Origin of the sequence: Methylobacterium aerolatum, from assembly GCF_022179085.1 — a bacterium.
GTDB lineage: Bacteria > Pseudomonadota > Alphaproteobacteria > Rhizobiales > Beijerinckiaceae > Methylobacterium > Methylobacterium aerolatum.
This window is the reverse complement of the sequence record NZ_BPQE01000002.1, coordinates 168,454-223,897: the sequence shown is the minus strand read 5'-3', so window position 1 is coordinate 223,897 and position 55,444 is coordinate 168,454. Positions and strand designations below refer to the sequence as shown.

Annotated in this window: 52 protein-coding genes (2 of these 52 running past the window's edge); 29 read left to right on the top strand and 23 right to left on the bottom strand. The window is 70.6% G+C overall.

The genetic code is table 11. From position 1 onward, the window contains the following. A protein-coding gene (locus tag MFF06_RS01530) for a glutathione S-transferase family protein (RefSeq protein WP_238201221.1) crosses the window boundary here: on the bottom strand, positions 1-148 show its start. It extends 467 nt beyond the left edge of the window; only the first 148 of its 615 coding nucleotides appear in the window; it begins with the start codon at positions 146-148; the stop codon falls past the left edge of the window. Between the two features lie 96 nt (positions 149-244). On the opposite strand from MFF06_RS01530, the gene MFF06_RS01525 reads away from it, so the two are divergent. Further along, positions 245-1,165: a LysR family transcriptional regulator gene (locus MFF06_RS01525; protein ID WP_238201220.1), complete on the top strand. Its 921-nt coding sequence runs from the start codon at positions 245-247 to the stop codon at positions 1,163-1,165. A gap of 88 nt (positions 1,166-1,253) precedes the next feature. Next, positions 1,254-2,453 (top strand): MFS transporter, encoded by a 1,200-nt coding sequence (locus MFF06_RS01520; protein ID WP_238201219.1) that lies wholly within the window; start codon positions 1,254-1,256, stop codon positions 2,451-2,453. A 167-nt stretch (positions 2,454-2,620) separates the two neighbouring features. Here MFF06_RS01520 and MFF06_RS01515 read toward each other — a convergent pair whose 3' ends face one another. Further along, complete coding sequence (locus tag MFF06_RS01515) at positions 2,621-3,865, bottom strand: NAD(P)/FAD-dependent oxidoreductase (RefSeq protein WP_238201218.1); 1,245 nt, start codon at positions 3,863-3,865, stop codon at positions 2,621-2,623. Then, positions 3,862-4,809 carry a LysR family transcriptional regulator gene (locus MFF06_RS01510; protein ID WP_238201217.1) on the bottom strand — a complete coding sequence of 316 codons (948 nt, stop codon included), beginning with the start codon at positions 4,807-4,809 and terminating at the stop codon, positions 3,862-3,864. The genes MFF06_RS01515 and MFF06_RS01510 overlap by 4 nt, the downstream gene beginning before the upstream one ends. A 168-nt stretch (positions 4,810-4,977) precedes the next feature. Here MFF06_RS01510 and MFF06_RS01505 point away from each other — a divergent pair, with 168 nt between their 5' ends. The 5 genes from MFF06_RS01505 to ada all read left to right on the top strand — a co-directional run bounded on the left by MFF06_RS01505 (position 4,978) and on the right by ada (position 10,011). Next, the gene (locus tag MFF06_RS01505) at positions 4,978-6,027 is read left to right on the top strand and encodes a class 1 fructose-bisphosphatase (protein ID WP_238201216.1); all 1,050 of its coding nucleotides are present in this window, start codon (positions 4,978-4,980) and stop codon (positions 6,025-6,027) included. Positions 6,028-6,053: 26 nt separating this feature from the next. After that, positions 6,054-6,914 carry a phosphoribulokinase gene (locus MFF06_RS01500; protein ID WP_238201215.1) on the top strand — a complete coding sequence of 287 codons (861 nt, stop codon included), beginning with the start codon at positions 6,054-6,056 and terminating at the stop codon, positions 6,912-6,914. 177 nt (positions 6,915-7,091) lie between these two features. Then, a complete protein-coding gene (rpe, locus tag MFF06_RS01495) occupies positions 7,092-7,778 on the top strand; it encodes a ribulose-phosphate 3-epimerase (RefSeq protein WP_238201214.1) in 687 nt (228 codons plus the stop codon). Positions 7,779-8,099: 321 nt separating this feature from the next. Further along, positions 8,100-8,846 (top strand): YebC/PmpR family DNA-binding transcriptional regulator, encoded by a 747-nt coding sequence (locus tag MFF06_RS01490; protein WP_238201213.1) that lies wholly within the window; start codon positions 8,100-8,102, stop codon positions 8,844-8,846. Between the two features lie 88 nt (positions 8,847-8,934). Next, positions 8,935-10,011 (top strand): bifunctional DNA-binding transcriptional regulator/O6-methylguanine-DNA methyltransferase Ada, encoded by a 1,077-nt coding sequence (gene ada, locus MFF06_RS01485; RefSeq protein ID WP_238201212.1) that lies wholly within the window; start codon positions 8,935-8,937, stop codon positions 10,009-10,011. Between the two features lie 187 nt (positions 10,012-10,198). On the opposite strand, the gene MFF06_RS01480 is transcribed toward ada, so the two are convergent. Continuing rightward, a complete protein-coding gene (locus MFF06_RS01480; protein WP_238201211.1) occupies positions 10,199-11,383 on the bottom strand; it encodes a hypothetical protein in 1,185 nt (394 codons plus the stop codon). Positions 11,384-11,824: 441 nt separating this feature from the next. Here MFF06_RS01480 and MFF06_RS01475 point away from each other — a divergent pair, with 441 nt between their 5' ends. Next, entirely contained in the window at positions 11,825-12,262 is a 438-nt protein-coding gene (locus MFF06_RS01475) for a phospholipase A2 family protein (RefSeq protein ID WP_238201210.1), read from the top strand. Positions 12,263-12,295: 33 nt separating this feature from the next. Here MFF06_RS01475 and grpE read toward each other — a convergent pair whose 3' ends face one another. The 3 genes from grpE to MFF06_RS01460 form a co-directional block, all read right to left on the bottom strand. Then, positions 12,296-12,892, bottom strand: a complete 597-nt coding sequence (gene grpE / locus MFF06_RS01470; RefSeq protein WP_238201209.1) for a nucleotide exchange factor GrpE — start codon at positions 12,890-12,892, stop codon at positions 12,296-12,298. 123 nt (positions 12,893-13,015) lie between these two features. After that, on the bottom strand, positions 13,016-13,294 hold the full coding sequence (locus MFF06_RS01465; protein ID WP_238201208.1) for a DUF2798 domain-containing protein: 279 nt from the start codon (positions 13,292-13,294) through the stop codon (positions 13,016-13,018). Between the two features lie 178 nt (positions 13,295-13,472). Beyond that, complete coding sequence (locus tag MFF06_RS01460; RefSeq protein WP_370876537.1) at positions 13,473-16,280, bottom strand: [protein-PII] uridylyltransferase; 2,808 nt, start codon at positions 16,278-16,280, stop codon at positions 13,473-13,475. A 139-nt stretch (positions 16,281-16,419) separates the two neighbouring features. Here MFF06_RS01460 and MFF06_RS01455 point away from each other — a divergent pair, with 139 nt between their 5' ends. Continuing rightward, on the top strand, positions 16,420-17,397 hold the full coding sequence (locus MFF06_RS01455) for an aliphatic sulfonate ABC transporter substrate-binding protein (RefSeq protein WP_238201206.1): 978 nt from the start codon (positions 16,420-16,422) through the stop codon (positions 17,395-17,397). 258 nt (positions 17,398-17,655) lie between these two features. Here MFF06_RS01455 and MFF06_RS01450 read toward each other — a convergent pair whose 3' ends face one another. Further along, positions 17,656-19,062, bottom strand: a complete 1,407-nt coding sequence (locus MFF06_RS01450; RefSeq protein WP_238201205.1) for a TAXI family TRAP transporter solute-binding subunit — start codon at positions 19,060-19,062, stop codon at positions 17,656-17,658. Positions 19,063-19,124: 62 nt separating this feature from the next. Continuing rightward, positions 19,125-20,528: a TAXI family TRAP transporter solute-binding subunit gene (locus MFF06_RS01445; protein ID WP_238201296.1), complete on the bottom strand. Its 1,404-nt coding sequence runs from the start codon at positions 20,526-20,528 to the stop codon at positions 19,125-19,127. A gap of 155 nt (positions 20,529-20,683) precedes the next feature. On the opposite strand from MFF06_RS01445, the gene MFF06_RS01440 reads away from it, so the two are divergent. The 5 genes from MFF06_RS01440 to polA all read left to right on the top strand — a co-directional run bounded on the left by MFF06_RS01440 (position 20,684) and on the right by polA (position 27,969). Further along, entirely contained in the window at positions 20,684-21,271 is a 588-nt protein-coding gene (locus MFF06_RS01440) for a RecX family transcriptional regulator (protein WP_238201204.1), read from the top strand. A gap of 175 nt (positions 21,272-21,446) precedes the next feature. Next, positions 21,447-22,658 carry a putative DNA modification/repair radical SAM protein gene (locus MFF06_RS01435; protein ID WP_238201295.1) on the top strand — a complete coding sequence of 404 codons (1,212 nt, stop codon included), beginning with the start codon at positions 21,447-21,449 and terminating at the stop codon, positions 22,656-22,658. Then, entirely contained in the window at positions 22,658-24,211 is a 1,554-nt protein-coding gene (locus MFF06_RS01430; protein WP_238201203.1) for a UdgX family uracil-DNA binding protein, read from the top strand. Before MFF06_RS01435 ends, MFF06_RS01430 begins: the two co-directional genes overlap by 1 nt. A 135-nt stretch (positions 24,212-24,346) precedes the next feature. Continuing rightward, complete coding sequence (locus MFF06_RS01425; RefSeq protein WP_238201202.1) at positions 24,347-24,601, top strand: hypothetical protein; 255 nt, start codon at positions 24,347-24,349, stop codon at positions 24,599-24,601. A gap of 245 nt (positions 24,602-24,846) precedes the next feature. Next, complete coding sequence (gene polA, locus MFF06_RS01420) at positions 24,847-27,969, top strand: DNA polymerase I (RefSeq protein ID WP_238201201.1); 3,123 nt, start codon at positions 24,847-24,849, stop codon at positions 27,967-27,969. A 156-nt stretch (positions 27,970-28,125) separates the two neighbouring features. Here the strand turns inward: polA and MFF06_RS01415 are convergent, their stop codons facing one another. Continuing rightward, on the bottom strand, positions 28,126-28,389 hold the full coding sequence (locus MFF06_RS01415; RefSeq protein WP_238201200.1) for a GIY-YIG nuclease family protein: 264 nt from the start codon (positions 28,387-28,389) through the stop codon (positions 28,126-28,128). A 220-nt stretch (positions 28,390-28,609) separates the two neighbouring features. On the opposite strand from MFF06_RS01415, the gene MFF06_RS01410 reads away from it, so the two are divergent. Further along, complete coding sequence (locus MFF06_RS01410; protein ID WP_238201199.1) at positions 28,610-29,584, top strand: NADPH:quinone oxidoreductase family protein; 975 nt, start codon at positions 28,610-28,612, stop codon at positions 29,582-29,584. Positions 29,585-29,632: 48 nt separating this feature from the next. On the opposite strand, the gene MFF06_RS01405 is transcribed toward MFF06_RS01410, so the two are convergent. From MFF06_RS01405 to MFF06_RS01380, 6 genes are all read right to left on the bottom strand, one after another. Further along, the gene (locus MFF06_RS01405) at positions 29,633-30,646 is read right to left on the bottom strand and encodes an adenosine kinase (protein WP_238201198.1); all 1,014 of its coding nucleotides are present in this window, start codon (positions 30,644-30,646) and stop codon (positions 29,633-29,635) included. A 69-nt stretch (positions 30,647-30,715) separates the two neighbouring features. Continuing rightward, positions 30,716-31,276 carry a Uma2 family endonuclease gene (locus MFF06_RS01400; protein WP_238201197.1) on the bottom strand — a complete coding sequence of 187 codons (561 nt, stop codon included), beginning with the start codon at positions 31,274-31,276 and terminating at the stop codon, positions 30,716-30,718. Positions 31,277-31,324: 48 nt separating this feature from the next. Beyond that, the gene (locus MFF06_RS01395; RefSeq protein ID WP_238201196.1) at positions 31,325-32,761 is read right to left on the bottom strand and encodes an MFS transporter; all 1,437 of its coding nucleotides are present in this window, start codon (positions 32,759-32,761) and stop codon (positions 31,325-31,327) included. Positions 32,762-32,821: 60 nt separating this feature from the next. After that, on the bottom strand, positions 32,822-33,139 hold the full coding sequence (locus MFF06_RS01390) for a c-type cytochrome (protein ID WP_238201195.1): 318 nt from the start codon (positions 33,137-33,139) through the stop codon (positions 32,822-32,824). Positions 33,140-33,484: 345 nt separating this feature from the next. Further along, a complete protein-coding gene (locus MFF06_RS01385; RefSeq protein WP_238201194.1) occupies positions 33,485-34,753 on the bottom strand; it encodes a PQQ-dependent sugar dehydrogenase in 1,269 nt (422 codons plus the stop codon). Positions 34,754-34,872: 119 nt separating this feature from the next. Then, complete coding sequence (locus MFF06_RS01380) at positions 34,873-35,193, bottom strand: hypothetical protein (RefSeq protein ID WP_238201193.1); 321 nt, start codon at positions 35,191-35,193, stop codon at positions 34,873-34,875. Between the two features lie 298 nt (positions 35,194-35,491). On the opposite strand from MFF06_RS01380, the gene MFF06_RS01375 reads away from it, so the two are divergent. The 4 genes from MFF06_RS01375 (at position 35,492) to MFF06_RS01360 (ending at position 39,296) form a co-directional block, all read left to right on the top strand. Continuing rightward, a complete protein-coding gene (locus MFF06_RS01375; RefSeq protein WP_238201192.1) occupies positions 35,492-36,124 on the top strand; it encodes a 2OG-Fe(II) oxygenase family protein in 633 nt (210 codons plus the stop codon). Between the two features lie 4 nt (positions 36,125-36,128). Then, a complete protein-coding gene (locus tag MFF06_RS01370; protein ID WP_238201191.1) occupies positions 36,129-36,890 on the top strand; it encodes a peptidase inhibitor family I36 protein in 762 nt (253 codons plus the stop codon). Between the two features lie 148 nt (positions 36,891-37,038). Next, positions 37,039-38,433 carry an MFS transporter gene (locus MFF06_RS01365; protein WP_238201190.1) on the top strand — a complete coding sequence of 465 codons (1,395 nt, stop codon included), beginning with the start codon at positions 37,039-37,041 and terminating at the stop codon, positions 38,431-38,433. Positions 38,434-38,498: 65 nt separating this feature from the next. Further along, complete coding sequence (locus MFF06_RS01360) at positions 38,499-39,296, top strand: SDR family NAD(P)-dependent oxidoreductase (protein WP_238201189.1); 798 nt, start codon at positions 38,499-38,501, stop codon at positions 39,294-39,296. Between the two features lie 73 nt (positions 39,297-39,369). On the opposite strand, the gene MFF06_RS01355 is transcribed toward MFF06_RS01360, so the two are convergent. Continuing rightward, positions 39,370-39,741, bottom strand: a complete 372-nt coding sequence (locus MFF06_RS01355) for an SWIB/MDM2 domain-containing protein (protein WP_238201188.1) — start codon at positions 39,739-39,741, stop codon at positions 39,370-39,372. Between the two features lie 430 nt (positions 39,742-40,171). Between MFF06_RS01355 and MFF06_RS01350 the strand changes: the two genes are divergently transcribed. Further along, on the top strand, positions 40,172-40,657 hold the full coding sequence (locus MFF06_RS01350; protein WP_238201187.1) for a DUF2721 domain-containing protein: 486 nt from the start codon (positions 40,172-40,174) through the stop codon (positions 40,655-40,657). Between the two features lie 108 nt (positions 40,658-40,765). Continuing rightward, positions 40,766-41,194 (top strand): PRC-barrel domain-containing protein, encoded by a 429-nt coding sequence (locus MFF06_RS01345; RefSeq protein WP_238201186.1) that lies wholly within the window; start codon positions 40,766-40,768, stop codon positions 41,192-41,194. A gap of 16 nt (positions 41,195-41,210) precedes the next feature. Here MFF06_RS01345 and MFF06_RS01340 read toward each other — a convergent pair whose 3' ends face one another. After that, the gene (locus tag MFF06_RS01340) at positions 41,211-41,582 is read right to left on the bottom strand and encodes a hypothetical protein (RefSeq protein WP_238201185.1); all 372 of its coding nucleotides are present in this window, start codon (positions 41,580-41,582) and stop codon (positions 41,211-41,213) included. 340 nt (positions 41,583-41,922) lie between these two features. On the opposite strand from MFF06_RS01340, the gene MFF06_RS01335 reads away from it, so the two are divergent. The 4 genes from MFF06_RS01335 (at position 41,923) to MFF06_RS01320 (ending at position 47,351) form a co-directional block, all read left to right on the top strand. After that, positions 41,923-42,753 carry a PRC-barrel domain-containing protein gene (locus MFF06_RS01335; RefSeq protein WP_238201294.1) on the top strand — a complete coding sequence of 277 codons (831 nt, stop codon included), beginning with the start codon at positions 41,923-41,925 and terminating at the stop codon, positions 42,751-42,753. A 209-nt stretch (positions 42,754-42,962) separates the two neighbouring features. Next, entirely contained in the window at positions 42,963-44,165 is a 1,203-nt protein-coding gene (locus tag MFF06_RS01330; RefSeq protein WP_306421639.1) for an MFS transporter, read from the top strand. 195 nt (positions 44,166-44,360) lie between these two features. Further along, on the top strand, positions 44,361-46,130 hold the full coding sequence (locus tag MFF06_RS01325; RefSeq protein ID WP_238201184.1) for an ABC transporter ATP-binding protein: 1,770 nt from the start codon (positions 44,361-44,363) through the stop codon (positions 46,128-46,130). Between the two features lie 291 nt (positions 46,131-46,421). Further along, the gene (locus MFF06_RS01320; RefSeq protein WP_238201183.1) at positions 46,422-47,351 is read left to right on the top strand and encodes a glutaminase; all 930 of its coding nucleotides are present in this window, start codon (positions 46,422-46,424) and stop codon (positions 47,349-47,351) included. A gap of 109 nt (positions 47,352-47,460) precedes the next feature. On the opposite strand, the gene lepA is transcribed toward MFF06_RS01320, so the two are convergent. From lepA to MFF06_RS01305, 3 genes are all read right to left on the bottom strand, one after another. Further along, positions 47,461-49,263: a translation elongation factor 4 gene (lepA, locus tag MFF06_RS01315; RefSeq protein ID WP_238201182.1), complete on the bottom strand. Its 1,803-nt coding sequence runs from the start codon at positions 49,261-49,263 to the stop codon at positions 47,461-47,463. Between the two features lie 215 nt (positions 49,264-49,478). Then, positions 49,479-49,679: a hypothetical protein gene (locus tag MFF06_RS01310; protein ID WP_238201181.1), complete on the bottom strand. Its 201-nt coding sequence runs from the start codon at positions 49,677-49,679 to the stop codon at positions 49,479-49,481. Positions 49,680-49,733: 54 nt separating this feature from the next. Continuing rightward, the gene (locus MFF06_RS01305; RefSeq protein ID WP_238201180.1) at positions 49,734-50,585 is read right to left on the bottom strand and encodes a HugZ family pyridoxamine 5'-phosphate oxidase; all 852 of its coding nucleotides are present in this window, start codon (positions 50,583-50,585) and stop codon (positions 49,734-49,736) included. Positions 50,586-50,810: 225 nt separating this feature from the next. Here MFF06_RS01305 and MFF06_RS01300 point away from each other — a divergent pair, with 225 nt between their 5' ends. The 4 genes from MFF06_RS01300 (at position 50,811) to MFF06_RS01285 (ending at position 54,390) form a co-directional block, all read left to right on the top strand. Further along, a complete protein-coding gene (locus tag MFF06_RS01300; protein ID WP_238201179.1) occupies positions 50,811-51,521 on the top strand; it encodes a response regulator transcription factor in 711 nt (236 codons plus the stop codon). Positions 51,522-51,541: 20 nt separating this feature from the next. Next, complete coding sequence (locus tag MFF06_RS01295; RefSeq protein WP_370876552.1) at positions 51,542-53,359, top strand: sensor histidine kinase; 1,818 nt, start codon at positions 51,542-51,544, stop codon at positions 53,357-53,359. Next, positions 53,359-53,799: an HPr kinase/phosphorylase gene (locus MFF06_RS01290; RefSeq protein WP_238201178.1), complete on the top strand. Its 441-nt coding sequence runs from the start codon at positions 53,359-53,361 to the stop codon at positions 53,797-53,799. The genes MFF06_RS01295 and MFF06_RS01290 overlap by 1 nt, the downstream gene beginning before the upstream one ends. A 189-nt stretch (positions 53,800-53,988) precedes the next feature. Next, complete coding sequence (locus MFF06_RS01285; RefSeq protein ID WP_238201291.1) at positions 53,989-54,390, top strand: PTS sugar transporter subunit IIA; 402 nt, start codon at positions 53,989-53,991, stop codon at positions 54,388-54,390. 192 nt (positions 54,391-54,582) lie between these two features. Here the strand turns inward: MFF06_RS01285 and MFF06_RS01280 are convergent, their stop codons facing one another. Then, complete coding sequence (locus MFF06_RS01280; protein WP_238201290.1) at positions 54,583-55,380, bottom strand: EamA family transporter; 798 nt, start codon at positions 55,378-55,380, stop codon at positions 54,583-54,585. Between the two features lie 62 nt (positions 55,381-55,442). Further along, on the bottom strand, positions 55,443-55,444 hold a 2-nt sliver of the coding sequence (gene hslU / locus MFF06_RS01275; protein WP_238201177.1) for an ATP-dependent protease ATPase subunit HslU. It continues 1,312 nt past the right edge of the window; only 2 of the gene's 1,314 nt are visible here; its start codon lies off the right edge, out of view; the stop codon is cut by the window's right edge — 2 of its three bases fall inside, at positions 55,443-55,444.

The window sequence follows — 55,444 nt, the reverse complement described above, 5'->3', positions numbered from 1 at the left end:
CCAGCGGGTTCACCGCGAGCAGGTCCGGCGTCGCAGGGAGGGCCTCCACGAACCGGTAGGGCAGGCGGAGCAGCGAGAGGAAGAGTTCGGCCCGGTGGGAATGGCCGGAGAGGCGCAGGCCGTAGAGGGTGAGGTCGGGTGTGGACATGGCGGGATCTCCTGACCGCCCCAAGGTGCTCCCGGACGGACTTGCGCGAAACGGGCCCGTCGTGAGAGTCAGAATTTCGTTTGCCGCAACAATCCGATGCCCATGGACCGCCTGGAGGAACTCGCCGTCTTCGTCGCGATCATCGAGGCCGGGAGCCTCGCCGCCGCGGCCCGGCGCACGCAGCGGTCGCCCGCCGCCGCCACGCGCGCCCTGGCGGGCCTGGAGGCGAGGGCCGGCACGCGCCTCGTCGCGCGCACCACGCGGCGCCTCGCCCCGACACCGGAGGGGCTGGCCCTGGCGGAGCAGGCGCGCGGCCTCCTCGCGGGCTACGAGGCGGCCCTGTCGGGCATCGCGGAGAGCCGGGTGCGCGGCCTCGTTCGCGTGACGGCCCCGGTGCTGTTCGGGCGGCGGCACGTCGCGCCGGTGGTCGCCTCGTTCCTCGACGCCCACCCGGAAACGCAGGTCGAGCTCACCCTGGCCGACCGCAACGTCGACCTCGTGGAGGAGGGGCTCGACGTCGCCCTGCGGATCGGCACCCTCGCGCAGTCCCGGCTGGTCGTCCGCCGGGTCGGACAGGTCCGCCGCATCCTCGTGGCGAGCCCGGCTTATCTCGCGCGGCGGGGCGAACCCCGGCGTCCGGCCGACCTCGCCGCCCACGAGACGATCCACGGCCAGATCCGCCCCGGTCCCAGCGAATGGCATTTCGGCCGCAACCGCGTGCGCCTCGCGCCGCGGCTGATCGTCAACGAGGTCGAGGCCGCGCTCACCGCCGCGCGGGCGGGGCGCGGCATCGCCCGCGTCCTGTCCTACCAGGCGGCGGAGGAGATCGCGGACGGACGGCTGATCCGTGTGCTCGCCCGTTTCGAGCCGCCGCCGGTGCCGGTGCATCTGGTCACGCCCGGGGCCGACCACAGGCCCGCCCGGATCTCCGCATTCCTCGACCACGCCGCGGCGGCGCTGCGGGCGCTGCCGGTCCTGCACGCGGAGAAGGGATACGCCGACGCCGAGGGGGGCTGACAGGCGCACGGAACCGTGCCGGGGCGGACTGTCGCCCGGCCGCGCTTCGTGCCATGGCCTGGGCGAAGAGTGTCCGGGCCCCGCCGCGATGTCATCTGGTTCAGCGACGGCCGATCCGATCCCCCGCCTCATCGTGATCCTGGCCTGCGCCGGGTTCGGCAGCACCTTCGCCCTGCGCTCTTTCGAGCCCCTGGTGGGGGTAATCGCCCGGGATTTCGGCAGCGACCCGCACCGGGTCGCCCTGCTCTCCACCGCCTTCGCGCTGCCCTATGCCCTGATCCAGCCGATCCTCGGCCCCGTGGGCGATGCCCTGGGCAAGGAGCGGGTCATGACCGCCTGCCTCGCGGTGCTTGGCCTCGCCCTGGCCCTCTGCGCCGTCGCGCCGGACCTGCCCTCCCTGTTCGCCATGAGGGTCGTCGCGGGCGCGGCGGCGGGGGGCTGCATCCCCCTATCTCTCGCCCTGCTGGGCGACCGGGTGCCGATGGCCGGGCGGCAGGTCGCCATCGGCCGGTACCTCGTGGCGGTGATCCTCGGGCAGCTCTCCGGCTCGACCTTCGCCGGCCTGATCGAGGGGGCGATCGGCTGGCGCGGCGTCGCCGGCGTGACGGCGGCGGTGGCGGGCTTCGCCTGCGCCGCCGTGGCCTTCGGCTTCCCGTCGGGGAGCCGCGCGCCCGCCCGGCGCCCCGCCATCGGCGCGGCGATCACGACCTATCGCTCGCTCCTCGCCAACCCCCGGGCGAGGGTGCTGTTCGGCGCCGTCTTCATCGAGGCCATCGCGATCTTCGGGGTGTTTCCCCACCTCGCGCCGCTCCTCGAAGGGCGCGGGGCGGGCGGCCCCCGCGAGGCCGGGCTGGCCCTCGCCGGCTTCGCCGTGGGCGGGCTGATCTACGCGGCCCTCGTCGGCGTGATGGTGCGGCTCCTCGGCATGGCGAGGATGCTGATCGCCGGCGGCGCCATCTGCGCCGTCGCCCTCGGGACCATCGGTCTCGCCGGATCCTGGCAGGCGGATTGCGCCGCCCTCACGATGCTCGGCCTCGGCTTCTACATGATGCACAACACCTACCAGACGCAGGTGACCGAGGTGGCGCCCAAGGCCCGCGGCTCGGCGGTGTCGCTGCACGCGTTCTCGTATTTCGGCGGGCAGGCGCTCAGCGTCGCCATCGTCGGGGAGGGACTGCTGGTCCTCGGCCAGTTCTGGGCGCTCGCCGCCTGCGCGGCCACGATCCTCGCGCTCGGCCTCGCCAGCGCCGCCCTCCTGTCGCGCCCCGCTAGAAATGCTTCTGTCTGATTGTGAAATTGCGCTCACAATGGGACGCGCTTGATTGAAGGACCCACTGCGTCGTTGCGAGCGTCAGCGAAGCAATCCAGGGATCCGCCCCATCCTGAAGCGGCCCGCTGCCCTGGATTGCTTCGCTGACGCTCGCAAAGACGAGGAGGAAAAGCCGGTGCTCGCCTTCAGCCCCGTCCCATCGCCAGCGCCTTGATGTCGAAGCCGGGGTCGCCCGCCTGCTCGGGGGTAAGCGGCGTGCCGGCGCCGAGGAGGCGCCGGGCGATCATGTGGTCGCCCGCCCGGTTGACGGATTCGACCGCGCTCAGCCGCCCTCCGCGGAAGCGGAACACCGAGAAGGCGCTGCCCTCGCCGCGCACGACGCTGGCATCCCCCGGTGCCGACAGCCCGGCGATCTGCAATTTGTGCGGACCCTGATCGCTCCAGAACCAGGGCAGCGCGGTGTAGGCGGCGGGCTGGCCCAGGAGCCGGGCCGCGAGGCAGCGGCCCTGGTCGATGGCGTTCTGCACCGACTCGATCCGCACCGTCCCGTCCTCCGTCAGGCCGTGCGCGTGGGGAGAGGGAAAGCGGGCGCAATCCCCGATGGCGGAGACCGCCGGGTCGGAGGTGGCCAGAAACGGATCGACCCGCACGCCGTCGCCCACGGACAGGCCCGCCGCCGCGGCGATTTCCGCGTTCGGCAGGACGCCGATGCCCACCACCACGAGGTCGGCCGTCAGCTCCCGCCCGTCGGCGAGGATGACGGCCTGGACGCGCCCGTCCCGGCCCCGGAGCGCGGTCACGCCCGCCGCGAGGGCGAAGCGCACGCCGAGCCCTTCCTGCGCCGCTTGGAAGAAGGCGGCCGTCTCCGGCGAGACGGCCCGGGCCATCGGCCGCCCGGCCGCCTCCACGACGGTCACGTCCAGGCCGCGCCCGGCGGCGACGGCGGCGAATTCGAGGCCGATGAAGCCCGCGCCGACCACCACGATCCGCGGGGCGGCAGTCAGCGCCGCCTTCAGGGCGTCCGCGTCCGCGAGGCCCCGCAACTGGTGGACGCCCGCGAGGTCGGCGCCCTGTACCGGCAGGGGCCGGTTGCGCGAGCCGGCGGCGAGGACGAGGTGCTCATAGGGCAGGGCGTCCCCGCCCGCGAGCAGCAGGCGCCGCCCGGCACGGTCGATCCCCTCGGCCCGGTCCGGCCCGCGGCGGGAGATGCCGTGGTCGGAAAAGAAGCTGGCCGGGCGCAGCGCGAGTCCTTCGGCGTCGGTCTTGCCGGCGAGATAGGCCTTCGAGAGGGGCGGCCTCTGGTAGGGCAGGGCGGGCTCGTCCCCGACGAGGGTGAGCGGGCCCTTGTATCCGCCCTCCCGCAGGGAAGCCGCGACCTGGAAGCCGGCCTGGCCGGCACCGACGACGACGATCCCCGGCGCCACCGTCATCGCCCCTTCGCGGCGGCGGGCGGCTTGACGAGTTCGAGGCCCGGGAGCCAGCGCGCCCCGTCGCTCATCAGGTAGCTCCAGACGGCGGAGGCGGCGGGGCCGAGCACCTTGTCCGCCCGCCGCACCGCGTACCAGTCTCGGCGGATCGGCAGGCCGACCACGTCGAGGACGGCGAGGCGCCCGCTCTCCACCTCCGCCGCCACCGAGTGGGCGGAGAGCAGGGAAAGGCCAAGCCCGGCCATCACCGCCTGCTTGATCGTCTCGTTCGAGCCGGTGTCGATGTCGAGGAGGGCGCGCTTTACCAGCACCCCGCTCATGAACTCCTCGAAGACGGTGCGGGTGCCGGATCCCTCCTCGCGCATGAAGAAGGCTTCCTCGGCGAGGTCGGTCCGGTCGAGGTTCGCCCGCCCGGCGAGGCGGTGGTCGGGGGCCGCCACCAGCACCAGCGGGTGCGGCCCGAAGGTCGCGGCCTCGATGGGGAAGTCCCGGGGCGGGCGGCCCATCACCGCGAAGTCGATCTCGTAGCCGCGCAGGGCCTCCACCGTCTGGCCGCGGTTGCGGACGGTGAGGCTGATCTCGACGCCCGGATGCTTCTTCGAGAAGCCGGCGATGACCTGGGGCGCGAAGTACTTCGCCGTCGACACCACCCCGAGGGCGACCCGCCCGCCGGAGATGCCGCGCAGGGAGCGCAGCCGGTCGGTGCAGGATTCGAGGATGGTGTTGATGCTGTCGATCGCCCACAGCATTTCCTTGCCCGCGTCCGTCGGCTTCAGCCCGGCGGGCGTGCGGTCGAACAGCAGAAGGCCGGCCTCCTCTTCCAGCTGCCGGATCCGCGCGTAGAGCGCGGCGGAGGTGACGTTAAGCTCCTGGGCCGCCCGCGTCATGGTGCCGAGCTTGGCCACCGCCGCGACCGCCTGGAGCTGTTTCAGGGACAGGTTGCGCATGAGGCGGTTCTCGTTTTTTTTGGTCCCGGCCGCAAGGCTGCACCGGCTTCCCGTGGGCTTGACCTCAAGAGTTCCTGTCAATCGCATGCCGCGCCTGGCTATGATGGCGGCGCCGGGACGGCTACAGACCTGTCCGGGGACGAATTGAGCTCAGGGAAGGACAGGCGAATGGCGGATCTAGCGGTCGGGACGCCCCTCGACGCCTACCTCGCGCAGGTGGTTCAGGCCGATGCGCGCCTCAAGGACACGGCGGCCGTGGTGGCGGCCGTCGCCGAGGCGGCCATCGGCATCAGTGCCGTGATCGGGCGCGGGGCGCTGGGCGGCGACCTCGCCGCCACGGGCGAGCAGAACAGCGACGGCGACGTGCAGAAGGCCCTCGACGTGATCGCCCACGAGCGGGTCACCGAGGCGCTGCGCGCCGCCCCCGTCGCCACGGTGGCCTCCGAAGAGGCCGAGGGCGTGATGTTGCTCGACCCCTCCGCCCCGCTCGCCGTGGCCATCGATCCCCTCGACGGCTCGTCGAACATCGGCGTCAACATGGTGGTGGGCACGGTGTTCGGCATCCGCCCGGCCATCGCGGGCGACGACGTGGAGGCGAGCTTCCGCACCCCAGGCACCGCGCAGCTCGCGGCGGGCTTCGTGAATTACGGCCCGGCCACCGCCCTGCTCGTGACCTTCGGCCAGGGCACGCAGAGCTTCGTCCTCGACCGGGAGGTCAACCAGTTCCGCCTCACCAGCGCGGCGATGAAGATCCCGGCCGCGGCCAAGGAATACGCCATCAACGCCTCGAACGGCCGGTTCTGGGACCCGCCGGTCAAGGCCTTCGTCGAGGACTGCCTGCGGGGTACCGAGGGACCGCGCGACAAGGACTTCAACATGCGCTGGCTCGGCTCCATGGTGGCCGACATCCAGCGCGTGCTCACCCGCGGCGGCGTCTTCCTCTATCCGGGCGATGCGCGGAAGGGCTACACCCGCGGTCGCCTGCGGCTTCTCTACGAGGTCGCCCCGGTGGCCCTGCTGATCGAGCAGGCCGGTGGCGCGGCCACCGACGGGCAGGCGCGCATCCTCGACATGACGGCGGCGGGCATCCACGAGCGGTCGCCGCTCATCTGCGGCTCAACCGAAGAGGTCGCCTGCGTCGCCTCCTACTACGCCGGCGGCAAGCCGGACGCGGGCCGCTCGCCGCTCTTCGGCCAGCGCGGCCTGATGCGGCCCTGACGCGGCGGACCTGACGGATCGCGGCGATGTCGGCGCGCCATCCCATCATCTCGGTGACCGGCTCCTCGGGGGCCGGCACCACCTCGGTTCGCAACACTTTCGAACAGATCTTCCGGCGGGAGGATGTCAGCGCCGTCTTCATCGAGGGCGACGGCTTCCATGCGTTCGACCGGGACACGATGCGCCAGATGATGGCGCACGAGGCTACCCTGTCGCACTTCGCCCCGAAGGCGAACCTGCTGCCGGAGCTGGAGGATGTCTTCCGCAGCTACTCCGCCTCCGGCGGCGGGCGCACCCGGCACTACGCCCACGATGCCCATGACGCGCGGCTCTACGGCATCCCCGAGGGGACGTTCTCGGACTGGGAGGACTTCCCGCCCGGCTCCGATCTCCTGTTCTACGAGGGCCTGCACGGCTGCGTGGTGAACGACCAGGTCGACATCGCCCGCTACCCCGACATCAAGATCGGCGTGGTGCCGGTGATCAACTTGGAGTGGATCCAGAAGCTGCACCGCGACCGCTCGTTCCGGGGCTATTCCACGGAGGCCGTCACCGACGTGATCCTGCGGCGGATGCCGGACTACGTGCAGACCATCTGCCCGCAATTCTCGTGGACGGACATCAACTTCCAACGGGTGCCGACGGTGGACACCTCGAACCCCTTCATCGCCCGCTGGATTCCCACCGCCGACGAATCCCTCGTGGTGATCCGCTTCAAGGATCCGAAGGGGATCGACTTCTCCTACCTCGTCTCGATGATCCACGATTCGTTCATGAGCCGGGCGAATTCCATCGTGATCCCCGGCGGCAAGCTCGATCTCGCCATGCAGCTCATCCTGACGCCGATCATCATGCAACTCGTGGAGCGGCGGCGGAGGCTGGCGTGAACGGCCGGACTGTCCTAACCGACTCCCCTTCTATCAAGCCCCCCGTCTTTGCGAGCGGCAGCGAAGCAATCCAGGGCAGCGGGACGTTTCCGAGTGTGGCGCATCCCTGGATTGCTTCGCTGCCGCTCGCAATGACGGCGGAGAGCTCGGCTCGCCCTTGCTGAAAGACCGTCGACCATGCTGCCACCCGTCATCGCCCCCTCGATCCTCTCGGCGGATTTCTCGAAGCTCGCCGAGGAGGTCCGCGCCGTCGATGAGGCCGGGGCGGACTGGATCCATCTCGATGTCATGGACGGGCATTTCGTGCCCAACATCACCTTCGGCCCGCCGGTGGTGAAGGCGCTGCGACCGCACTCGGCGAAGTTCTTCGATTGCCACCTGATGATCGCCCCGGCCGATCCCTACCTCGCGGCCTTCGCGCAGGCGGGTGCGGACGGCATCACCGTCCATGCCGAGGCGGGCCCGCACATCCACCGCTCGCTCCAGACGATCCGCGACCTCGGCAAGCGCGCCGGAATCGCCATCAACCCCGGCACCCCGGCCTCGATGGTGGAGCCGCTCCTCGACATGGCGGATCTCGTGCTGGTGATGACCGTCAATCCCGGCTTCGGCGGCCAGAGCTTCATCAGGAGCACCCTGGAGACCATTGCCCGGGTGCGGACCATGGTGGCGGGCCGCGACATCCGCCTGCAGGTCGATGGCGGCATCGACCCGGAGACGGTCCGTCTCGCGAGCCGGGCCGGCGCCGACACCTTCGTCGCCGGCAACGCCGTGTTCAGCGGCGGCCCCGGCGCCTACGCCGAGCGCATCGCCACCATCCGCGAAGGCGCGGAGGGGGCCTCCGGGCGCAGCCTCGCGGTCTGAGCCGGGCCGAGGAGCCGGTGGAGGGTCAATCCGCGCGCGGTGGCGGACGATCTCCGCCGCGACCGTGCGCCTTGGTCGGAAAGAGTGTCGCTCCGGCGGCGAGGCCGATCACCGCGGCGAGGCCGAGGCTCAGCCAGGACGGGCGGCTAGAGGGCGGGCGGTAGGCTGGTGGCGGCCGTGTCGTCGTCATGATCCTCCAATCCCTTCGGGACGATCCGCGTTGCCTCCCCCGATGCGGGCGGCCTATAAAAAGCGCAGTTCCGTCAGCGGAGTCCGGGGCCTTGAGGCCGCCGCGCCGCGCAGTGGTAAGTCCGTAGGCAGATGGCCGGTCATTCCCAATTCAAGAACATCATGCACCGCAAGGGCCGCGTCGATGCGGTCCGGTCCAAGATCTTCGGCAAGCTCGCCCGAGAGATCACGGTAGCGGCCAAGCTCGGCACGCCCGATCCGGCGATGAACCCGCGCCTGCGCGCGGCCATCCTCGCGGCGCGGGCCGAGAACATGCCCAAGGACAACATCGAGCGTGCCATCAAGAAGGCCACCGGGGCCGACGGCGAGAACTACGAGGACATCCGCTACGAGGGCTACGGCCCCGGCGGCGCCGCGCTGATCGTCGAGGCGCAGACCGACAACCGCAACCGCACCGCCTCCGACGTGCGCTCGGCCTTCACCAAGTCCGGCGGCAGCCTCGCCGAGACGGGCGCGGTGGCCTTCATGTTCGACCGTGTCGGGGTGATCGCCTATCCGGCCTCGGTCGCGGACGCCGACACGATGCTGGAGGCGGCCATCGAGGCGGGGGCCGACGACGTGTCGTCCGGTGAGGAGGGCCACGAGGTCGTCTGCGCGCAGGAATCCTACGGCGAGGTCACCAAGGCCCTCGAAGCGCGGTTCGGCGACCCGACCCGCACGGGCCTGATCTGGAAGGCGCAGAACACGATCGACGTGGACGACGAGACCGGCGAGAAGCTGATCCGCCTCGTGGAGGTGATCGAGGATCAGGACGACGTGCAGCACGTCTACGTCAACTTCGCCCTGTCGCCGGCCCTGATGGCGAAGCTCGAAGCCTGACGCGCCGGAATTACGCAGCAAGGGGCGGGATGCACCGATCGGCGGACGGGGGCAGGGTGCCGCGTCCCCTCACCCCGGAGCGCCCGCCATGCCCGATGCGAACATCCTGAACGAGCCCGGCGCCCCCGGCGCCGAGGCCCACTGGACCGCCGTCGTCTCGCGCGACGGATCGGCGGCGGGGCACTTCGTCTACGCGGTGAAAACCACCGGCGTCTATTGCCGGCCGGGCTGCGCCTCCCGCCTGCCGCGGCGGGAGAATGTCAGCTTCCACCCCACCTGCGAGGCCGCCGAGGCGGCGGGGTTCCGGCCTTGCCTCCGCTGCCGTCCGCAGGATGTCGGCCCGGCCTCGCCCCGGAGCGAGGCGGTGATCCGCGCCTGCCGGATGATCGAGACGGCCGAGGCGCCGCCGTCCCTCGCCGCCCTGGCCGCAGCGGCGGGTCTCAGCGCCTTCCATTTCCACAGGATCTTCAAGGAAACGACCGGCGTGACGCCCGCCGCCTATGCCCGCGCCCGGCGGGCTTCCAAGATCGCCGAGGGACTCAAGGGGGCGGCGACCGTGACCGAGGCGATCTATGACGCCGGCTACGCGACGCCGAGCCGCTTCTACGCCGAGGCGCCGGACCGGCTTGGCATGGCCGCGCAGGATTACCGGAAGGGCGGGGCCGGGCAGCGCATCCGATTCGGAACCGGACATTCCGCCCTCGGGCCGATCCTTGTCGCCGCGACGGAGCGGGGCCTCTGCGCCATCCTGCTCGGGGACGATCCGCAGGACCTGGAGCAGGACCTGCGCAGGCGCTTCCCCGCTGCCGACCTCGTCGCGGGGGATGCCGCCTTCTCGGAGTGGATCGCAGGAGCCGTCGCCCTCGTGGAGACGCCCGGCCGGGCGCACGACCTGCCCCTCGACATCGGCGGCACGGCGTTCCAGCAACGGGTCTGGCAGGCGCTGCGGGCCATTCCGCCGGGGAACACCGCGAGCTATGCCGACATCGCCCGCGCCATCGGCGCACCGGGCTCCGCCCGCGCCGTGGCCCTGGCCTGCGCCGCCAACCCCCTCGCCGTGGCGGTGCCCTGCCACCGGGTGGTGCGCGCGGACGGGGGCCTGTCGGGCTACCGCTGGGGCACCGAGCGCAAGCGGGCGCTCTTGGTGCTAGAACGGAAGACGTGATCCGCGCCCGCCCGGCGGGTGGCCCATGCCCCGGTCCGAATGGACGCGTCGGCGCGGGTTGAGACATCGCCTCGGAAGCACGGGTGCGGGCGGTTTCGGAGCGCTCCGGATCGCCCCCGTTCCACCGTCTTCGCTCACGCTCGCCATGACGAGCGAGCGTCGCGATCCGGGTGCGACCGGAGCCCCGTTAGCGCCGGAATCCGGGGATGTTGCTCGGGGCGTCGGCACCGCCGGAGCCGGGATAGGTGGGCCCGTTCGGACCAGGTCCGGCCCGCGTCCCTGCCCCCCTGCCGGTCGCGAGCCCGTTCGAGCCGGCCCGCGGGTTGCGGTCGGCATCCCGAAGCGACGCATCGTCCGGCGGCCGGCTGATGTCGCCCCCTGGCCGGGTGTCGAGCATCCGCGAGCCGGCGCGTTGCAGGTTCGGGTCGCGGCCGGAGGGCTCGCGGGCCGGGCTCGTCAACTTCCGCAGGTCGATCCGATCCGGCTCGTACTGGAGGTCCGACAGGGCGGCGTCGGCGTGGTCCACCCGCTCCAGGATGTCGAGGTGATCGAGGACCAAGCCCCCCTCCGGGCCGAGGCTCGCGGTCACGATGGCCCGCACGCTGCCGACCTGCGGCAGGGAGGGGCCGGGCTCGCCCGTCAGCGGCACGCCCGAGCCCAGCGCGAGCGCCGTCCCGGCCCGGCCGAGATAAACCTCCACCGAGACGCTCCAGAGACCGGCCGGAAAGGGACGGGAATCCGGCACCGCCTCGAACACCCGCAACGCCCCGCCTTCCGCCGACCCGGTCGCCAGGGCGCGGGAACCGGATTGCAACGGCGCGCCGCCGAGGAGCGGCAGGTTCCCGATCATCGACCCGCCGTCGGCCCCCCGGCGGACCGGTCCGGCGACGCGGTCGAGGCCGGGGCCGCGCGCCGTCACGAGGCTCGCGACGATCACCCCGTCGAGCCGCCGCAATCCGGAGACCGCCACGCGGGTGCCGGGCCTCCACTCTCCGGGCAAACCGGCGGTGATCACCCGCTGGCCGAGGACGATCAGGCGGCCGGGCGCCGCCGCCTCGACCGAGCCGACCACCTCGCTCGTCACGTCGATCGCGGCCGCGGCGAGGCCGTCCGCCTCCGCGCGCCCGACGATTCGCGCCACCTGCCCGACCGCGAGGTCCGCGACAGAGGCCAACTGCCCGTCGATCCTCACCGCCACGTCCGGTGCCGGGGCGATGCGCTGCGCATTCACGATCAGGGGGGCGAGGCCCCGGATCGTCCCGATCGCGCCGGATCCTCCGAGGCCCTGTCCCCGCGCGACGGCCATGGGATGCAGCCCCGCCGCCCCGGCCAGCAGGGCCAGGACCGACCGGCGATGCGGGCGCTCCGTCACCGGCCGGACCTCAGGCGGACGTCACGGTGGGGAAGCACAACCCAAGATCTGTTTGCAAAAACACGAGAAACTTGTAGTTCATTACAGCGATGTCCGGACCCACTTCCGCTCGACGAAGTGTCTCACGTCCTCATTGCTGCGTCCACGACCGTTGAATCATCGTGAATGATCTTCGATCTCCCGCGCATCGCGCGAAGCCGCCCCCTGTCATCTGCGGTGCGGTCGCGATGTAAGCAACACGGCGACGCATTATGATGTGGGCTGCGCCGAAACTGGCCTGTGCTTCGCGGGATGTGAGGAGGGGCAGTCACGGCTCAGATATCTTCGCCGATCGACGGCCGAAAACCATATCTTTAAGTTTAGCCGGCCGCGCATCATTGCCCGGTGTCCGGTTTCGCCTAGCTCCGGCACTATGTGGGGCGTGTACGAAGGAATGAGACCATGGCGATGCCGCTCTTCCGCGCTTCCAACCTACGCGGCCTGGGTCTCAAGTTTCGCGCCTTGTTTCTCGTGGCGGCAGCCATGATCCTGCCCGGCGTCGGGGCGGGGGCAGGGGGCCTCGAGATTGTGAACGATGCCCGTGGACCGGGCGTCCTCATCCATGGAAACTACTGCGGCCCGGGCAATCGCGGCCCGCATGTCCGGCCGGCCGACGCCCTGGATCGGGCCTGCGCCCACCACGATGCGTGCTGGCCCACCGAGCCCGCGACCTTGCCGGCCTGCGCCTGCAACGAGCGGCTCCGTGTCGAGGCCGGGCTGGTGGCGCGGGACAGCCGGACCTCGCCGAAAACCCGTGAGACCGCCGAGCTCATTGCGACCTTCGCCGCCGCGATTCCCTGCGACGATGGGGCAGGCCCACGCCTGCCCAGCCTGCGGTGAGCCGGACCGGCGATCGGTCCGGCCCGCTGCGGGTCAGGCCGCGTCGGCGGGGGAGGGGGCGGCCTTCGGGCCGCCCTTGGCAACGCCCACCAGGGCCGGACGCAGCACCCGGTCGCCGATGACGTAGCCGGTCTGCACCACCTGAACCACGGTCCCGGCGGGAACGTCGGAATTCGGGACCTCGAACATCGCCTGGTGCCGGTTCGGATCGAACTTCTGGCCCTGCGGCTCCACCGGCTTCACGCCGTGGCGTTCGAGGTTCTTGGCGAGATCCCGCTCGGTCAGCTCGATGCCGTCGATGAGGCCCTTCAGGGCGCCCTCGGCGCCCGCCCGCTCCTCCTGCGGCACGCTCTCCAGCGCCCGGCGGAGATTGTCGGCGACGTTCAGCACGTCGCGGGCGAAGTTCGTGACCGCGTAGGCGCGCGCGTCGGCGACCTCGCGCTCGGTGCGGCGGCGGAGATTTTCCATCTCGGCCAGTGTCCGCAGCATCCGGTCCTTGAGCTCGTCGCGCTCGGCGGTGAGCAGGGCGAGAGCCTCGGCCACGGGATCGACCGAGGCCTCGGCATGGGCCGGAGCGGCCTCGTCCTGGGGCTGGGTGGAGGCGTCCTGAGGCTTGTCGTCGTTCGTCATCGCACTTTCGGAGATTGTCGGCACGGATGGGAAACCGGCCGTGATATCAGGCCGCAACCCCGTGAAATCAACCCGAAGCGTCGCGGTTTGACGCGCCGAGCGATCGGCCTCAGGCCGCATCCCTCATCGGCCGCCCGGCAAATCGACCACCAGGGCGACGAAACGGCGGACGAGCGGCAGCACCAGCAGCAGCGTCGGGAAGGCGACGATCCACGAGGTGCCCCAGGCGAGCGGCCAGCGGTGCAGCAGCTCCACGGTCAGGCCGAAGCCGAGCGCGGTGACGACGAAGGAGATGACGCTCGTCATCATCACCGACAGGGTCAGGGGCATGATGAAGCCGGCCCAGCGGGCGGGCAGCTTCCTGAGGGGGAAGAGAGAGGGAAAGAAGGTCTTGGAAGCCATGGAGCAATCCGGAAGGACGTCCACCAGATCCGGAGCGCACGACGCATCCGACCGGTGGAACCGGGTGGGATGCGTTGCCTGACGTCGGACGCTTACGACCTCGAACGAGGTACCGTCAGATCAATCACGGCCGAGCTATCCCGTCAACTTTCCTCCGTCGCTTTGGGCCCGCGCGCCCTCACGAGTCCCGCATGGGCGGTGCCGCCACCAGCGCCTCCAGTCCCTCGGCCCTCAGGATCGCGACATCCGCCGCGAACACCTCCAGCACGGCCTTCCGGATCGAGATCTGCCGGTCGGGCTGGGTGACGCGGGTGCCGGTGAGGTCGGTGACGTAGAAGACGTCCACCGCCCGCTCGCCGAAGGTCGCCACATGGGCCGAGGTGATGTTGAGGTTGAGGCCGCCCAGCGCCGTCGTCAGCTCGAAGAGCAGGCCGGGCCGGTCGAGGCCCGTCACCTCGATCACCGTCTCGCGGCTCGACAGGGCGTTGTCGATGGTCACGTCGGGCGGCACGAGGAAGGTCTTGGCGCGGGCGCTGGTGGGCGGGTGCTTGTCGGCCACGAGCTCCGCGATGCGGATTTCGCCCTTCAACGCCCGGTCGATCACGTCGGTGATCCGGCGGGTGCGGCGCGATTCGTCCTCGTCCCGGTCGAAGGCGCGGGAAATGACGAAGGTATCCAGCGCGAAGCCGTCCGTCGTCGTGAAGATCTGCGCATCGACGATGTTGGCCCCCGCCGCCGCGCAGGCACCGGTGACGATGGCGAGGAGGCGCGGGTGGTCGGGCGAGTAGACCGTGATCTCGGTCACGCCCCGCACGGGGTCGAGCCCGACCTCGGTGGCGCCGGTCCGGCCCTCCTCGGCGGTACGGCGGAGGAGGAGGGCGTTCTTCACCTGCCGGGCGCCGTCGACCTTCAGCCAGTAGGCCTGCTTGTGCCGGGCGGCGTAGGCGTCGAACCGCTCCGATTCCCATTCGGGCAGCTGCTCGCGCAGGCTCATCTGGATCAGCCGCACCCGGTCGGTGCGGGCGATCTCGGAATGGCCGCCGGAGAGGTAGACCTCGGTCTCATCGTAGAGGGTGCGCAGCAGCGTGCCCTTCCACGCGGTCCAGACGCCGGGTCCCACCGCCGAGATGTCCGCCACGGTGAGGATCGTCAGGAGCTTCAGCCGCTCCAGGGTCTGGACGGTGGCCGCGAAGCGCTCGATCGTCTTGTGGTCCGAGAGGTCGCGGCTCTGGGCCGTCATCGACATGAGCAGGTGGTGCTCCACCAGCCACGCCACCGTCTCGGTCTCGGCGGGGGTCAGGCCGAAGCGCGGGCAGAGCTTCTGCGCGATCTGCGCGCCGGCGATGGAGTGGTCCTCCGGCCGCCCCTTGGCGATGTCGTGCAGGAGGATCGCCACATAGAGGGCGAGGCGGTTGTGGATGGAGTGGATCAGGCGGCTGACGAGGGGATAGGTCTCCTCGACCCGCCCGTTCTCGATGGAGGACAGCACGCCCACCGTGCGCAGCAGATGCTCGTCCACCGTGAAGTGGTGGTACATGTTGAACTGCATCATCGCCACGACCCGGCCGAAATCCGGGATGAACCGGCCGAGCACCCCGGCCTCGTTCATCTCCCGCAGGGCCTCCTCGGGGGCGTTGCGGGAGGTCAGGATCTCCAAGAACAGGCGGTTCGCCTCCTCGTCGGTCCGCAGGGACGGGGTGACGAGGCGCAGCGAGCGGGTGGCGAGGCGCTTGGCGTCCGGGTGGATCGGCACGTTGTGCCGGTCGGCCAGCCAGAACAGGCGGATCAGGTTCACGGGGTCGCGCTCGAAGGCGTCCTCCGCCCGCAGGTTGACCCGGCCGTGGTCGATCCAGAAATCCTCCGCCTCCACCGAGGTCGCCCGGAACCGGTCGCGGAAGCGGCCGATCCAGCGGTCGAGCACCGGCGTGCGCTTGGCGTGGCGGGCCTCCATCTCGGCGCTGACGATGGCGGTGAGGTCGCCCACGTCCTTGGCGATGCGGAAATACGCCTTCATGAAGCGCTCGACGCCCGACAGGCCGCCCCGTGCCTCGTAGCCCAGGCGCTCGGCGATGCGCGGTTGCAGCCCGAAGGACAGGCGCTCCTCGGCGCGCCTGGTGGCGAAGTGCATGTGGCAGCGCACCCGCCACAGGAACTCGTCGCACCGCTCGAACAGGGCATATTCCTCGGCCGTGAACAGCCCGGCGCCCACGAGCTCGCTCTGGTCGCGCACCCGGTAGGTGTATTTCGCGATCCAGAACAGGGTGTTGAGGTCGCGCAGGCCGCCCTTGCCGTCCTTGACGTTGGGCTCCACGAGATAGCGGGAGGTGCCCGCCTTCGAGACGCGGGCGTCGCGCTCGCGGAGCTTGGCGTCCACGAACTCGGAGGCGGAGCCGACGATCACCTCCGCGTCGAAGCGGGTCACCAGTTCCTCGTAGAGGATGCGCGCGCCGAACAGGAAGCGGGCTTCCAGCAGCGAGGTGCGGATCGTCATGTCCGCGCGGCCCTCGCGCAGGCAGTCCTCGACGGAGCGGGTGGCGTGGCCGACCTTCAGCTTCAGGTCCCACAGGACGTAGAGCATCGCCTCCACGACGCTCTCGGACCACGCGGTCTGCTTGTAGGGCAGCAGGAACAGGAGATCGATGTCCGATCCCGGCGCCATCGTCCCCCGGCCGTAGCCGCCGGTGGCCACCACCGCGAATTGCTCGCCGGTCGAGGGATTGTCGTTGGGATAGAGGCGCCAGACCACGGCGTCGTGGATCGTGCGCACCACCGCGTCCGTCAGGCGCGACAGGCTCTGCGCGCAGGCCATACCGTTGCGGTCGCGCAGGAGGCGCTCCTCGGCCTCCCGGTGGCCGGCCTCCAGCACGCCCTTGAGCTGGGGCACGAGGGCGGCGCGCAGCCGCGTGGGCTCGCGGATGTCGCGGTCGAGCCCGGCGAGGATCTGTTCAAGCTCTGCAGTGAGGTCGAGCATGTCCCCCGTTAGCATGATCCGCCGCCAGCGCCAGTCATGCCTGCGCGATGGAAGATTGTTCTCGACGCGGCGTACTGATTAGAGAACGCTTCGTTTGACGCAGCGAACGCCCCGGCCTAGCTTCCGCCCCATCGCGATAGATGGAGATACCCCGATGCCCTTGGCCCGCCGCACGGTCTTTCGCAGTGCCCTGGGTGCTGCCTTGGCCCTTGCCGTCCTGGGGGCCGGGCCGGCGGGCGCCGCGCCGACGGAGCTGCGGCTCGATTGGGCGACCTACAACCCCCTGAGCCTGCTCCTGAAGGAGCGGGGCTACCTGGAGGAGGCGCTGAAGCCGAAGGGCATCACGGTGCGCTGGGTGCAGTCCCTCGGCTCCAACAAGGCGCTGGAATTCCTCAACGCGGGCGCGATCGACCTCGGCTCGACGGCGGGCGCCGCCGCCCTGGTGGCGCGGATCAACGGCAACCCGATCAAGGCGGTCTACGCTTTCTCCCGGCCGGAATGGACGGCGCTCGTCACCCGCAAGGACACGGGCATCACCAAGCCGGCGGACCTCAAGGGCAAGCGGGTCGCCGTGACCCGCGGCACGGACCCGCACATCTTCCTGATCCGCGCCCTCCAGGGGGCGGGGCTGACGGAGAAGGATGCCAAGCTGGTCCTGCTCCAGCACCCGGACGGGCGCACCGCCCTGGACCGGGGCGACGTCGATGCCTGGGCGGGGCTCGACCCGATGATGGCGGCCTCCGAGATCGAGAACGGCGACGTGCTGTTCTTCCGGGATGCCGCCGCCAACACCTGGGGCGTCCTCGACGTGCGCGAAAACTTCGCCAAGGAGAATCCCGACCTCGTGAAGGCGGTGATCGCCGCCTACGAGCGGGTGCGCCAGGAGGCCCTGAAGGACCCCGCCGCCCTTAAGGCCGCGCTGGTCTCCGCCACCAAGCTCCCCGAGCCGGTGGTCGCCCGGCAGCTCGAGCGCACCGACCTGTCGCAGCCGGCCATCGGCCCGACCCAGGCGGAGGCGATCCGCGCGGCCGGCGTCGCCCTGCAACAGGCGGGCGTGATCGCGGCGGATGTGGATGTCCCCAAGGCGGTGGACGGGTTGATCGATACGGGGTTCAACCCGGCGGGGCAGTGAGGGGGCGCCCCCGGCGGAACGCCCATTCCTCTCCCTGCACAATGGGGATCGTTGCGAGAGGCGGTCATCGCCTCTGATCCCGCCCTCGGCCTCATCCTGAGGTGCTGCGGAGCAGCCTCGTAGGCGGGCTCCAAGGATCGCGGAGACCGCTGGAGGCCTCCTTCGAGGCCCGCCGAGGCGGGCACCTCAGGATGAGGTCGAGGGCGGGAGGAATTTTGCGACGATTCCCGCAGGGGAGGAGAGGGGATGCTTGCCGCCTCACCCCTCCGCCATGCCCGCCGCCCGCAGGTGCGTCGGCCGCGTCGGGCGAACCGCGCCCCCGGCGGCGAGGCGGCAGTCGTGGATCGTCGCCCGGGCGGTGTCGATGGCGATGGCGACCGCTGCCATGGTCCGGCTGTCGGGCTCCTTCTCGCGGGCGAAGCGGACCACGTCGGTCGCCAGCCCGTCGACCTCGATCGTCAGCGCGTCGATCGCCGCCGGATCGGTAAGGGTCCGGGCCTGCCCGGTGATTTCGAGGAGGCGGTCCATCACGTCGTCGATCCGCTCCCGGCGCAGGCTGGCCAGCCGCTGGCGCACCCAGGCCAGCACCGAGACGAGGCCGCCGAGGAGGGCGCCGAGCAGGTAGAGCGTGTCGCCGTAGCGCTCCACGAACCCGTGCTGCTCCCGCTCGAAATAGTCGATGGCGCCGGGATGGATCGGGATTCGCGCGCTGGTCGCGGCCACGGTGGTCTCGTAGGCCGGGGCGAGGACGTACTCGGCCGAATCGGTCTGGGCCGCCGCGGCAGTGCGCTTCTCGAAGATCTGCTGGGTGAGGTCCGCCGCGATGGGGCGGCTGAGCGAGGCGCGGGCCATGAGGCGGTAGGAGGCGCCCACCGTCTTCACGTCGTCGGCGGGCAGCTTCGGGCGGCCCGAGAACAGGCCCCCGGGGATCGTCACCGCCTGCAGCTTCGGGAAGCGCTCGATGATGGCGTCGTCGTCCTCCACCGCCACGAACTCGACCTTGCCGTCCCGCGCGACGGAGCGAACCGCGCCGACGAGGGCCAGCGCCTTCGGGGCCGAGGGGGCGATGATGCTGAGGAAGGCGTCGATCCGCTTGTCCTTGAATGCCGTGGCGACGCCGTCGGGATCGACGGGCACGAGGAGGACGGTGTTCGTCCCCACCGGTCCCGGATGCTGCGCCGTCTCCAGCGTCAGGCCGTGATAGGCCAGCAGGTTCTTGAGAAGCCAGTAATCGGCGTCCTTCTGCGCGCCGATCCCGAGGCGCTTGCCGGCGAGCTTGGAGAAGCTCTTGATCCCCGCCTGCTCCGGCGAGGCGACGATCATCGCCTGATCGCGCAGAATCGCGAGCGTCAGGCCGTTCGTCGGCATCAGGACGTCGGGCCTCACCACCGCGAGGTCGGCCCGCCCGTCCTGGAGCGCGGCGGCGCTCTCCCGCACGTCGTCGAAGGGAAGGATCTTCAGGCGGATGCCGGCGTGGTCCGCCTCCAGGGCGTCGGCATAGGCCTTGATGAGGCCGGGCTCCGTGCCGTCGCGGGGGGCGACGGCGATGGTCAGCACCGTCGCCTGGAGCAGGTACCACGCCACCGCTCCGCCCGCGCACAACAGGAGCGCCGAGGCGAGGAGAAGAATCTCCCGGCGCATCACGAAGGCGGTCAGGGCGGTCATCGGGGGGGCAGTCCTGCGGTCGTCCGCAGCCCCAACGCCCAAGGTCCCGTCCGGTGCCGGCGCTATTCCGCCGCTGGGAAGCGCAGCGCCATGAGCTGGGCGGAGCGGCGGCGCTCGCCCTGTTCCGCAGTCGGCGCGCCGATCCGCCGCCGGGCGTCGCCCACCGCCTCGTGGACGCCGTCCACCGCCAGGATCAGGGCGCTGACGGTGCGCATGTCGAGGGAGCGTTCGCGGGTGTGGGACACCACGTCGGCGATCAGATCGTCGATCTCCAGCACGATGGCGTCGAGTTCGGCCGGCGTCGTGGCCGCGCGGACCTCGCGGAGGATGTCGAGGAGCCGGTCGAGGACGATGTCGATGCGCTCCCGCCGCTGGCGGGCGAGGCGCTGGCCGAGCCACGCGAAGCCGGAGCCGATGGTGCCGCCGAAGAAGGCGACGAGGTAGATGTAGTCCTCGTAGCGGTCGAGGAACGTTTGCTGCTCGCGCTCGAAGTAATCGACGGCGCCGGGATGGTTCGGCAGCCGGGCCGAGGTCGCCGCGACGGTGGTGTCGAAGTCGGGGGCCTTCATCACCTTGGCGATGGGCGCGGCCGCCGCGAGGCGCGAGCGCCACTCGAACAGGTGCTGGGTCGCGGAGGCGACGGCCACGCGGCTCACCGTGCTGCGGGCCATCAGCCGGTACGAGGCGCCGACGGTGCGGATTTCCTCCGCCGGCCGCTTCGGGCGCCCGCCGAAGGTGCCGGCGGGGATCGTCACCGCCTGCAGTTCGGGGAAGCGCTGGAGGATGGCGTCGCCGTCCGGCACCGAGACGAAGCCGATCTTGCGGTCGGGCGAGCCGGTCTCCACGGCCCGGATCACTGTCCCCGCGACCTTGGAGGTGGGGCTCGCGATCACCGCCACGGCGTCCACGCGCTTCTCGGTGAGCGCCTGGCTTATCTCCGAGGGCTTCAACGGCACGACGAGGACATGCCCGGCGGCCGGCTCGCCGCCGCCATCCTCGGCGGGGCTGTCCGGCGTCAGGTCGTAGAAGGACAGGACGTTGGTGAGGAAGGGCAGGTCGGCCCCGTGGCGCACCACGAAGCCGAGGCGCTTGCGGGCGAGATCGGGGAAGTCCTCGATCTCGTTCTGGTCGGGGCGGGCGACGAGCAGGGCCTCGTCGTGGAGGATGGCCAGGGTCAGGCCGTTCTCCGGCAGGAACACGTCCGGCCGCACCACGGCGAGATCGGCCTTGTTGCGCTGGAGGGCGATGCTGCTGTCGCGCACGTCGTCGTAGCGCACGATCTTGAGGCGCACATCCTCACGGGCTCGGTCGAGGGCAGCGGCGTAGGCCTCGATTAGGCTGGCCTCCGGGCCGTCCTGGGGGCCGACGGCCACGGTGAGGGTGGTGGGACGCGACAGGTAGACGACCGCGCCCGCGAGCGCGATCAGGCCCAACGCCAGGAGGACGAGGAGCCATTCGCGCCGCATCAGGAGGCCCGCGGCCGCGCGCAGCCTGCGCCGCAGCACTCCCTCTGGCGTCCCCTGGACGGAATCGGCTCGGTGCGCATGGCCCTGCCCGTCGCGTTGCGCGCGTTCCATGACTCGTTCATGAAACGCAATCCTGTTCAGACCGTGAAGAACACGTGAAGCGCCCCACCGTTGCATCGCCGGGACAGGAAGCAACGTCCGGGCCGGGCGCGCCGCGGCCCACCCGCCCGGTCAGTGCCGCGTGGCTGGAGCGCGCCGCCCTCGACTATCTCCAGCGCTACAGCGCCTCGACGGACATGCTCCGGCGCACCCTGGCCCGCCGGGTCGAGAAGCGGGCCAGGGCCAGGGGCGAGGAGCCGGGGGCCTTCGCGGAGATGGTGGAGGCCACGGTGGCGCGGGCGGTCTCGGCCGGTCTCGTGGACGACACGCGCTTCGCCGAGGGGCGCCTCGCGGCGCTGCGCCGACGGGGCTCCTCCCGCCGGGGCGCCACGGCCCGGCTCGCCGCCAAGGGCGTCTCCCGCGAGGTGGTGGCCGCCGTGCTGGAGGCGGAGCGTGAGGCCCATCCGGAGGGCGAGAGCGAGGAGACCGCCGCCTGGGCCTATGCCCGCCGCCGCCGCCTCGGCCCCTACCGGCTGCCGGACAAGCGCGCCGACCACCGGGAGCGCGATCTCGCGAGCCTCGCCCGCCAGGGCTTTCCCTACGCGCTGGCGCGGCGGATCGTGGAGGCGGAGGAGGCGCCCTGACGGTCCCGAGCGACCGGCCGGAAAGGTCGTCGCCCCCCGATGAGAGCGTGACGGGCCGCCGGGATCTTTCCGGCCAGACGCTCGGGATGAGGATGCGGCAGGGTGCGGCAATCAGGACCGGGAGCACCGCCGTCCCGCCCTTGTTTCGGGCGGATTTGTGTTCATCTTCCGTTCCATGGACGAGGTTCTGGCGAAGAAACTGCGCATCCTCGCGGATGCCGCGAAATACGATGCGTCCTGCTCCTCCTCCGGCGCGCCGAAGCGCGCGGCCGGCAAGGACGGGCTCGGCTCCACCACCGGATCCGGCATCTGCCACGCCTACACGCCGGACGGGCGCTGCATTTCGCTGCTGAAGATCCTGCTGACCAACTGGTGCCTGTTCGATTGCGCCTATTGCATCAACCGGCGCTCCTCGAACGTGGCGCGGGCGAAGTTCACGGTTGAGGAGGTCGTGGCTCTCACCCTCAACTTCTACAAGCGTAACTATATCGAGGGGCTGTTCCTGTCCTCGGGCATCATCAAGTCGCCCGACCATACGATGGAATTGCTGACGCGGGTCGCGAAGTCCCTGCGGCGCGACCACGGCTTCGCCGGCTACATCCACCTCAAGTCGATCCCCGAGGCGAGCCCGTGGCTGGTCGAGGAGGCGGGGCTCTATGCCGACCGCCTGTCGATCAATGTCGAGTTGCCCACCGAGGCCAGCCTGGAACGCCTCGCCCCCGAGAAGGACGGCGCGGCGATCCAGGGTGCCATGGCGCAGATCGGCGAGCGGATCGTCCAGGCCAAGGCCGAGCGGCGGCGCTTCGCTCCGGCGGGACACTCGACGCAGGTGATCGTCGGCGCCGACGACACGACGGACGCCGCGCTCATCACCAAGAGCGAAGTGCTCTACGGCAGCGTCGGGCTCAAGCGGGTCTACTACTCGGCCTTCAGCCCGATCCCCGACGGCTCGCGGATCCTGCCCCTCAAGGCACCGCCGCTCGCCCGCGAGCACCGGCTGTACCAAGCCGACTGGTTGCTGCGGTACTATTCCTTCTCGGCGGAGGAGGTGGCCTCGGCCTCCGAGGACGGGATGCTCGCCCTCGACATCGACCCCAAGCTCGCCTGGGCGCTGAAGAACCGCGAGCGGTTCCCCGTCGACGTCAACAAGGCCGACCGGGAGATGCTGCTGCGCGTTCCCGGCCTCGGCGCGCGGGCGGTGGACAAGATCGTGAAGGCCCGCCGCCACATGACCCTGCGCCTCGACGACGTGGCCCGGCTGACCTCCAGCCTCAAGCGCGCCCGACCCTTCCTCGTCGCCGCCGACTACCGCCCCGTGGCACTCACCGACCGGCTGGACCTGCGGCAGCGGCTCGTGGAGCCGGCGCAGCAGTTGAGCCTGTTCTGATGGAGGATCGCGACCATCTCTCCTCCCCCTTGCGGGGAGGCGCCGGGGGTGGGGGTGGCGCAGAAGGCACCCCGGAGACACATCCGGCACCACCCCTACCCCTTCCCCGCCCCGCAAGGGGGAGCGAGAGCTCCGCCACCATCCTCCTCGGCCCCGGCGCCGACCTCGCCGGCTTCTGCGCGGCCGTCCGCCGCCTCGCGGCGCAGGGCGTGCCTCCCGAAGCGGTGACGTGGAGCCTTTCCTCCGCGCCGAGCCTGTTCGGCGGCGAGGCCGCGGCGGCCGCCGACGCGCCCCTCGTCCTGCCCCGCGCCGTGGCGGACCTCATTCCGAAGGTCGTCCCCCACCGGGACCCGGAGCGCTACGGCCTGCTCTACGCCCTGATCTGGCGGGTGCTGCACGGCGAGCGGCACCTGATGGAGGTGGCGAGCGACCCGCTGGTCCACCGCCTGCACCGCATGGCGAAGGCGATCGGCCGCGACCTGCACAAAATGCACGCCTTCCTGCGCTTCCGCCGGATCGAGGCGGCGGGCGGCGAGCGCTACGTCGCGTGGTTCGAGCCGGACCACCACATCCTGGAGGCGGCCGCGCCGTTCTTCGTGCGGCGTTTCGCCAGCATGCGCTGGACGATCCTGACACCGGAGGCCCGGGCCGTCTGGGACGGCGCGGTCCTGACCTTCGGCCCGCCCGGTTCGCGGGCCGAATTGCCCGAGGGCGACGGCTTCGAGGCGGGGTGGCAGACCTACTACGAGACGACGTTCAACCCCGCCCGCGTCAACCCCAAGGCGATGAAGGCGGAGATGCCCAAGAAATACTGGCACAACCTGCCCGAGACGGCCGCCATCCCCGCCCTGCTGCGGGGCGCCGCGGACCGGACATCCGCCATGATCGAGAGGGAGCCGACCGTGCCCACACGCCGCGAGCCCGCCCGCGCCGTCGCCGCGATGGCCGACCAGGACCCGAAGAGCCTCGACGAGCTCAACGCCATCATCCGCAAGACGGAGCCCCTGGTGCCGGGCGCGACCCAGGCCGTGCTGGGCGAAGGTCCCATCGGCGCGACGCTCGCCTTCGTCGGCGAGCAGCCCGGCGACCAGGAGGACCTGCAGGGCCATCCCTTCGTCGGCCCGGCGGGGCAATTGCTGTCCCGGGCGATGGCGGAGGCGGGCATCGACCGCGGGGCGAGCTACCTCACCAACGCGGTCAAGCACTTCAAATTCACGCTCCGGGGGAAGCGCCGCATCCACGAGAAGCCCACGGCCGGCGAGGTCAGCCACTACCGCTGGTGGCTCGATCGGGAGCTGGACTTCGTGAAGCCGAAGCTCGTGGTCGCGCTCGGCGCGACGGCGGTGCTGGCGCTGGCTGGCAAGGCGATCCCGATCACCCGGTCCCGCGGGCCATACCGGTTCGACCGGCACGACGACCGCTTCCAGGGCTTCATCACCGTCCACCCGTCCTACCTGCTGCGTCTGCCCGACGAGGCGAAGGAGGAGGCCTACGCCGCCTTCGTCGGCGACCTCAAGCGTATTGCCACGCTCGGGCACGACCTCGCCGCGTGAGCGGTCCGGTTTTAATCCCTGTTGTCTGGTGCGGGGCGGCACGGCGCCCCGGGATTTAGCGATCTATATCTTCCTCATCACAGACCAAGCGGACGCAACAGCCGATCCGCACTGCACGAGGAAGGATAGAGAACAATGAATACGCGTATCGCCGCCGCCGTCGCCGCCCTCGTCATCGGTGCCGCCGCCCCCGCCTCCTCCGCGATGGCGTTCCCCTTCGAGCGGGACAACGGCCCCCTCACCACCGGCTCGATCGGTGTCCACGACCTGCCGTTCTACGAGTCCCATCCCGGTTACTGCGCTCCGAGCTCGGCCGCCGAGGGCAACGCCAACCAGCAGACCCGGCCGGTGAAGCAGTACGGCCAGACCACCGGCGGCAACCGCTGCTGATCGACACAGCGACGCAGATGAACGAGGCGGCGGGGCCAGCGTGCCCCGCCGCGTGTTTTTTGTTCGTCCCAGCTCGGTGCGAGCGCAGCAAGGCAAACCATGCTCTGCTCGCTGTTTGAATCGGAGGCACACTGGACATCGTCCAGGGGACCGTCCACCAAAAGCCGCGCATTCTCGTTGCGGCGGTCGAGGCCGAACTCGGGCGTCTGCCGGATCGTTGACCAGTCCCACGAGCCCCAGGCCCCATGACCGCCGAGACCCATTCCAAACCCGTCGGCCCCGGCGATCAGGTGATCCTCGTCGATGGGTCGTCGTTCATCTTCCGGGCCTATTTCCAGTCGATCAACCAGGATCAGAAGTACAATTCCCGCCCCTCGGACGGTCTGCCGACCGGCGCCGTGCGCCTGTTCTGCACCAAGATCGCTCAATTCCTGCAGGACGGCGCGGCGGGCACCATGCCGACCCATCTCGGCATCGTCTTCGATAAGTCCGAGGGCTCGTTCCGCAAGGAGATGTACGCGGATTACAAGGGCCACCGCCCCGATGCGCCCGACGACCTGAAGCGCCAGATGCCGCTGATGCGCGATGCCGTGCGCGCCTTCGGCCTGCACGCCGTCGAACTGGAGCGCTACGAGGCGGACGACCTCATCGCGACATACGCCCGGCAGGCCGAGGCGCGGGGGGCGGGCGTCATCATCGTCTCCTCCGACAAGGACCTGATGCAGCTCGTGGGGCCGTTGGTGCGGTTCTACGATTTCGAGTCCGGCGCCAAGGGCAAGCCCGGCTACCGGCCGGAGCGCAACCTCGATGTCGAGGCGATCATCGCCAAGTGGGAGGGGTTGCAGCCCAACCAGATCGGCGACGCGCTCGCGCTGATCGGCGACACCTCGGACAACGTGCCGGGCGTGCCCGGCATCGGCCTGAAGACCGCCGCCGCCCTGATCAAGGAGTTCGGCTCGCTGGAGGCGCTGCTGGAGCGGGCGGGCGAGATCAAGCAGCCCAAGCGCCGGGAGACGCTGCTGGCCAACATCGAGCAGGCGAAGCTCTCGCGCAAACTCGTGGCGCTCATGGAGGACGTGCCCGTTCCCGTGGCGCTCGACGACCTCGGCGTGCCGCAGCCCGACCCCGAGAAGCTCGTGGGCTTCCTCAAGGCGATGGAGTTCAACACCCTCACCCGGCGCATCGCACAGATGCTGCGTGTGGACCCGGAGAAGGTGAAGCCGGACCCGTCCCTGCTGCCCGGTGCGAAGGGGCCGGGCGGCGCGCCCGTGCCGTTCTTCGGCGACAGCGTGCCGCCGGACCCCGAGACCGCCGCCGCCGGCTCCGGGCGCCCGCCGGGCGATGCCCCGCCGGAGGGCGGTGAGGTCGATCCCTTCGCCGATCTCGGCCTGCCGGAATCGGGCCCCCAACCCCGCGGCCCCGCCGAGCCCACGCCCGGCGGTCTCGTGGCGGCCCGGGCCGCCGAGTCGGTGAAGCCCTTCGACACGGCTGCCTACGAGACCGTGCTCACCCTCGACCAGCTCGATGCCTGGATCGCCGAGGCCGAGGAGGCTGGGGTCGTCGCCGTCGATACCGAGACGGATTCCCTCGATTCCTACCGGGCGGGCCTGGTCGGCGTGTCGCTGGCGACGGCGCCGGGGCGGGCCTGCTACATTCCCCTCGCCCATGTGCGGGCGGTGACGGCCCCGGCCGACGGCGGCGACCTGTTCGGGCAGGGCGCGACCTCCGCCGACGTCGCCGAGCCGGTGGCGGAGCAGATTCCCCTCGACGCCGCCCTCGCGAAGCTGAAGCCGCTCCTCGAGAACCCCGGCGTGCTCAAGGTCGGGCAAAACCTGAAATACGATTGGGTGGTCTTCGCCCGAAACGGGATCGAAGTCGCGCCCTTCGACGACACGATGCTGATCTCCTACGTGCTGGATGCCGGGAAGGGCGGGCACGGCATGGACGAGTTGGCCCGCCGCCACCTCGGCCATCAGCCGATCACCTTCTCGGACGTCACCGGCACCGGCCGGGCCAAAATCACCTTCGACCGGGTCGCCCTCGACAAGGCCACCGCCTACGCCGCCGAGGACGCGGACGTGACCTTGCGCCTGTGGCGGATGATGAAGCCGCGCCTCGTGGCCGAGCGGCGGGTCGCGGTCTACGAGACCCTGGAGCGCCCGCTCCTGCCGATCATCGCCCGCATGGAGATGGCCGGCATCCGGGTCGACCGCGACATGCTGAGCCGCCTCTCGGGCGATTTCTCCCAGATCCTCGTGCGGCTGGAGGAGGAGATCCAGGAGGATGCCGGGGAAAAGTTCTCGGTCGGCTCGCCCAAGCAGATCGGCGACATCCTGTTCGGGAAGATGGGCCTGCCCGGCGCCAAGAAGACGCCCTCGGGGCAATGGGCGACCCCCGCCACCTTGCTGGAGGAATTGGCCCAAGCCGGGCACGAGTTACCCAAGAAAATCCTCGAATGGCGCCAGCTCTCGAAGCTGAAATCGACCTACACGGATTCGTTGCAGACCCACGCCGACCGCGAGACGCAGCGTGTCCACACCTCGTTCTCGCTCGCCGCGACGACGACGGGGCGGCTCTCCTCCTCGGAGCCGAACCTGCAGAACATCCCCGTGCGCACGGAGGAGGGCCGGCGCATCCGCCGGGCCTTCGTGGCGGCACCCGGCAAGACGCTGATCTCGGCCGATTACTCGCAGATCGAGTTGCGGCTGCTGGCCCACATGGCCGACATCCCCGAGCTTCGGAAAGCCTTCGAGGACGGGATCGACATCCACGCCGCCACCGCCTCCGCGATGTTCGGCGTGCCGTTGAAGGAGATGACGCCGGATCTGCGCCGCCGGGCCAAGACCATCAACTTCGGCATCATCTACGGCATCTCGGCCTTCGGGCTGGCCGACCGCCTCGGGATCGGTCGCGAGGAGGCCTCCGCCTTCATCAAGCAGTATTTCGAGCAGTTCCCCGGCATCCGGGACTACATCGACACGACGAAGCGCAGTTGCCGGGACAAGGGCTACGTCACCACCCTGTTCGGCCGGGTCTGCCACTACCCGCAGATCCGCTCCAACAACCCTTCCGAGCGGGCGAGCGTCGAGCGGCAGGCGATCAACGCCCCGATCCAGGGCTCGGCCGCCGACATCATCCGCCGGGCCATGGTGCGGATGGAGGAGGCGCTCGCCGCCAAGCGGCTGGGCGTGACGATGCTCCTGCAGGTCCACGACGAACTCGTCTTCGAGGCCGCCGAGGACGAGGTGGACACGGCGATCCCGATCATCGCCTCGGTCATGGAGGAGGCCCCTGCGCCTGCCCTCACCTTGAAGGTGCCGCTGGTGGTGGAGGCCAAGGCCGCCCTGAACTGGCAGGAGGCGCACTGAGGCGCTGTCTTTGCGGCGGGCAATCCAGGGAGCGTTCTCACCGGGAACGGTCCGCTGCCCTGGATGGCTTCGCCGCGCCCGCGATGACGATCATGGCTCGGAACCGTCATTGCGAGCGAAGCGAAGCAATCCAGGGACGCGCGACGCGTCTCGTCTTCATGCCAAGCCCGGGTACAGGTCGATCCAATCCGGGTTCATCGCCTCGATCAGCGCCAGCTTCTGCTTTCGAGACCCGGCCTTGATCCGTTTCTCCCGATCGATCGCCTCCGTCATGAGGTTATACGCTTCGTACCAGACAAGCAGCTTGCAGCCGTATTGCCGCGTGAAACCCGGGAGCAGTCCTTCGCGATGCTCGTAGACTCGTCGGGCGAGGCCCGAGGTGACGCCCGTATAGAGGGTGCCGTTCCGACGGCTGGCCATGATGTAAACGTGTGGCGCGCGCGCGGCGGCCCTCGCGGCGGATCACGGCTGAGGTCGCGTATCCCTGGATTGCTTCGCTGCGCTCGCAATGACGAAGAATGGCATGTCCACAGGATCTTTCGTCGCCCTCCGTCGTCATTGCGAGCGCAGCGAAGCAATCCAGGCAACCGCCACACTGGTGAATTGTGGCGCTGCCGCAAAAGAACCCGGGAGCGAACCAATGCGAGCCCTCCTTTGCCAGAGCCTCGACGGCGTGGATGCTCTCGCCCTCGCCGAGCGGCCGGATCCCGTGGCCGGTCCTGGCCAGGCGCTGGTGCGCGTCACCCTCGCCGCCCTGAACTTCTTCGACACGCTGATCGTCGCCGGGCGCTATCAGGTGAAGCCGCCGCTGCCGTTCTCGCCGGGGGGCGAGGGCGTCGGCGTGATCGAGGCGCTGGGTGAGGGCGTGACGGGGCTGTCGGTCGGCCAGCGTGTGGTGATCCATGCGGGCCACGGCTGCTGCGCCGGGCGGATCGCCGTGGACGCCCGCAAGCTCACCCCCGTCCCCGAGGGCGTGCCGGACGAGCAGGCGGCGGGGCTGACCATCACCTACGGTACCACCCTCCACGCGCTGGCCAACCGGGCGAAGCTGCGCGAGGGCGAATGGCTCGCGGTGCTCGGCGCCTCTGGCGGGGTCGGGCTCGCGGCGGTGGAACTCGGGGCGCTGATGGGGGCGAAGGTCATCGCCTGCGCCTCCTCCGAGGACAAGGTCGCCGCCGCCCGTGCCCACGGCGCCGTCGAGGGGCTGGTTTACACGCCGGAGACCTTGAAGGACGACCTGCGGCGCATCACCGGCGGCGCCGGGGTGGACGTGGTCTACGACGCGGTGGGCGATGCCTTCGCGGAGCCGGCGCTGCGGGCTCTGGCGTGGCGGGGGCGCTACCTCGTGATCGGCTTCGCGGCGGGCGAGATCCCCCGCCTGCCCCTGAACCTGATCCTCCTGAAGGAACTCGACGTGCAGGGCGTGCACTGGGGCGCCTTCACGGAGCGCGATTCCGAGGCGCACCGGGCCGATCAGGAAAAGCTGCTCGCCTACGTGGCGGAGGGCCGGCTCACCGCCAAGGTCCACGGGGTCTACCCGCTGGACGAGTTCCGCGAGGCCTTCGGGGTGCTGATCAGGCGGGAGGCCGTGGGGAAGGTGCTGGTGCGGGTGTAGGGTCTGCTTTTCCCCCTCTCCCCGCAGGCGGGGAGAGGGGATGCTTCCTCAGAGAAGCCCCTGCTCCCGTGCCAGCATCACGAGGTCCGCCTGCGGCCGGGCGCCGATGTGCTGGATGACCTCCGCCGCCGCGACGGTGCCGAGGCGGGCGCTGGTGAGATGGTCGAGGCCGCGGGCATGGCCGGCGAGGAAGCCCGCCGCGAAGAGGTCGCCCGCGCCCGTCGTGTCGACGACGTGCTCCACCGGGCTCGCCGCCACCTCGCGAGCCTGCCCGCCATGGACGACGAGGGCGCCCTTCTCGGAGCGGGTGACGAGGCCGAGCATGTGCATGCCGCGCCCGTTGCGCTCGTCGCGGAGCGCGGCCACGGCGGCCTCCTCGTCCTCCGTCTGGTAGAGGCTCTTCAACTCGCCGAGGTTGGCGAACAGGATGTCGATGCTGCCGTCGCGGATGAGCTCGAGGAACTCGTCGCGGTAGCGGCCGACGCAGAAGGCGTCGGAGAGGGTCAGGGCGACGGCGTTGCCCGAGCGGTGGGCGATCTCGGCCGCCTTGCGGAAAGCCTCCTTCGCGGCGGGCGGATCCCACAGGTAGCCTTCGAGGTAGACGACCCGGGCCGAGGCCACCGTCTCCTTGTGGATGTCGTCCGGCCCGAGGCCCTGACAGGCGCCGAGATAGGTGCTCATGGTGCGCTCGCCGTCCGGCGTCACCAGCACGAAGCAGCGGGCGGTGGCCGGGCCGTCGGTGGCGGCGGGCACGTCGTAGGCGACGCCCGTCGCCTTGAGGTCGTGGCGGAAGAGCTGGCCCAACTCGTCGTCGCGCACCCGGCCGACGAAGCCGGTCTTCGCGCCGAGCATCGCGGCGCCGACGGCGGTGTTCGCCCCCGAGCCGCCCGAGACGATCGTCGCCGGGCCCATCGCCTGGAACAGGGTCTCGGCCCGGGGCTCGTCGATCAGCGTCATCGCCCCGCGGGCGATCCCTTCCTTCGCCAGGAAGGCGTCGTCGGTGCGCGCGATGACGTCGACGATGGCATTGCCGAGGACGAGGAGATCGAGGGAATCGGTCATGCGGTGATCCGGTGCCGGAAGATTCCGGCGGCTGTGGCACCGGGCGGCGGCCGGATCAAGCGGGGATCATCAGTCCTCGGCGAAGAGGTCGGCGATCGCCACGGTCAAACCGGGCGGATCGAGGGTGAGGTGTCCTTCGCTGACCATGCGCGTGGTGATGGCGTCGCCGGGTCCGCGGGCGTGGTGAACGACGAGATGGTTGTCCGGATAGAGGATGAGGTAGTGGGCGCCGCTTCCGACGCGGAAATAGCCGCGCAGCTTCACCCCCTGATCCACCGAGCGCGTGCCCGGCGACACGACTTCCACCACGACGACGGGGTTCGCGATCTCGAGGGCATCGGCGGCGGCGCGCTCGCCGCAATAGACGAGGGCATCCGGCTCGAAGGCGGTGCGGTCGTCGATCCGGACGGTCATGCCGTCGGGCATGGCCCGGCAGGGCAGGCCGGCCTTACGGATACCGTCTCGCAAGGCTCGACTGGTGGCAAACTTCACCTCGGCATGCCGCATCCTTTCCGGCGACATGGCGATGACCTGACCCTCGATCAGTTCGTAGCGGCCCGGTCGCCCTTCGGCCCAGGCCAGGAACTCGTCCGTCGTCATGATCTGCTTCGGGGCCGGATCCGCGCTCATGCTGTCACCCGTGAACGCGTGAACACCTAGCACGGATGCGCCCGATTCTCAGCCCGCGATCTCCTCCAGCGGCACGTCCCGGGTGCGCGGCCCGAGCAGCCCGACGAGGCTGCCAGCCACGAGCATCGCGGCGGAGATGAAGAGGAAGACGCCGGTCGTGCCCGCCTCCCGCAGGACGAAGGCGATGAGGAAGCCGGTGAAGATCGCCGAGAACCGGCTCCACGAATACACGAAGCCCACCGCCCGCGCCCGGATGCCGGTGGGGAAGAGTTCCGCCTGATAGGTGTGGAAGCTGTAGGAGATGACGTTGGAGGCGAGCGTCAGGCCGATGCCGAGGATGACGATGGCGGTGACGTCGCGCGCCTGCGCGAAGGTGAGCCCACAGGCGATGTAGACCAGCGCGGCCGCCACGATGACGTGCTTGCGCTCGAACCGGTCGGCGATGAGCAGGCCGATCAGCGGCCCGACCGGGGCGGCCAGCGCGATCAGCGCCGTATAGGCGAGGCTCGACGTGACGGTGATCCCTTGCGCGATCAGCAGGGTCGGCACCCAGTTGGCGAAACCGTAGAAGCCGATCGGCTGGAACAGGTTGAACCCCGCCATCATCAGCGTGCGGCGGCGATAGGGCGGCACCCAGATGTCGCGGAACGAGCCGCGCGGCGCGGCCGGCTGCGGCGCGCCCGGCGGGGGCAGGGGGCGGCCGTACTCCGCCTGCACCTGCGCTTCGAGGCGGGCCATCACCGCCTCGGCCTCGGCGATCCGCCCGCGCTCCACGAGCCAGCGCGGGCTCTCCGGCAGGCCGGAGCGTATCCACCACACCAACAGGGCGCCCGACGCGCCGATTAGCGCCACCCAGCGCCAGCCGTCGAGGCCGAAGGGCGTGAGCGGGATCAGCCTGTAGGAGAGGAAGGCCACGACGGGCACCGCGCAGAAGCCGATGCCCTGGCACAGGGCGAAGGCCCGGCCCCGGATCGCTTTGGGCACCAGTTCGGAGAGGTAGCTGCCGATGGTGACCATCTCCAGCCCGAGCCCGATCCCGGCGATCAGCCGCCACAGGTTCAGGCCGAAGGCGTCGGTCTGGAAGGCCATCACGGTGGTGGCGGCCGTGTAGAAGAGGAGCGACCACGTGAAGATGGCACGGCGCCCGAACCGGTCGGCGAGCCAGCCACAGGCCACGGTGCCGATGAACAGGCCGGTGAACAGCGCGGCGACGAACCCCGCCACCCCTGTCGCCCCGAACAGGCCCGGCGTCGTCGGCGTGAGGATGCCGGATGTCACGAGGCCCGGCGCCACGTAGCCGGTGAAGAGCAGGTCGTAGAGTTCGAAGAAGAAGCCGAGGCCGAGCAGCGCCACGAGGCGCCAGACGGTGCGGGTCGGCGGCAGCCGGTCGAGCCGGGCGACGATGCCGGCGGGATCGTGGCCGGCGGGATCGTGGATTGTGGCGCGCCCGGGCGTCTGCCGGGCGGGCGCCGCGCGCGTCGTCATGGGGCTGTCCTCTCCGCCGGGCCGATTGCCCCGGAACCCCGGCCCGCGCAAGGCGCCCGCTCAGCCGGGCGGCAGGACGTCGATCTGGATGCCGCCGTAATAGGCCGCAAGGTTCGCGATGTCGGCATCCGACAGGTCCTTGGCGACCACGTTCATGATCTCGTTGGAGCGCTTGCCGTCGCGGTAATCGGTCAACTGCTTCACGAGGTAGGGTTCGACCTGCCCCGCGATGTTGGGCGCCTCCGGCATCTTCGAGAGGCCGTCCATGCCGTGGCAGGTCTGGCAGGCGGTCGCCTTCTTCTTGCCGAGCGCGGCGTCGCCCGCCTGGGCGGCGAGGGGCACGAGGAGGGCGGCGAGGACGAGGGGAAGGCGGGTCATGGGCGGTCTCGGGATGCGCGACGCGAATTCCCTCCCCGGATGGAGAACATTGCGAATTCGTCCGACCCTCCACCTCACAGCCTGGCCGAAAAATTCGGCGTCTCCCACCCTCGCCCACATCCTGGGGCGCCGCCGCGAAGCGGTGGCCTCGAAGGAGACCTCCAGAGAGCGCGGAGCATTCTGGAGCCCTCCTTCGAGCCGGCTTCGCCGCACCTCAGGATGAGGGGGGCGAGGGGGCGGGGGGCTTTCCGGCCAGCCTCTCAGGATGAGGTGGCAGGTGGGATTGAGACGCTGGCCCGATTTCGCAACGCTCCCCTTCAGGGGAGGGGAATGAGAGGCAAGAACCTACTTCTCGTAGGAGATCCGGTAGATCGCCCCGGCGGAGTCGTCGGAGACCAGCAGGGAGCCGTCGAGGAGCACGGCCACGTCCACCGGGCGGCCGAGATACTCGCCGTCGCCGGTGAGCCAGCCCTCCGCGAAGGGCTTGACCGACTCGACCTTCCCGTCCGCGCCGAGCTTGGCGAACATCACCCGTGCGCCGATGGGCTGGGTGCGGTTCCACGAGCCGTGCTCGGCGATGAAGATGCCGCCCTTGTAGGCGTCGGGGAACATCTTGCCGTGGTAGAAGGTCATGCCGAGGTCGGCCGCGTGGGGCGGCAACTCGGCCATGGGCGGCACCGCGTCGGCGGGCGGGGTCTCGTCCTTGTACTCGACGGTGCGCACCGCGCCGCCGCCGAACCACGGGAAGCCGAAGTTCTGACCGGCCTTCGTGGCGTGGTTCAGCTCGCCCGGCGGCTTGTCGTCACCCATGCCGTCCACCTGGTTGTCGGTGAACCACAGGGACTTGTCGGTGGCGAAGTCCATGCCGACGGAGTTGCGGATGCCGGTGGCGTAGACCTCACGGTTCTTGCCGTCGGCGTCGATGCGGATGATGCCGCCGATGCCCTGCTTCTTGTACAGGTCCATCTTGGCGGCGGGCGGCACGTTGTAGGGCTGGCCCAGCGCGATGTAGGTCTTGCCGTCGGCGCCCACCCGGCAGACGCGGGCGGTGTGGTTGAAGCTCTCCTCCGAGGCGGGGATCAGCTCGCCCTGCTTCACCAGCACGCCGGCGGCGACGTCGGGGTTCTCGTAGAAGAACTCGGCCGCCGGGAAGGCGAGCACGCGGTTCTGCTCCACCACGGTCAGCACGCCGTCCCGCGAGAAGCAGACGCCGTTGGGGATCTTGAAGTCGATGCCCGGGGCGAAGACCTTCACCTCGTCGGCGACGCGGTCCTTGTCGCGGTCGGTGACGGTGTAGACCTTCGACTTGCGGGTGCCGACGAAGACGACGCCGGCATTCGGCCCCACGGCCAGGGCGCGGGCATCGGGCACCACGGCGTAGAGATCGATCTTGAAGCCGTCCGGCAGCTTCACCTTCGCGAGCGTCTTGCGGATCGCGTCGGCCCTGCGGCCGGTCTGCGGAATTTCCGGGGGGGCCTGCGTGTTCGTGCTCTGGAAGCCCTGGAGCTTCTCGAGGTCGTCCGTCTTGGCCTTGGTGTCCGCGGAGGGGGCGCCCTGGGCGAGGGCCGGCCCGGCGACGCCCGCGAGCAACGCGGCGAGGATGAGCGTGCGCATTGAAACGTTTTCTCCCGACACCACCCGCCCCGTCGTCCGGGCGGTTCGGGCGCCAGGATAAGGCGTGGGCCTGCGGTCTCAAGGGCGCGTCGTGACGCGCCGCCGGAAACGTCGCCGCGCTACCAGTTCCACTCCTCGAAGCCGGGCTCCCGGCAGCGGTAGCCGATGGGGCATTGCGGGTTGTCCCGCGTGGGCACGAAGCGCAACTCGGCGATCTCGGAGAAGTCGCACTGGTTCCGGCTGCGGACGAAGCGCTCGGGCGCGCCGCCGATGGCGATGGTCACGTCGCCCTCGCGCTTCACGAGGTCCATCGCCTCCGCGCAGGACAGGCGGACCGTCGGCGCGGCGCGGGGCTGCCGCGTCTGGGCGAGGGGGGCCGTCGACGCGGCCATGACGGCCGCGAGGCTGACGCAGAACAGAACGAGGACCAGCGGCCTCATCGCAAACGGTACCGGATCCTGATTACGCACGCACCGCGGCGGGGGCGGCGAGGTTTCATCCTGCACGGGTGCGCGCGCCGGGACTGTTACCGGAATGCCCCACCGGGGCGCTTTCGCCGTCTGTCCGCCGCATTCGCCGTCATAACGGGGCGGGGCGTCCTGATGCGCCCTTAAGAAATCGTGAAGGCGACCTGCTTGCCCTCCGGTGCGCCGCGTGATTCCCGTCGGGCCGATCCGACGCGAGCCGCGGGCCGCGCCGCGCGATGCCGGCGTCGTCCACAAGCATGGGGAAGCTTCGATGTCGGCCCTCTCGATTCTCGACGTGCAGGCGATCCGTGCGGCGCCCCTGAGCCGTGAGCCCTACCTGCACACCCTCGGCAGCAACGTGCTGAACCGGGAGGCCATCGACGAGATTCGGCGCGACTTCCCCGAGATCGGCAAGCCGGGCTACCTCACCGTCGACGAGGTCTCCCTGAAGGGGCGCTTCAAGGCGCTGATCGACGAACTGGAGAGCGACGAGTTCTCGCGCATCCTCGGCGAGAAGTTCGGGATCGACCTCGTGGGCTGCCCCCGGCTCACCACGATCATGAAGCGCAGCCAGCTGAAATACGGGGCGATCCATACCGACGGCCCGTCGAAGGTGCTGACCCTCCTCGTCTACATGAACGACGCCTGGGACGCCCCGGCCGCCGGACGGCTCCGCGTGCTCTACGACGGCAAGAACTTCGAGCCCTTCGCCGTCGAGGTGCCGCCCACCATGGGCACGATGTTCGCCTTCCTCCGGGCCGACAATTCCTGGCATGGCCACGAGCCCTTCGAGGGCGAGCGCCGGGTGGTGCAGGTGGCTTGGCTCAAGGATGCCTCGGAACTCGAGCGCAAGCGCAAGCGCAACCGCACCGCCCAGTTCCTCAAGGGCATCTTCGGGCGCTGACCGCATGGGGTACGAGGCGCACACGGGCGACTTGCGCGCCGGCCTTCCCGTTCCGGCCTATTCCGCCGGGCTGCCGGCGGTGGAGGCGGGGCACGGCCTGAGCGCCCTCCGGCTGATCGATTCGCCCGCGACCGGACGGCGGAGGCGCTATGCCGTCCCGGCGCTGCTCGTCGCGGGCTGGGGCGGGCTCTTCGCCTACTGCTCCGCCTACCTGCGGGAGGACCTGCCCTTCCGCCCCGCCGCGCCCGTCCAGGCGGACAAGCGCGCCGAGACCTCGCCCCGGCCGACCGTGGTCCTCCCCGACATGGAGGACCAGCCCGCCCGGCCCACCGCGCTGGCCTCCACGCCCGCCGCGGATCGGATCGGCGCCGACCCGTCGCGCACGCTCGCGGTCCAGGCGGATTCAACGCAAACGAACCCGGCGCAGCCGTCCCTCGCCTCGCCGTCGCGGCCCGCCTCCGGCCCGGCACCCGTCGAGTATGCCGGGATCTGGGGGCCGACCCCGGCCGCCTGCGGCAGCCCTTCCCGGCGCCGGGGCTACCTGCCCGCCACCATCACCGCCGACCGCGCCCGCGCCGGGCGCACCCTGTGCACCTTCCATGACGGGCACCGGGCCGGGAACGGCTGGATCATGGCGGCGGAGTGCAGCGACCGGGGCCGCCGCTGGTCCTCCCAGGTGCGCCTCGTCGTCGAGGGCGACCGCCTGACCTGGACGAGCAACCGGGGCAGCGTCTCCTACACGCGCTGCGCCCGCCGGGCCGGGTGACGGGCCGCCGCCGCCGCCAGATCCGGCGCGAGCCTGTCGGCTCTGTGACATAGGACACCCGCCGCCCCTCGACGCTGGCGCGGGCCTGCGCGAGAGGGAGGCGCGGCCCGCCCGCGACCCCCTTTCCCCATCCGAAGGCACGTCGATCATGGCCGAGACCGCGGCCGCATCCGCCGGGAGCCCGCCGCAGGACGGCCTTCCGCCCCGGGAGCGGATGCTGGCGATGGCCGCCATCGCGCTCGCCATGACCATGGCGGTGCTCGACGGGGCGATCGTCAACGTGGCCCTGCCGATCCTGGCGAAGGACCTCGCCGTGAAGCCCGCCGACGCGATCTTCGTGGTCAACGCCTACCAGATCGCGGTGACGGCGAGCCTCCTGCCCTTCGCCTCCCTGGGGGACATCTTCGGGTTCCGCCGGGTGTACCTGCCCGGCCTCGCGGTCTTCGTGGCCGCCTCCCTCGCCTGCGCCCTGGCGCCGACCCTGCCGGTCCTCATCGGCGCGCGGATCGTCCAGGGGTTCGGGGCGGCGGCGGTGATGAGCGTGAACATCGGCTTCGTGCGCTTCATCTATCCCCATCGGATCATCGGGCAGGGCGTGGCCAACGTCGCCCTGGTGGTGGCGGTGGCCTCGGCGGCGGGGCCGACCGTCGCCGCCGCGATCCTCTCGGTGGCGGATTGGCCCTGGCTGTTCCTCGTGAACCTGCCGGTGGGGCTGCTCGCGCTGGCCGTCGCCTCGAAGACGCTGCCCGCCACCCCGGAGAGCCGGCGGCGGTTCGACGGGCCGAGCGCGGTCCTCAACGCCCTGACCTTCGGCCTGCTGATCATCGGAATCGACCGCCTCGGCGATGCGGACGGCAAGGCCGTGGGGGCCGCCGAGATCGTCGCCGCCCTCGTCGTGGGCGTGGTCTTCGTCCGCCGCCAGATCCGCCTGCCCGCGCCGCTCCTGCCCGTCGATCTCCTGCGGATCCCGGCCTTCGCCCTCTCCATGGCGACCTCGATCTGCTCCTTCGCGGCGCAGATGGCCTGCTACGTGGCGCTGCCCTTCTACTTCCAGGACGTGCTGCACCTCTCCAGCACGCAGACGGGCTTCCTGTTGACGCCCTGGCCCATCGCCATCGCCCTCATGGCGCCGATCTCCGGGCGGCTGGCCGACCGCTACACGCCGGGCCTCCTGAGCGGGGCGGGGCTCGCGGTGATGGCGGTCGGCATCACCCTCGTGGCGCTCCTGCCCGCGAACCCGACCGTGGCCGACGTCGTCTGGCGTCTCACCCTGTGCGGGCTCGGCTTCGGCCTGTTCCAGTCTCCGAACAACCGGGTGATCGTCACCTCGGCGCCGCGGGAGCGCAGCGGTGGGGCGAGCGGCATGCAATCCACCGCGCGGCTCACGGGCCAGTCCCTCGGAGCGGCCCTCGTCGCCGTGCTGTTCGGGCTCACCCACGGCTTCGGGCCGGAACGGGCGGTGAGCCTGTCGCTCACCTGCGCCGTCGTGCTCGCCGTCGCCGGGGGCTGCGCCAGCGTTCTGCGGCGGCAGAAGGCCGGGTGAGCCGAAACGCGGCTCATCCCCCCGCGTTGTTTCCCACGATCCACCATCCAGAACGGGAACCGGACATGAATCTCGATCTCAGCGGCCGGCGGGCGCTCGTCACGGGCTCGACCGGCGGAATCGGCTACGCCATCGCCAAGGCGCTCTGCGATCTCGGGGCGGAGGTCGGCATCAACGGACGCACGGCGGAGCGGGTCGACGCCGCGCTCGCCAAGCTAGCCGGCGAGGCCACGGCGGGCCGGGCCTTCGCCGCCGTCGGCGACGTGTCGGATGCGGCGGGCACGCAGGCCCTGCTGGCGGCGCTGCCCGAGGTGGACATCCTCGTGAACAACACCGGCATCTTCGAGCCGAAGCCGTTCTTCGACATCCCGGATGCCGATTGGCAGCGCTTCTTCGACGTGAACGTGATGAGCGGCGTGCGCCTGTCCCGCGCCTACACGCCGGGCATGGCCGAGCGCGGCTGGGGCCGGGTGATCTTCATCTCCAGCGAATCGGCGCTCAACGTGCCGACCGAGATGGTCCATTACGGGATGACCAAGACCGCGCAGCTCTCGATCGCCCGGGGCCTCGCTCAGACGGTGGCGGGATCGGGCGTCACGGTGAACAGCGTCCTGCCGGGGCCGACCCTCTCGGAGGGGGTGGAGACCTTCCTCAAGCAGATGGCCGGGGGGGCGTCGGGCGGGGATATCCAGGAAGCGGGCCGCCGGTTCGTGGCCGAGCATCGCCCGACCTCCCTCATCCAGCGCCTCGCCACCGTCGAGGAGGTAGCGAGCCTCGTCGCCTACCTGTGCAGTCCCGCCGCGAGCGCCACGACGGGCGCGGCCATGCGCGTGGACGGGGGGCTTCTCCAGTACCTGACCTGAGGTCCCCTCCGGGCCTCGGGTCCCGAAATCGCCCGCCGCGACCGGCCCGGAGGCCGGTCCGGCAGGGTAACGATCAGGACTTGAGGTGGGCGGCCAAGTGCTTGTTCATTTCGAACATGGAGCACTTGTCCTTGCCGAAGACTTTCTTGAGCTTGTCGTCGGCGACGATCTCGCGCTTGTTGGCCGGGTTCTGCAGGTTGTGCTTCTTGATGTATTCCCACACCTTGCTGACCACTTCGCCGCGCGGAAGCGGGCTGGTGCCGACGATGGCGCCGAGCTCGGCCGAAGGCTTCAGGGGCTGCTGAAGGGCGTTGGGCTTGGCCGCACCGGTCTTGGCGGCGCCCGCCTTGGCGGGGCTGGCCTTCGCCTTGGCCGGAGCGGCCTCACCGGCGGCCTTGGTCGTCTTGGCCGCCTTGGGTGCAGCCTTCTCCGTCTTCGTCGCCATCAAATTCCTCCGATGCTCGGACTGTTCGGGGCGAACCGTGCCCCTTCGCCGCATTAGCATAGCAGCTTCAACGGGGCGGTGCCGAACCCGTTCCAAGACAAAATCAGCCGCTAAGCGCTTCAATCCACAGGGCGAGGCGCTCCACGGCGGTGGGCGACTCGTCCCTCAAGCGAGAACAAACCGCATAGGTTGCCGATCGAAATGGTTTCGCAACTATATTTTGCAAGTTTCGGTGACATGTTCGCACCGATCCTTTCCCTCTCCCTCGCCCTGTCGGTCGCGCTGGTCCTCGGCCTCGCCGCCGGGACGCGCGGGGAGGGACGCCGCGAGCAGGGCGGATCCCGCGGCCTGATCTGACCGCTCCGATCCCGGCGCCATTGCCTCCGCGGCGTCTCCGGCCCATGAGCGCGCCACATCCGGGCGCTTCATCATGATCGATCCTCTCATCGCCGGCAGCCTCGAGAACACGGTCCACGTGGTGCAGCTCGCGCTCACCCCGGTGTTCCTGCTGTCGGGCATCGCCACGCTGCTCAACGTGTTCGGGGCCCGCCTCGCCCGGGTGGCGGATCAGGCGGAGAAGGTCTCGGGGCTTCTCGCCGGGGCGAGCGACGAGGAGCGTCGGCGCCTCGGGCGCCGCCTCGACCGGCTCCACGTGCGCTCCCTGGCCCTCGACCTCGCGGTGGTGCTGGCGGCGCTCGGCGGGGTGGCGATCTGCGGTGCCGTGCTCACCCTGTTCGTCGGCGCGCTCCGGGATGCCACCGTCGCCAGCCTACTCTTCGGCCTGTTCGGCGCGGCGATCCTCTGCACCCTCTGCGCCCTCGTCGCCTTCGGGTTCGAGATGATGCTGGCGAGCCGCACCGTCCGCGACCGCATCGCGCAGCGGCGTGCCGATGCGGGCGTCGCGGCCGCGGAGTGAGCGCGGACGGTCCGTAGCAGGCTGCGGCGCCTGCGGAACCCGATCCGCGTCGCGGCTTTGAACCTCGAGCCGCCCCCGCAGCCTGCGGGGCCTGGAGAAGGAGCGACCATGCCGACGGACCTGCCGACCGAACGCGCCCTCCGCCAGCCGGGATCCATGGAGCTCGATCCCACGGGCGAGGGGCTCGCCCTCGACGAGACGTCCCGCCTGATCGCCTCCGACAAGGTGGAGGGCACGGCCGTCTACGATCGGGAGGGCCGCCATCTCGGGACGGTCCAGAACTTCATGGTGGACAAGGTGTCGGGGCAGGTGGCCTACGCCGTCCTGGCCTTTGGCGGGTTCCTCGGGCTCGGCGAGGACCACCATCCCCTGCCGTGGCGGGCGCTGAAGTACAGCACCGACCTCGGCGGGTACGTGGTGGACATCGATCCCGGCGCCCTCTCGGGAGCCCCCAGCCACGGGCCTGGGGAGAACGCCTTCGCCGATCCGGGCTACGGCAAGCGCCTCGACGACTTCTACCGCCACACCGTCGCCTGAGGCGACGCGGCCCGGTTCAGAACTTGCCGCCGAGGCCGACGTTGCCGCCGCCGGTCATGGACGGGGCCATTCCGCCACCGCCGCCGCCACTGGCGCCGCCGCCGCCTTCGAGGTCCTCGCGGCGGATGCGCCGCTCGCCGGAATCGGCCGAGCGGGTGGCGGCGCCGGCGGAGCGGGGGATGTCGAGGGAGCGGGTCGGCCGGGTCTGGAGGGGACGCCCGTCCGCATCGACGCTGGCGGTGCGGCCCTCGCGGCCGGGGATGGTGCCGCGCATGGAGGGGGGCAGGCCGACATCCGTCTCCGGCATCACGCCCGACGTACCGCCGAGCGCCTGGCAGCCGCCTAGGGCACCGGCCAGGAGCGAGAGGGCGAGACACAGGGCAGGCATCCCTGCCGGTGACGGAGTCCGGGACATCGACGATTCCTCGCGCGGGCCGTGTGGTCACGGTCCCATCGGTTGTCCCATCGGCTCTACGACGAGGTTGAGGCGAAATACAGACGCCGGAGGAGGCGGGCCCCCGCAGGGTGGCCTCCGAGAGGTCGCTGCGGATGAGGAAGTCGCGGCCTGTTGCCCCAGGCCCACAGACCTGATCCATAACTTCGCCCAGGTCGGGCTGTACCCCACCGGGACCGCGCCGGTTCCGGGCGGCGGGGTCGCGGATGATCCGTCGGCGATGATCCGCAGGCTTGGCCGCTGCACTGATGCTCACAGAGGACGACGCGTGCGTATGACCAGTCGGATGATCGCGGCCCTGGCCCTCGCCCTGGGGGCGACGGCGGCCTGGGCTCAGACCCCGCCCGGCGCGGGCGAGGGCGGCTCCGGCGCGAAATCGTCTCCGGCTCAGGCTCCGGCCGTCGCCCCGGCCGTGCCGGCTCCCGCACCGGCGGCCCCGGCACCCGCCGCCTCCAGCCCCGCCGCATCGCCCGCCGCGACGGCCTCGCCGGCCCCGGCCCCCGCCGGTCCTGCGCCCACCGCCTCCGCCCCTCCGGCCCCCGCGACGCCCCCCGGCGCGCCGCCGCAGCACGGCACGCCCGCGACGGTGATCGACACCCAGGATCTCGAAAGCCTGCTGGGCCGCAGCGTGCGCAGCGCCCAGGGCGACGAACTCGGCCGGGTGATCGATGTCCTCGTCGACAAGGAGGGGCATCCCCGGGCGGCGATCATCGATTTCGGCGGCTTCCTCGGCGTCGGCACGCGCAAGATCGCCGTGGATTGGCGCGCCCTGCGCTTCACCATCGACGGGAAGGAGCGCCGCCTGTCCGTGGCCCTGACCCGCAACCAAGTCCGCGTCTCACCCGAATACAAGAGCGGCGAGCCGATCGTGGTGCTCGGTCCCGCCACCGGCGCCTCACCGGCCGAGGCGGACCAGGCGGCGAGTCCCGCGGGGTCGGCCCCCGCCGCCACCCCGGCGGCGCAGGGGGCCGCCGCCCCCGTCGCCATGCCGCAGGGTTCGGTGCCGGCGGCCGCCGCCCCGGCCGCCGCCCCTCCTGCGCCCGTTGCCACCCCCCCTGCCACGCCTCCGGCGGTGCCCTCGCCTCAGCAGGCGCCCGATAAATGACGGTGTCCGGTGTGAAGGTGCGGTCCCAGCGCCCCGTGGGGGAAGCGCCCGCGGCAGACAGGCCGGCCGGTACCGCCGGGCGGGAGGTCGTGTCCCGGCGGGAATCCCGCGTCGAGGCACGGCGGCACGTGGCCCATGAGTCCGCGCCGGAGCCCGTCCCGGCGGCGCCGGGGATCGTCCCGCCGGTGTCGGTGCCCGTGGGGGATCCCGTGTCTGTCCGCAGTCGCCGGGGCCTCGATGCCTTCGCCTTCTTCGTTGCCAACCTGCAGACCGGCTTCGGTCCGTTCCTGGCGGTCTACTTCTCCCAGGCGAAGTGGACCCAATCCGATATCGGCTTCGCCCTGACCGTCGGGAGCCTCGTCGGGCTGCTCGGGCAGGTGCCCGGCGGGGCCTTCGTCGATGCGGCGCGCTCGAAGCGCCTCGCGGCGGGGGTGGCGGTGGCGGCGGTCTCGGGCAGCGCCCTCGCGCTGGCCGTCTGGCCGACCTTCCTTGTCGTCCTGCTGGCGATGGCGGCCCATTCGGCGGCGAGTTGCGTGCTCACCCCCGCCATCGCCGCCATCAGCATCGGCCTCGTCGGCCATGCGCGGGCGGGCGAGCGCCTTGGCCGCAATGCCAGCTTCCAGGCGCTGGGCAATGCCATCGCCGCCGGCGGCATGGGTGCCTGCGGCTACTACCTGTCGAACGGCGCGGTCTTCTACCTCACGGCCGCCCTCGGCATCCCCGCCCTGATGGCGCTCGCCGCGATCCGGGGCGTCGGTGCGGGCGCTGCCGGTCCCGCCGCCGCGAGCGAGGAGCCCGAGCCCGTGGCGGACCGCGAGGGCCTGCGGGCCTTTCTCACCAATCGCGGCCTGCTCAGCTTCGCCGCCTGCATGATGCTGTTCTTCCTCGCCAACGCGGCGATGATGCCGCTGGTGGGCAGCGTCCTCACCCTCCGGGCCAGCGAGACGGCGACCGCGCTCGTCGCGGCCTGCATCATGGTTCCGCAGGCGGTGCTTGCCGTCTGCGCCCCGGCGGTCGGCCGGGCGACGGAGCGGTTCGGCCGCTATCCGGTGCTGCTCGTGGGCTTCGCGGCCCTGCCGCTCCGAGGCCTGCTCCTCGCCTCCACCACGAACCCCTATGGCCTCGTCGCGATCCAGGTGCTCGACGGCGTGTCGGCCTCGGTCCTCGGGGTCATGGTCCCCCTGGTCGTGTCCGACCTCACCCGCGGCACGGGCCGGTTCAACCTCGCGCTGGGCGCGGTGGGCACGGCCATGGGCATCGGCGCGGCGCTGTCCACATCCCTGGCGGGTATCATGGCCGACCGGCTGGGGAGCCACAGTGCCTTCCTCGGGCTCGCCCTGGTGGGCTTCGCCGCCTTCATGCTGGTGGCGCTGATCATGCCCGAGACCCGCCGGGCGCGGTCCGCGCCGTGACGCGCGGGCGGCACCGGGATTGCTAAGCCCTCAAGGGCTGTTCAGCTTCTGCGGGTAAAAGCGCCGTGAAGTTTTCGGCGGCTGCAACGTATGGCAACGCTCCCGCGTTGGCGCTACGGGAACGACTTGCCTTTTGCACCGCATGCTCGCACGGCTGCTGCCGACCGGTCACGCGAGAACGGGATGGTCACCACGATGGAAGAGCTCCACCGCTACGCCGAACGGCCGTTCGCCTTCGTCGGACGGTATCTCCGGCGCCGCTGGCTGCCGCACCTCGTCATCCTCGCTTCCGTGCTGGGAGCCGTCGGCTTCTCGGTCTCGACGGATTATGCCCTCAAGGGCGTGGTCGATGCGCTGACGAAGGGGCCGGGCCCGGCCAATACCGGGATCTGGAGCGCGCTGGCCGTGCTCATTGCCTTCATCGCCACCGACAACATGCTCTGGCGCGTGGCCGCGCTCACGGGCGCCTTCACCTTCGTCGGAGTGACGGGCGACATCCGCCGCGACCTGTTCCGGCACATGACCGGCCACTCGCCGACCTTCTTCTCCGACCGCCAGCCCGGCACCCTGGCGAGCCGCATCACCGCGACCTCGAACGCGATCTTCACGGTCGAAAACATGTTCGTGTTCAACGTGATGCCGCCGACGGTCGCCGCCTTCCTATCCATCGTCTACATCTCGACGGTGAGCCTCTCGATGGCCGGCATCCTGGCGATCATCTTCGCCGCCGTCGTGGTGCTGATGTTCAAGATGGCCTCGGCGGGCAAGCCGCTCCACCACGACTTCGCCGCCAAGGCGGCCAGCGTCGATGGCGAGATGGTGGATCTCGTGGGCAACATGTCCCTGGTGCGGGCCTTCTCGGCCTTCAAGCGCGAGGGCGTGCGGTTCGAGGGCACGATCTCCACCGAGATGCGCGCCCGGCGCTCCTCGCTCCTCTACCTCGAGAAGTTGCGCATCGTTCACGCGGTTTTGACCGTGCTCGCGATCCTCGGCCTTCTCTACTGGTCGATCCGCCTGTGGGAGGCCGGCCAAGCCACGAACGGCGAGGTGGTGCTGGTTTGCACGCTCGGCATCCGCATCCTCTCCGCCACCCGCGACCTCGCCGTGGCGCTGGTGGACGCGACCCAGCACACCGCCCGCCTCTCGGAAGCGCTGCACACCCTGCTCCAGCCGCACGACCTCGTGGACCACCCCGAGGCCAAGCCGCTTGCCGGACACGGGGCCAAGATCGCCTTCGAGCACGTGGCCTTCAATTACCCGGACGGGCGCAGCGTCTTCACCGATTTCGATCTGGTGATCGAGCCGGGCCAGCGGGTCGGCCTCGTCGGCAAGTCGGGCGGCGGCAAGTCCACGCTATTCTCGCTGATCCAGCGCTTCTACGACGTCCAGTCGGGCACGATCCGCATCAACGATCAGGACATCGACCGCGTGACCCTCGATTCGCTGCGCGAGGCGATCACGGTGGTGCCGCAGGACGTCTCGATGTTCCACCGCACCCTGCGGGAGAACATCCGCTACGGGCGGCCGGAGGCCACCGACGAGGAGGTGTGGAAGGCGGCGGAGGCGGCGCACTGCACCGACTTCATCAAGGCCCTGCCCGAGGGCTTCGACACCATCGTCGGCGACCGGGGCGTGAAGCTCTCCGGCGGCCAGCGCCAGCGCATCGCCATCGCCCGCGCCATCCTGAAGAACTCGCCGATCCTGCTGCTGGACGAGGCGACGTCGGCGCTCGACGCGGAATCCGAGCAGGCGATTCGCCACGCGCTCGCGAACCTGATGCAGGGCCGCACGGTCATCGCCATCGCCCACCGGCTCTCGACGTTGCAGGACTTCGACCGGATCGTGGTGCTGGAGGGCGGCCGGATCGCCCAGGACGGGTCGCCAGAGAAGCTCACCCATCTCGACGGGTTCTTCCGGGAGCTGATGAAGAAGGAAACGATGGGCACGTCGCTGGCGGCGGCGTAACCTCACCTTCCGGGCATCGTTGGAACACCCATCCCACCCTCGATCTCATCCCGAGATGCCGGAGCGAAGCAGAGGCCTCGAAGGAGACCTCCAGGAAACGCGGTGCCTTCTTGAGCCCTCCTTCGAGGCGGCTTCACCGCACCTAGGATGAGGTCGCAGGACAGGACGATCCGGCGCTAGCACGATCTGAGTCGGATGGGCCTTGCCCCTCGCGCGCGGGATTTGCATGGGCGATAGAGAGGCGCCGCCGAGCCGTGCGGCGCACGCTCATCCGTCCAGTGGATCCACTCCTTGCCCGATCTCGATACCGTCGTCCGTGAGATTTGCGAGGAGATGGCGGCCCGGCCGGATCGCGGCACGGTCGCCGACTACATTCCCGAACTCGCGCATGTCGATCCGAACCAGTTCGGTCTGGCGGTGATCGACGGGGACGGGCGGGTCAGCGCGGGCGGCGACAGCGAGACGCTGTTCTCGATCCAGAGCATCTCGAAGGTGTTCACCCTCACCCTGGCGCTCGGCATGATCGGCGACCGTCTCTGGCGCCGCGTCGGCCGGGAGCCCTCGGGCAACCCGTTCAACTCCATCGTGCAGCTGGAGCGGGAGCGGGGCGTGCCGCGCAACCCCTTCATCAATGCCGGCGCCATCGCCGTCACCGACGTGATCCTCTCCGGCCACGAGCCCCGCGAGGCCCTGGGCGAGATCCTGCGGTTCATGCAGTTCCTCGGCAAGGACCCGAGCATCGCCATCGACGAGAAGGTCGCGGCCTCGGAGCGGCGCACGGGGTTCCGCAATTCGGCCCTCGCCTACTACATGAAGTCCTTCGGCGTGATCGAGAACCCGGTGGACTACACGCTCGGCGTCTACTTCCACCACTGCGCCATCGCCATGAGCTGCCGACAGCTCGCCACGGCGGGGCAGTTCCTGGCCCATAACGGGCTCAACCCGCAGACCGGCTTCAGCGTCGTTTCCGCCGAGCGGGCGCGCCGCATCAACGCGATCATGCTGACCTGCGGCCACTACGACGGTTCGGGGGAATTCGCCTACCGGGTCGGCCTGCCTGGCAAGAGCGGCGTCGGCGGCGGCATCCTGGCGGTGGCGCCGGGCCGGGCCTCCATCGCCGTCTGGTCGCCGGGCCTCGACGAGGCGGGGAACTCCCATCTCGGCCGGGTCGCGCTGGAGCGGCTGACGCAGCGGATGGGGTGGTCGGTGTTCGGGGTATAGGGCTCTCCCGTCATTGCGAGCATCAGCCAAGCAATCCAGGGACGCGCCAAGGCTTCCGAACGTCTCGCTGCCCTGGATTGCTTCGCTGCGCTCGCAATGACGCGGAGGATCAATCGTCCATCTTCAGCGCGGCGATGAACGCCTCCTGCGGGATTTCCACCCGGCCGAACTGGCGCATCTTCTTCTTGCCCTCCTTCTGCTTGTCGAGGAGCTTGCGCTTGCGCGAGATGTCGCCGCCGTAGCACTTGGCGGTCACGTCCTTGGACAGCGCCCGGATGGTCTCGCGGGCGATGATCTTGCCGCCGATCGCCGCCTGGACCGGGATCTGGAACAGGTGGCGCGGAATCAGGTCCTTCAGCTTCTCGCACATGGCCCGGCCGCGCGATTCGGCGCGGGTGCGATGGACCAGCATCGAGAGGGCGTCCACCGGCTCGGCGTTGACGAGCAGCGACATCTTCACGAGGTCGCCCTCGCGGTAGTCGGAGACGTGATAATCGAAGGAGGCGTAGCCCTTCGAGATCGACTTCAGCCGGTCGTAGAAGTCGAACACCACCTCGTTGAGCGGCAGGTCGTAGACGACCATGGCGCGCTTGCCGACGTAGTTGAGGTCGATCTGGATGCCGCGCCGGTCCTGGCAGAGCTTCAGCACGCCGCCGAGATACTCGTCGGGCGTGAGGATCGTGGCGCGGATCCACGGCTCCTCGATGGTCTCGATCTTCATCACGTCCGGCATGTCGGCCGGGTTGTGCAACTCCTTGATGGTCCCGTCCCGCATCTGCAGGCGGTAGACCACGGACGGGGCCGTCGAGATCAGGTCGAGGTTGAACTCGCGCTCCAGCCGCTCCTGGATGATCTCCAGGTGCAGCAGGCCGAGGAAGCCGCAGCGGAAGCCGAAGCCCAGCGCCGCGCTGGTCTCCATCTCGTAGGAGAACGAGGCGTCGTTGAGCCGGAGCTTGCCCATGGCCGAGCGCAGGTTCTCGAACTCGGCCGCGTCCACGGGGAACAGGCCGCAGAACACCACCGCCTGGACTTCCTTGAAGCCCGGCAGCATGCCGCTCGTCTGGCGCTTGTCCTCGGTGATGGTGTCGCCGACGCGGGTGTCGGCCACCTCCTTGATCGAGCCCGTGAAGAACCCGACCTCGCCGGGGCCGAGCGCGTCGATCTCGGCCATCTTCGGCCGGAACACACCGATCCGGTCCACGCCGTAGACCGCGTCCGCGCCCATCATGCGGATGGTCATGCCCTTCTTGAGCATCCCGTCCACGATGCGCACCAGCACCACGACGCCGAGATAGGCGTCGTACCACGAGTCCACGAGGAGCGCCTTGAGGGGCGCGGCCGGATCGCCCTTCGGCGCGGGGAGCCTCGTGACGATGGCTTCCAGCACCGCCTCGATGTTCAGGCCGGTCTTGGCGGAGATCGGCACCGCCTCCGAGGCGTCGAGGCCGATCACCTCCTCGATCTGCTCCTTCACCCGGTCCGGCTCGGCGGCGGGGAGATCGACCTTGTTGAGGACGGGAACGATCTCGTGATTGGCGTCGAGCGCCTGGTAGACGTTGGCCAGCGTCTGCGCTTCAACGCCCTGGGAGGCATCGACCACCAAGAGCGAGCCCTCGCAGGCCGCGAGCGAGCGCGAGACCTCGTAGGCGAAGTCCACGTGGCCGGGCGTGTCCATGAGGTTCAAGACGTAGGTCCGGCCGTCCTTGGCCGGGTATTCCAGGCGCACGGTCTGCGCCTTGATGGTAATGCCGCGCTCCTTCTCGATGTCCATCGAGTCGAGCATCTGCTCGCTCATGTCCCGCAGGGCCACGGTTCCTGTGGCCTGGATCAAGCGGTCGGCGAGCGTCGATTTCCCGTGGTCGATATGGGCGACGATCGAGAAGTTGCGGATGGTGTCGATCGGGGCGGTCATCGGTGTTCCGTTCAGGCGCGCGGCCGGGCGAGGCGCGCGCCGTCAGCTCGGGATGGCCGGGTGCAGGGGGGTGCCGTGGACCGGCCGGGCGCGAGCGGGATAGCAGCGCAGGGCCACAGCGTCGAGCACGCGGGCTGACGCGGCCGGGCTTCCTCGCGCAAAACGAAGCCGCCCGGAGGCGGTCTCCGGGCGGCCCGTGTCGTGTGGTGGCGGCCTTAGCGACCGCGATCGCGGATCAGGCGCTCGATCTCGGCCTCGCCGTGAGAGCGGGCCTTGGCCTCCGTGGGGTGCTTCCGGTCCGAACGCTGATGCAGCTTGCCGTGCTTGCGGATGCTCCACTGATACAGCGCGCCGCTCTCGCCGACCGGGTGAACCTCGAGGCTGAAGGGAAATGTGTCGGAGTGCGTATCGTTCATCGGCTCCATATGGGGCGAAAGCCGGACGTTTGCCATCCCGGCAACGCATGACTTTCACGCGGGAGTTGAACTTTCCGCCGGACTGGCACTTCGCGCCTGCGCGGCCATCGCAACCAGAACGCGGCGCAGGGCGCCCATGTCGGCCACCGGCTCGGGGAACGGGACCCGCGCCGTCCGGTCGCCGGCCATGAGGTCGAGGCCCTCGGGATCGAGGCCGGTCAGCCGCCAGGACGCGCCCGCTTCGCCGGCCCCGGCGGCGTAGAGCGCCAGCGCGTCGGCGTGGTCCTCGTTCATGTGGGCCACGGCGCCGGCCTCGCCCGCCACGATCGCCTCCCGCCCGGCGAGGTCGAGGAGCAGTTCGGACCGGTCGAGGGTCGCGGCCTTGGCGAAGCCGCCGTTGAGATGGCCCGCCTCGGGCACCAGGGCGAAGAAGGCGAAGTCCGGGAAGTCGGCGTAGAGCTTGGCCTTCGGATGGCGCGCGAGGAAGCGGCCGCGGGCCCGCGGCTCGGCGGTCTGCTCGGCCCGCCCGGTCACCGTGAGGCGGGGATGGGCCAGCGGATCACCCTTGCCGCCCTGGCTGAACAGCAGGGAACAGCGCGGGTCGGCCAGCAGGTTGCGGGTGTGGGCCGAGAGGCGCGACAGCAGCATCAGCGGCGTGCCGTCCACGTCGGTGGCCATGGTCACCAGCGAGGCGAAGGGGATGCCGTCGGCGCCGATCGTCGCCAGGGCGCCCGAGCGGATCGTCCGCAGCAGCGTCCGCGACAGGCCGATCGCGTCGAAGGGCGCTTCGGAGGCCGGCAGGGGGCGCGCCGAAAACCGTGGTTCGGCAGGGGCTTGCGAAGAAGCTTGCGAAGGGGGCTGCGCCGGGTCGGGGGCGCCCTCGGGCGGGATGGTCGTCTCGCTCATGTCGTCCCCGGTCCTCCATGCGATCCCGAAGATTACGGCCAAGCTATGACGGCCGCTCGCTTTTTATGAGGGATCATATTAAAGCAGCCATCCCCCTCGGCGCGAGCCGGAACCGCTCCTCCGCGGCGGAATGCCCTCGCGTCTCCAGCCAGCCCCAATGGGGCCGGGATGCGATGCGGCCGCGCCAGCGACCGTGCCCAAGCCCGTTCAGCCAGGGACCCGCGCATGCCGACCATTGCCCTCGTCGATGACGACAGGAACATCCTGACCTCCGTCTCGATCGCGCTGGAGACCGAAGGCTACCGGATCCAGACCTACACCGACGGGGCCTCGGCCCTCGACGGCCTGCGCCATTCCCCGCCCGACCTCGCGATCTTCGACATCAAGATGCCGCGCATGGACGGGATGGAGTTGCTGCGGCGGCTGCGCCAGAAATCCGACCTGCCGGTCATCTTCCTCACCTCCAAGGACGAGGAGATCGACGAGTTGTTCGGCCTCAAGATGGGCGCGGACGACTTCATCCATAAGCCGTTCTCGCAGCGTCTGCTGGTGGAGCGGGTGAAGGCGGTGCTGCGCCGCTTCGCCAAGGAGGCGCCGGGGGCGCCCCCCCGGGGCGAGGCCGAGGCGGCGGCCCGGTCGCTCGAACGCGGCGCCCTGATGATGGACCCGGAGCGGCACACCTGCACCTGGAAGGGCGAGCCGGTGACCCTCACCGTGACCGAGTTCCTGATCCTCCAGGCGCTGGCCCACCGGCCCGGCGTGGTGAAGAGCCGCAACGCCCTGATGGACGCGGCCTACGACGATCAGGTCTACGTCGATGACCGCACCATCGACAGCCACATCAAGCGCCTGCGCAAGAAGTTCAAGGCGACCGACCAGAGCTTCGACATGATCGAGACGCTCTACGGCGTCGGCTACCGGTTCAAGGAGGCGTGATCCCAGGAAGGACGGATCCGCTGCCCGTGTCGCATCCCAACGCCTCCACCGACGAGGCCGCCCCCAAGGGGTCCCTCGGCCACGTCCTGTCGTCTCCGCTGCGCCTGCCCCGCACCCTGTGGGATGCGGTCGGCCAGCGCGCCTCGTCCAGCCTGACCCGGCGCATCGTCGTCCTCAACCTCGTGGGGTTGATCGCGCTGCTCGTCGGGTTCCTCTACCTGAACCAGTTCCGGCAGGGGCTGATCCAGGCCCGCGTCCAGAGCCTCGCCATCCAGGGCGAGATCATCGCGAGCGCCATCGCCGCCTCGGCCTCCGTCGATCCCGATACGATCCGCATCGACCCGGACAAGCTCCTGCAGCAGCAGGCGGGCGACGCCGAGGAGGAGGCCCGCTCGCTGGCCTTCTCCCTCAACCCCGAGCGGGTCGCCCCGCTGCTCGCCCGTCTCGTGACGCCGACCGGCAACCGCGCGCGCATCTACGACGAAGAAGGCGGGCTGCTCTTCGACACCCGGACCTCGTTCAAGCGCGGCGACGCCGCCCGGCCGGATCCCGCGACCGGCCTCGCCACGGGCCGCCCCCACAAGGCGGGCCTCCTCGAATCGGCCTTCGACGCCGTCCATGCCAAGCTCACCGGCCTGTTCGGGCGCTCCGCCCCCCAGGAGGAGGCGGGCCCGACCAACGGTCACTCCCTGCGCGAGGTCCAGGCGGCGCTGAACGGGGCGCGGGGCAGCCTCGTGCGCCGCAACGCCCTGGGCGAGACCACGGTTTCGGTCGCGGTGCCGATCCACAAGGCCGGCGCCGTGCGCGGCGCGCTGCTGATCTCGACCCAGGGTGATTCCATCGACCGCGTCATCGCCTCCGAGCGGTTCGGCCTGTTCCAGGTCTTCCTCATCGCCGCCGTGGTGATGGTGGTGCTGTCCTTCCTGCTGGCGGGCGCCATCGCCGGTCCTGTCCGGCGCCTCGCGGAGGCCGCCGAGAAGGTCCGCATGGGCATCAAGGCCCGCGAGGAGATCCCCGATTTCACGGAGCGCACCGACGAGATCGGCCACCTCTCCGGCGCCCTGCGGGACATGACCCAAGCGCTCTACCGGCGGATCGACGCCATCGAGAACTTCGCCGCCGACGTGAGCCACGAGTTGAAGAACCCGCTCACCTCGCTGCGCAGCGCCGTCGAGACCCTGCCGCTCGCCCGGACCGAGGAGTCGCGCGGCCGTCTCATGGCGATCATCCAGCACGACGTGAAGCGCCTCGACCGCCTGATCAGCGACATCGCCGACGCCTCCCGCCTCGATGCGGAGCTGGCCCGCGCCGAGGCGCGCCGGGTCGATCTCAAGAAGCTCCTGACCACCGTGGTCTCGGTGGCCAACGAGCGGCGCCGGGCGAAGGATTGCCTGATCCAGCTCGACCTCGATCCCAACGACCCCGAGGGCGCCTACGCGATCATCGGTCACGACAGCCGCCTCGGGCAGGTGGTGAACAACCTCCTCGATAACGCCCGGTCCTTCTCGCCCTCGGACGCCAAGGTGCGGATCGCGCTGCGGCGGGTGCGGGGCGAGATCGAACTGGTTTGCGAGGACGAGGGGCCGGGCATCCCCGAGCACGCGCTGGAGCGGATCTTCGAGCGCTTCTACACCGACCGGCCGGAGCAGGGCTTCGGCCAGAATTCCGGCCTCGGCCTGTCCATCTCGCGCCAGATCGTCCAGGCCCACCGCGGCACGATCCGTGCCGAGAACCGGCCCGGCGCCCCCGACGAAGAGGGGCAGCCGACGATTCGCGGCGCCCGCTTCATCGTCCGTCTGCCGGCGGCCACCCGCCAGCTTTCGCAGCACGCCGCCTGATGGAGACCCTCCACGCCGCCTGCGTCGTCATGAACGGGGCGGGCATCCTGATTCGCGGTGATTCGGGGGCCGGCAAGTCGACCCTGGCGCTCCTCCTGGCGGACAGCTTCGAGGGGGCGCTCGTCGCCGACGACCGCGTGCGAGTCGAAGCGCGGGACGGGCGCCTCGCGGCGCGCGCCCACGCGGCCGAGGCGTGCCGGGTCGAGATTCGCGGCCAGGGCATCCGCACGGCGGCCGAACTCGGCCTCGCCACCCGGGAGGAGGCGATCCTCGCCCTCGTCATCGACCTCGTCGGCACCGCCCCGCGCCTGCCGGAGCCCCCCGCCGACGCGCGCATCCTCGGGATCGCCCTGCCACGCCTCGTCCTCGACCGGGACGTGCGCCAAGCGGGCCTCGCCCCGCTCCTGGTGCGGGCCGCCCTGCGCAAGGGCTGGGTCTGAACCCTGCCGGGCGTGACTTCGCAGCCGCACACGACGGGCGAAATGCGCAACGGCCCCTTGCCCCATGGCGCTCGCCCCCTCGCCGTGGCATGATTTGAGAAATGTCCGGGCAAAGAGTCGCGTTCGTCTTGTGAGAAACTGTGCAATGCACAACATGGCGGATGACACAGGACGTCGGAACACGTGTCGATGATTGGCATGGTGCTCGTCACCCACGGACTGCTCGCGACCGAGTTCAAGGCCGCGCTGGAGCATGTGGTCGGCCCTCAGGATCAGATCGAAACGATCACGATCGGGCCGGAGGACGATATGGAATTGCGGCGGCGGGACATCATGTCCGCGGTCTGCCGCGTGAACTCCGGTGACGGGGTGGTGGTGTTGACCGACATGTTCGGCGGCACGCCCTCCAACCTCGCCCTGTCGTGCATGAACGGCGGCTCGGTGGAGGTGGTGGCCGGCATCAACCTGCCGATGCTGATCAAGCTTGCCAGCGTCCGCGACGAGGAGAGCCTCGGCGACGCGGTGCTCCACGCCCAGGAGGCGGGCCGCAAGTACATCAACGTGGCGTCCCGGGTGCTGGCGGGGAAGTAGGCCCGGCGCCTGTCTCGCCAGTGCGAACGCGAGCCGACGCCATCCGAGGATGTGCCGCGTCTTCGTTATCGAGCCGAGTGATCGGCGGTCGTCCCGTCGTGGCCGTCAAGGTCCCGGTGGACACGAAGCCCTCTTGTCATTGCTTCGCCGGGCTCGCAATGAGGCTGCGCGTGTTGCAGACCGGCCAGCCCCTCACCGTCGCCGCGCACTCGCGGTAATGCCCGCCGAAGCCGCGATCACCAGAGCGATGGCGAGCCATTGCGTCGGGGTGATTCGCTCATCCAGCAGGACCAGCCCGGCACAGGCGGCCAGCGCCGGCTCGAGGCTGAGAAGGATGCCGAAGGTCTTCCGGTCGAGGCGCCGCAGGGCGACCATCTCCAGCGAGTAGGGCAGGGCGCTCGACAGCACGGCCACGGCGAGGCCCGCCAGCAGCACCGGCGGCGCCAGGAGACCCGCGCCGCCCTCGGCGATCCCGAAGGGCGCGATCACGATGGCCGCCGTGAGCATCCCGATGGACACGGCCTGCCCTCCGTCGAGGCGCCCGGCCCGCTGCCCGAACAGAATGTAGAGGGCCCAGGCCAGGGCCGCACCGAGGGCGAGGAGGACCCCGAGGGGATCGAGCCCGTCCGTCGCGGTGAAGGGCAGGAGCAGCGTGAGCCCCGTGACGGCGACGCCGATCCACAGGAAATCGCTCAGGCGGCGGGAGGCGACGATCGCCACCGCCAGCGGCCCGGTGAACTCGATCGCCACGGCCGGCCCCAGGGGCAGCCGGACGATGGCGAGGTAGAACAGCAGGTTCATGAGGCCGAGCGCCGAGCCGTAGAGCCAGATCCAGCCCGCCTCGCGCAACGGCAGGGTCCGCCGCCACGGGCGCCAGAAGCCGAGGAGGATCAGCGCCGAGAAGCCGACGCGCAGGAACGAGGTCCCGGCCGGCCCGACCGTGGGAAACAGCGTCTTGGCGAAGGTGGCCCCGCCCTGGAGCGAGACCATGCCGGCAACGAGCGCCGCCACCGGGAGGAGGACCGAGGGGTCTCCCTCCCGTGGGGTCGCCCTC

Bases quoted from the DNA above. Each gene is read 5' to 3' on its own strand.
- MFF06_RS01525 (WP_238201220.1), top strand. From the start codon at position 245: ATGCCCATGGACCGCCTGGAGGAACTCGCCGTCTTCGTCGCGATCATC.
- MFF06_RS01520 (WP_238201219.1), top strand. From the start codon at position 1,254: ATGTCATCTGGTTCAGCGACGGCCGATCCGATCCCCCGCCTCATCGTG.
- MFF06_RS01515 (WP_238201218.1), bottom strand. From the start codon at position 3,865: ATGACGGTGGCGCCGGGGATCGTCGTCGTCGGTGCCGGCCAGGCCGGC.
- MFF06_RS01510 (WP_238201217.1), bottom strand. From the start codon at position 4,809: ATGCGCAACCTGTCCCTGAAACAGCTCCAGGCGGTCGCGGCGGTGGCC.
- MFF06_RS01505 (WP_238201216.1), top strand. From the start codon at position 4,978: ATGGCGGATCTAGCGGTCGGGACGCCCCTCGACGCCTACCTCGCGCAG.
- MFF06_RS01500 (WP_238201215.1), top strand. From the start codon at position 6,054: ATGTCGGCGCGCCATCCCATCATCTCGGTGACCGGCTCCTCGGGGGCC.
- rpe (WP_238201214.1), top strand. From the start codon at position 7,092: ATGCTGCCACCCGTCATCGCCCCCTCGATCCTCTCGGCGGATTTCTCG.
- MFF06_RS01490 (WP_238201213.1), top strand. From the start codon at position 8,100: ATGGCCGGTCATTCCCAATTCAAGAACATCATGCACCGCAAGGGCCGC.
- ada (WP_238201212.1), top strand. From the start codon at position 8,935: ATGCCCGATGCGAACATCCTGAACGAGCCCGGCGCCCCCGGCGCCGAG.
- MFF06_RS01475 (WP_238201210.1), top strand. From the start codon at position 11,825: ATGGCGATGCCGCTCTTCCGCGCTTCCAACCTACGCGGCCTGGGTCTC.
- grpE (WP_238201209.1), bottom strand. From the start codon at position 12,892: ATGACGAACGACGACAAGCCTCAGGACGCCTCCACCCAGCCCCAGGAC.
- MFF06_RS01465 (WP_238201208.1), bottom strand. From the start codon at position 13,294: ATGGCTTCCAAGACCTTCTTTCCCTCTCTCTTCCCCCTCAGGAAGCTG.
- MFF06_RS01460 (WP_370876537.1), bottom strand. From the start codon at position 16,280: ATGCTAACGGGGGACATGCTCGACCTCACTGCAGAGCTTGAACAGATC.
- MFF06_RS01455 (WP_238201206.1), top strand. From the start codon at position 16,420: ATGCCCTTGGCCCGCCGCACGGTCTTTCGCAGTGCCCTGGGTGCTGCC.
- MFF06_RS01450 (WP_238201205.1), bottom strand. From the start codon at position 19,062: ATGACCGCCCTGACCGCCTTCGTGATGCGCCGGGAGATTCTTCTCCTC.
- MFF06_RS01445 (WP_238201296.1), bottom strand. From the start codon at position 20,528: ATGCGGCGCGAATGGCTCCTCGTCCTCCTGGCGTTGGGCCTGATCGCG.
- MFF06_RS01435 (WP_238201295.1), top strand. From the start codon at position 21,447: ATGGACGAGGTTCTGGCGAAGAAACTGCGCATCCTCGCGGATGCCGCG.
- MFF06_RS01430 (WP_238201203.1), top strand. From the start codon at position 22,658: ATGGAGGATCGCGACCATCTCTCCTCCCCCTTGCGGGGAGGCGCCGGG.
- MFF06_RS01425 (WP_238201202.1), top strand. From the start codon at position 24,347: ATGAATACGCGTATCGCCGCCGCCGTCGCCGCCCTCGTCATCGGTGCC.
- polA (WP_238201201.1), top strand. From the start codon at position 24,847: ATGACCGCCGAGACCCATTCCAAACCCGTCGGCCCCGGCGATCAGGTG.
- MFF06_RS01415 (WP_238201200.1), bottom strand. From the start codon at position 28,389: ATGGCCAGCCGTCGGAACGGCACCCTCTATACGGGCGTCACCTCGGGC.
- MFF06_RS01410 (WP_238201199.1), top strand. From the start codon at position 28,610: ATGCGAGCCCTCCTTTGCCAGAGCCTCGACGGCGTGGATGCTCTCGCC.
- MFF06_RS01405 (WP_238201198.1), bottom strand. From the start codon at position 30,646: ATGACCGATTCCCTCGATCTCCTCGTCCTCGGCAATGCCATCGTCGAC.
- MFF06_RS01400 (WP_238201197.1), bottom strand. From the start codon at position 31,276: ATGAGCGCGGATCCGGCCCCGAAGCAGATCATGACGACGGACGAGTTC.
- MFF06_RS01395 (WP_238201196.1), bottom strand. From the start codon at position 32,761: ATGACGACGCGCGCGGCGCCCGCCCGGCAGACGCCCGGGCGCGCCACA.
- MFF06_RS01390 (WP_238201195.1), bottom strand. From the start codon at position 33,139: ATGACCCGCCTTCCCCTCGTCCTCGCCGCCCTCCTCGTGCCCCTCGCC.
- MFF06_RS01385 (WP_238201194.1), bottom strand. From the start codon at position 34,753: ATGCGCACGCTCATCCTCGCCGCGTTGCTCGCGGGCGTCGCCGGGCCG.
- MFF06_RS01380 (WP_238201193.1), bottom strand. From the start codon at position 35,193: ATGAGGCCGCTGGTCCTCGTTCTGTTCTGCGTCAGCCTCGCGGCCGTC.
- MFF06_RS01375 (WP_238201192.1), top strand. From the start codon at position 35,492: ATGTCGGCCCTCTCGATTCTCGACGTGCAGGCGATCCGTGCGGCGCCC.
- MFF06_RS01370 (WP_238201191.1), top strand. From the start codon at position 36,129: ATGGGGTACGAGGCGCACACGGGCGACTTGCGCGCCGGCCTTCCCGTT.
- MFF06_RS01365 (WP_238201190.1), top strand. From the start codon at position 37,039: ATGGCCGAGACCGCGGCCGCATCCGCCGGGAGCCCGCCGCAGGACGGC.
- MFF06_RS01360 (WP_238201189.1), top strand. From the start codon at position 38,499: ATGAATCTCGATCTCAGCGGCCGGCGGGCGCTCGTCACGGGCTCGACC.
- MFF06_RS01355 (WP_238201188.1), bottom strand. From the start codon at position 39,741: ATGGCGACGAAGACGGAGAAGGCTGCACCCAAGGCGGCCAAGACGACC.
- MFF06_RS01350 (WP_238201187.1), top strand. From the start codon at position 40,172: ATGATCGATCCTCTCATCGCCGGCAGCCTCGAGAACACGGTCCACGTG.
- MFF06_RS01345 (WP_238201186.1), top strand. From the start codon at position 40,766: ATGCCGACGGACCTGCCGACCGAACGCGCCCTCCGCCAGCCGGGATCC.
- MFF06_RS01340 (WP_238201185.1), bottom strand. From the start codon at position 41,582: ATGCCTGCCCTGTGTCTCGCCCTCTCGCTCCTGGCCGGTGCCCTAGGC.
- MFF06_RS01335 (WP_238201294.1), top strand. From the start codon at position 41,923: ATGACCAGTCGGATGATCGCGGCCCTGGCCCTCGCCCTGGGGGCGACG.
- MFF06_RS01325 (WP_238201184.1), top strand. From the start codon at position 44,361: ATGGAAGAGCTCCACCGCTACGCCGAACGGCCGTTCGCCTTCGTCGGA.
- lepA (WP_238201182.1), bottom strand. From the start codon at position 49,263: ATGACCGCCCCGATCGACACCATCCGCAACTTCTCGATCGTCGCCCAT.
- MFF06_RS01310 (WP_238201181.1), bottom strand. From the start codon at position 49,679: ATGAACGATACGCACTCCGACACATTTCCCTTCAGCCTCGAGGTTCAC.
- MFF06_RS01305 (WP_238201180.1), bottom strand. From the start codon at position 50,585: ATGAGCGAGACGACCATCCCGCCCGAGGGCGCCCCCGACCCGGCGCAG.
- MFF06_RS01300 (WP_238201179.1), top strand. From the start codon at position 50,811: ATGCCGACCATTGCCCTCGTCGATGACGACAGGAACATCCTGACCTCC.
- MFF06_RS01290 (WP_238201178.1), top strand. From the start codon at position 53,359: ATGGAGACCCTCCACGCCGCCTGCGTCGTCATGAACGGGGCGGGCATC.
- MFF06_RS01285 (WP_238201291.1), top strand. From the start codon at position 53,989: ATGATTGGCATGGTGCTCGTCACCCACGGACTGCTCGCGACCGAGTTC.
- MFF06_RS01280 (WP_238201290.1), bottom strand. From the start codon at position 55,380: ATGGTCTCGCTCCAGGGCGGGGCCACCTTCGCCAAGACGCTGTTTCCC.